Origin of the sequence: Flavobacterium frigoris PS1, assembly GCF_000252125.1 — a bacterium.
Taxonomy (GTDB): domain Bacteria; phylum Bacteroidota; class Bacteroidia; order Flavobacteriales; family Flavobacteriaceae; genus Flavobacterium; species Flavobacterium frigoris_A.
Genome location: NZ_AHKF01000010.1, coordinates 115,343 through 173,013 on the forward strand (window position 1 = coordinate 115,343; position 57,671 = coordinate 173,013).

At 33.7% G+C, this 57,671-nt stretch carries 55 protein-coding genes and 1 tRNA gene (2 of these 56 running past the window's edge); 24 read left to right on the top strand and 32 right to left on the bottom strand.

Features of this window, described 5'->3' with window-relative positions; genetic code table 11:
- Nucleotides 1–951, bottom strand: the 5' portion of a protein-coding gene (locus HJ01_RS02880; protein WP_007136780.1) for an acyl-ACP desaturase. The gene continues 36 nt to the left of window position 1, outside the view; 951 of the gene's 987 nt are visible here — the first part of the coding sequence; the start codon lies at nucleotides 949–951; the stop codon falls past the left edge of the window.
- A gap of 10 nt (nucleotides 952–961) precedes the next feature.
- Nucleotides 962–1,696, bottom strand: a complete 735-nt coding sequence (locus HJ01_RS02885) for a lysophospholipid acyltransferase family protein (protein WP_040473635.1) — start codon at nucleotides 1,694–1,696, stop codon at nucleotides 962–964.
- Between the two features lie 125 nt (nucleotides 1,697–1,821).
- Here HJ01_RS02885 and HJ01_RS02890 point away from each other — a divergent pair, with 125 nt between their 5' ends.
- From HJ01_RS02890 to HJ01_RS02900, 3 genes are all read left to right on the top strand, one after another.
- Nucleotides 1,822–2,235, top strand: a complete 414-nt coding sequence (locus tag HJ01_RS02890) for a ribonuclease P protein component (RefSeq protein WP_007136782.1) — start codon at nucleotides 1,822–1,824, stop codon at nucleotides 2,233–2,235.
- Between the two features lie 94 nt (nucleotides 2,236–2,329).
- A complete protein-coding gene (locus HJ01_RS02895; RefSeq protein ID WP_007136783.1) occupies nucleotides 2,330–3,967 on the top strand; it encodes a S41 family peptidase in 1,638 nt (545 codons plus the stop codon).
- Between the two features lie 3 nt (nucleotides 3,968–3,970).
- A complete protein-coding gene (locus tag HJ01_RS02900; RefSeq protein WP_040473636.1) occupies nucleotides 3,971–4,777 on the top strand; it encodes an OmpA family protein in 807 nt (268 codons plus the stop codon).
- Here HJ01_RS02900 and HJ01_RS02905 read toward each other — a convergent pair whose 3' ends face one another.
- The 5 genes from HJ01_RS02905 to HJ01_RS02925 form a co-directional block, all read right to left on the bottom strand.
- The gene (locus HJ01_RS02905) at nucleotides 4,778–5,224 is read right to left on the bottom strand and encodes a GNAT family N-acetyltransferase (RefSeq protein ID WP_007136785.1); all 447 of its coding nucleotides are present in this window, start codon (nucleotides 5,222–5,224) and stop codon (nucleotides 4,778–4,780) included.
- Between the two features lie 25 nt (nucleotides 5,225–5,249).
- Nucleotides 5,250–6,236, bottom strand: coding sequence for a DUF4837 family protein (locus HJ01_RS02910; protein ID WP_007136786.1), 987 nt, complete (start codon nucleotides 6,234–6,236; stop codon nucleotides 5,250–5,252).
- An 89-nt stretch (nucleotides 6,237–6,325) separates the two neighbouring features.
- Nucleotides 6,326–6,982 carry a DUF1080 domain-containing protein gene (locus tag HJ01_RS02915; protein WP_040473637.1) on the bottom strand — a complete coding sequence of 219 codons (657 nt, stop codon included), beginning with the start codon at nucleotides 6,980–6,982 and terminating at the stop codon, nucleotides 6,326–6,328.
- A gap of 36 nt (nucleotides 6,983–7,018) precedes the next feature.
- On the bottom strand, nucleotides 7,019–9,055 hold the full coding sequence (locus tag HJ01_RS02920) for a LysM peptidoglycan-binding domain-containing protein (RefSeq protein ID WP_007136788.1): 2,037 nt from the start codon (nucleotides 9,053–9,055) through the stop codon (nucleotides 7,019–7,021).
- Between the two features lie 111 nt (nucleotides 9,056–9,166).
- Nucleotides 9,167–10,354: a phosphoglycerate kinase gene (locus tag HJ01_RS02925; protein WP_007136789.1), complete on the bottom strand. Its 1,188-nt coding sequence runs from the start codon at nucleotides 10,352–10,354 to the stop codon at nucleotides 9,167–9,169.
- A gap of 283 nt (nucleotides 10,355–10,637) precedes the next feature.
- Here HJ01_RS02925 and HJ01_RS02930 point away from each other — a divergent pair, with 283 nt between their 5' ends.
- The 7 genes from HJ01_RS02930 to HJ01_RS02960 all read left to right on the top strand — a co-directional run bounded on the left by HJ01_RS02930 (nucleotide 10,638) and on the right by HJ01_RS02960 (nucleotide 16,490).
- Nucleotides 10,638–11,786 carry an ATP-binding protein gene (locus HJ01_RS02930; protein WP_007136790.1) on the top strand — a complete coding sequence of 383 codons (1,149 nt, stop codon included), beginning with the start codon at nucleotides 10,638–10,640 and terminating at the stop codon, nucleotides 11,784–11,786.
- A gap of 4 nt (nucleotides 11,787–11,790) precedes the next feature.
- On the top strand, nucleotides 11,791–12,174 hold the full coding sequence (locus tag HJ01_RS02935; RefSeq protein ID WP_007136791.1) for a DoxX family membrane protein: 384 nt from the start codon (nucleotides 11,791–11,793) through the stop codon (nucleotides 12,172–12,174).
- A 42-nt stretch (nucleotides 12,175–12,216) separates the two neighbouring features.
- Entirely contained in the window at nucleotides 12,217–12,726 is a 510-nt protein-coding gene (locus HJ01_RS02940) for an acyl-CoA thioesterase (protein WP_040473638.1), read from the top strand.
- A 161-nt stretch (nucleotides 12,727–12,887) separates the two neighbouring features.
- Complete coding sequence (gene recA, locus HJ01_RS02945; RefSeq protein WP_091429105.1) at nucleotides 12,888–13,895, top strand: recombinase RecA; 1,008 nt, start codon at nucleotides 12,888–12,890, stop codon at nucleotides 13,893–13,895.
- Nucleotides 13,896–14,095: 200 nt separating this feature from the next.
- Nucleotides 14,096–14,509 (top strand): hypothetical protein, encoded by a 414-nt coding sequence (locus HJ01_RS02950; protein WP_007136795.1) that lies wholly within the window; start codon nucleotides 14,096–14,098, stop codon nucleotides 14,507–14,509.
- Between the two features lie 17 nt (nucleotides 14,510–14,526).
- Nucleotides 14,527–15,069, top strand: coding sequence for an RNA polymerase sigma factor (locus HJ01_RS02955; protein ID WP_007136796.1), 543 nt, complete (start codon nucleotides 14,527–14,529; stop codon nucleotides 15,067–15,069).
- Nucleotides 15,066–16,490 (top strand): hypothetical protein, encoded by a 1,425-nt coding sequence (locus tag HJ01_RS02960; protein ID WP_007136797.1) that lies wholly within the window; start codon nucleotides 15,066–15,068, stop codon nucleotides 16,488–16,490. Before HJ01_RS02955 ends, HJ01_RS02960 begins: the two co-directional genes overlap by 4 nt.
- On the opposite strand, the gene HJ01_RS02965 is transcribed toward HJ01_RS02960, so the two are convergent.
- Nucleotides 16,461–17,231 carry a lysophospholipid acyltransferase family protein gene (locus HJ01_RS02965; protein WP_040473673.1) on the bottom strand — a complete coding sequence of 257 codons (771 nt, stop codon included), beginning with the start codon at nucleotides 17,229–17,231 and terminating at the stop codon, nucleotides 16,461–16,463. The genes HJ01_RS02960 and HJ01_RS02965 overlap by 30 nt on opposite strands.
- Nucleotides 17,232–17,609: 378 nt before the next feature.
- On the opposite strand from HJ01_RS02965, the gene trpS reads away from it, so the two are divergent.
- Nucleotides 17,610–18,584 carry a tryptophan--tRNA ligase gene (trpS, locus tag HJ01_RS02970; protein ID WP_007136799.1) on the top strand — a complete coding sequence of 325 codons (975 nt, stop codon included), beginning with the start codon at nucleotides 17,610–17,612 and terminating at the stop codon, nucleotides 18,582–18,584.
- 106 nt (nucleotides 18,585–18,690) lie between these two features.
- Here trpS and dprA read toward each other — a convergent pair whose 3' ends face one another.
- Nucleotides 18,691–19,791 carry a DNA-processing protein DprA gene (gene dprA / locus HJ01_RS02975; RefSeq protein ID WP_007136800.1) on the bottom strand — a complete coding sequence of 367 codons (1,101 nt, stop codon included), beginning with the start codon at nucleotides 19,789–19,791 and terminating at the stop codon, nucleotides 18,691–18,693.
- 103 nt (nucleotides 19,792–19,894) lie between these two features.
- Between dprA and HJ01_RS02980 the strand changes: the two genes are divergently transcribed.
- Entirely contained in the window at nucleotides 19,895–20,830 is a 936-nt protein-coding gene (locus tag HJ01_RS02980; RefSeq protein ID WP_007136801.1) for an SPOR domain-containing protein, read from the top strand.
- A gap of 470 nt (nucleotides 20,831–21,300) precedes the next feature.
- Here the strand turns inward: HJ01_RS02980 and HJ01_RS02985 are convergent, their stop codons facing one another.
- The 3 genes from HJ01_RS02985 to HJ01_RS02995 all read right to left on the bottom strand — a co-directional run bounded on the left by HJ01_RS02985 (nucleotide 21,301) and on the right by HJ01_RS02995 (nucleotide 22,985).
- Nucleotides 21,301–21,609 carry an EthD family reductase gene (locus tag HJ01_RS02985; protein WP_007136803.1) on the bottom strand — a complete coding sequence of 103 codons (309 nt, stop codon included), beginning with the start codon at nucleotides 21,607–21,609 and terminating at the stop codon, nucleotides 21,301–21,303.
- 198 nt (nucleotides 21,610–21,807) lie between these two features.
- Nucleotides 21,808–22,356: a carboxymuconolactone decarboxylase family protein gene (locus HJ01_RS02990; RefSeq protein WP_007136804.1), complete on the bottom strand. Its 549-nt coding sequence runs from the start codon at nucleotides 22,354–22,356 to the stop codon at nucleotides 21,808–21,810.
- A gap of 65 nt (nucleotides 22,357–22,421) precedes the next feature.
- Nucleotides 22,422–22,985, bottom strand: a complete 564-nt coding sequence (locus HJ01_RS02995; protein ID WP_007136805.1) for a TetR/AcrR family transcriptional regulator — start codon at nucleotides 22,983–22,985, stop codon at nucleotides 22,422–22,424.
- Nucleotides 22,986–23,164: 179 nt separating this feature from the next.
- On the opposite strand from HJ01_RS02995, the gene HJ01_RS03000 reads away from it, so the two are divergent.
- Nucleotides 23,165–23,797 (top strand): SDR family oxidoreductase, encoded by a 633-nt coding sequence (locus HJ01_RS03000; protein ID WP_007136806.1) that lies wholly within the window; start codon nucleotides 23,165–23,167, stop codon nucleotides 23,795–23,797.
- A 227-nt stretch (nucleotides 23,798–24,024) separates the two neighbouring features.
- On the opposite strand, the gene HJ01_RS03005 is transcribed toward HJ01_RS03000, so the two are convergent.
- From HJ01_RS03005 to HJ01_RS03045, 9 genes are all read right to left on the bottom strand, one after another.
- Complete coding sequence (locus HJ01_RS03005; protein ID WP_040473674.1) at nucleotides 24,025–25,239, bottom strand: multidrug effflux MFS transporter; 1,215 nt, start codon at nucleotides 25,237–25,239, stop codon at nucleotides 24,025–24,027.
- 127 nt (nucleotides 25,240–25,366) lie between these two features.
- The gene (locus tag HJ01_RS03010) at nucleotides 25,367–25,771 is read right to left on the bottom strand and encodes an OsmC family protein (protein ID WP_007136809.1); all 405 of its coding nucleotides are present in this window, start codon (nucleotides 25,769–25,771) and stop codon (nucleotides 25,367–25,369) included.
- Between the two features lie 118 nt (nucleotides 25,772–25,889).
- Nucleotides 25,890–26,414, bottom strand: a complete 525-nt coding sequence (locus HJ01_RS03015; protein ID WP_007136810.1) for a hypothetical protein — start codon at nucleotides 26,412–26,414, stop codon at nucleotides 25,890–25,892.
- Between the two features lie 16 nt (nucleotides 26,415–26,430).
- Nucleotides 26,431–28,704, bottom strand: a complete 2,274-nt coding sequence (locus tag HJ01_RS03020) for a helix-turn-helix domain-containing protein (RefSeq protein WP_007136811.1) — start codon at nucleotides 28,702–28,704, stop codon at nucleotides 26,431–26,433.
- Nucleotides 28,705–28,924: 220 nt separating this feature from the next.
- Complete coding sequence (locus HJ01_RS03025; RefSeq protein WP_007136812.1) at nucleotides 28,925–29,512, bottom strand: OmpH family outer membrane protein; 588 nt, start codon at nucleotides 29,510–29,512, stop codon at nucleotides 28,925–28,927.
- Nucleotides 29,513–29,757: 245 nt separating this feature from the next.
- Nucleotides 29,758–30,606 (bottom strand): class I SAM-dependent methyltransferase, encoded by an 849-nt coding sequence (locus HJ01_RS03030; RefSeq protein ID WP_007136813.1) that lies wholly within the window; start codon nucleotides 30,604–30,606, stop codon nucleotides 29,758–29,760.
- Nucleotides 30,607–30,828: 222 nt separating this feature from the next.
- The gene (mnmG, locus tag HJ01_RS03035) at nucleotides 30,829–32,700 is read right to left on the bottom strand and encodes a tRNA uridine-5-carboxymethylaminomethyl(34) synthesis enzyme MnmG (protein ID WP_007136814.1); all 1,872 of its coding nucleotides are present in this window, start codon (nucleotides 32,698–32,700) and stop codon (nucleotides 30,829–30,831) included.
- A gap of 173 nt (nucleotides 32,701–32,873) precedes the next feature.
- Nucleotides 32,874–33,293: an rRNA maturation RNase YbeY gene (gene ybeY / locus HJ01_RS03040; RefSeq protein WP_007136815.1), complete on the bottom strand. Its 420-nt coding sequence runs from the start codon at nucleotides 33,291–33,293 to the stop codon at nucleotides 32,874–32,876.
- Complete coding sequence (locus tag HJ01_RS03045; protein WP_040473639.1) at nucleotides 33,290–36,589, bottom strand: glutamyl-tRNA synthetase; 3,300 nt, start codon at nucleotides 36,587–36,589, stop codon at nucleotides 33,290–33,292. Before HJ01_RS03045 ends, ybeY begins: the two co-directional genes overlap by 4 nt.
- Nucleotides 36,590–36,742: 153 nt before the next feature.
- Between HJ01_RS03045 and gltX the strand changes: the two genes are divergently transcribed.
- On the top strand, nucleotides 36,743–38,248 hold the full coding sequence (gene gltX / locus HJ01_RS03050; RefSeq protein WP_007136817.1) for a glutamate--tRNA ligase: 1,506 nt from the start codon (nucleotides 36,743–36,745) through the stop codon (nucleotides 38,246–38,248).
- A 33-nt stretch (nucleotides 38,249–38,281) separates the two neighbouring features.
- Here gltX and HJ01_RS03055 read toward each other — a convergent pair whose 3' ends face one another.
- A complete protein-coding gene (locus tag HJ01_RS03055; RefSeq protein WP_007136818.1) occupies nucleotides 38,282–38,923 on the bottom strand; it encodes an outer membrane beta-barrel protein in 642 nt (213 codons plus the stop codon).
- A gap of 76 nt (nucleotides 38,924–38,999) precedes the next feature.
- Here HJ01_RS03055 and HJ01_RS03060 point away from each other — a divergent pair, with 76 nt between their 5' ends.
- Complete coding sequence (locus HJ01_RS03060) at nucleotides 39,000–39,977, top strand: SPFH domain-containing protein (RefSeq protein ID WP_007136819.1); 978 nt, start codon at nucleotides 39,000–39,002, stop codon at nucleotides 39,975–39,977.
- A gap of 18 nt (nucleotides 39,978–39,995) precedes the next feature.
- Here the strand turns inward: HJ01_RS03060 and HJ01_RS03065 are convergent, their stop codons facing one another.
- From HJ01_RS03065 to HJ01_RS03080, 4 genes are all read right to left on the bottom strand, one after another.
- Nucleotides 39,996–40,247 carry a DUF6327 family protein gene (locus HJ01_RS03065; protein WP_007136820.1) on the bottom strand — a complete coding sequence of 84 codons (252 nt, stop codon included), beginning with the start codon at nucleotides 40,245–40,247 and terminating at the stop codon, nucleotides 39,996–39,998.
- A gap of 3 nt (nucleotides 40,248–40,250) precedes the next feature.
- Entirely contained in the window at nucleotides 40,251–40,601 is a 351-nt protein-coding gene (locus HJ01_RS03070; protein ID WP_007136821.1) for a phage holin family protein, read from the bottom strand.
- 28 nt (nucleotides 40,602–40,629) lie between these two features.
- On the bottom strand, nucleotides 40,630–40,959 hold the full coding sequence (locus HJ01_RS03075) for a YtxH domain-containing protein (protein ID WP_007136822.1): 330 nt from the start codon (nucleotides 40,957–40,959) through the stop codon (nucleotides 40,630–40,632).
- A gap of 306 nt (nucleotides 40,960–41,265) precedes the next feature.
- Nucleotides 41,266–43,368 (bottom strand): glutamine--tRNA ligase/YqeY domain fusion protein, encoded by a 2,103-nt coding sequence (locus tag HJ01_RS03080; protein WP_007136823.1) that lies wholly within the window; start codon nucleotides 43,366–43,368, stop codon nucleotides 41,266–41,268.
- A 146-nt stretch (nucleotides 43,369–43,514) separates the two neighbouring features.
- Here HJ01_RS03080 and folB point away from each other — a divergent pair, with 146 nt between their 5' ends.
- Both folB and HJ01_RS17610 read left to right on the top strand, forming a co-directional pair.
- Nucleotides 43,515–43,874, top strand: coding sequence for a dihydroneopterin aldolase (folB, locus tag HJ01_RS03085; protein ID WP_007136825.1), 360 nt, complete (start codon nucleotides 43,515–43,517; stop codon nucleotides 43,872–43,874).
- Nucleotides 43,875–43,979: 105 nt separating this feature from the next.
- A tRNA-Cys gene (locus HJ01_RS17610) sits at nucleotides 43,980–44,050 on the top strand.
- Nucleotides 44,051–44,299: 249 nt separating this feature from the next.
- Here HJ01_RS17610 and HJ01_RS03090 read toward each other — a convergent pair.
- From HJ01_RS03090 to rnr, 3 genes are read right to left on the bottom strand one after another with little or no spacing between them, the layout of a single operon-like run.
- Nucleotides 44,300–44,983, bottom strand: coding sequence for a LysE family translocator (locus HJ01_RS03090; protein WP_007136826.1), 684 nt, complete (start codon nucleotides 44,981–44,983; stop codon nucleotides 44,300–44,302).
- Between the two features lie 31 nt (nucleotides 44,984–45,014).
- Complete coding sequence (locus HJ01_RS03095; RefSeq protein WP_007136827.1) at nucleotides 45,015–45,683, bottom strand: head GIN domain-containing protein; 669 nt, start codon at nucleotides 45,681–45,683, stop codon at nucleotides 45,015–45,017.
- A gap of 5 nt (nucleotides 45,684–45,688) precedes the next feature.
- The gene (rnr, locus tag HJ01_RS03100) at nucleotides 45,689–47,878 is read right to left on the bottom strand and encodes a ribonuclease R (RefSeq protein WP_007136828.1); all 2,190 of its coding nucleotides are present in this window, start codon (nucleotides 47,876–47,878) and stop codon (nucleotides 45,689–45,691) included.
- A 120-nt stretch (nucleotides 47,879–47,998) separates the two neighbouring features.
- On the opposite strand from rnr, the gene HJ01_RS03105 reads away from it, so the two are divergent.
- Nucleotides 47,999–48,238, top strand: a complete 240-nt coding sequence (locus HJ01_RS03105; RefSeq protein ID WP_040473640.1) for a hypothetical protein — start codon at nucleotides 47,999–48,001, stop codon at nucleotides 48,236–48,238.
- A 695-nt stretch (nucleotides 48,239–48,933) separates the two neighbouring features.
- Nucleotides 48,934–49,362, top strand: a complete 429-nt coding sequence (gene rpiB, locus HJ01_RS03110; protein ID WP_007136831.1) for a ribose 5-phosphate isomerase B — start codon at nucleotides 48,934–48,936, stop codon at nucleotides 49,360–49,362.
- Nucleotides 49,363–49,447: 85 nt separating this feature from the next.
- Here the strand turns inward: rpiB and HJ01_RS03115 are convergent, their stop codons facing one another.
- Entirely contained in the window at nucleotides 49,448–49,717 is a 270-nt protein-coding gene (locus HJ01_RS03115) for a DUF1294 domain-containing protein (RefSeq protein ID WP_040473641.1), read from the bottom strand.
- 54 nt (nucleotides 49,718–49,771) lie between these two features.
- Here HJ01_RS03115 and HJ01_RS03120 point away from each other — a divergent pair, with 54 nt between their 5' ends.
- Complete coding sequence (locus HJ01_RS03120) at nucleotides 49,772–51,895, top strand: Tex family protein (protein WP_007136833.1); 2,124 nt, start codon at nucleotides 49,772–49,774, stop codon at nucleotides 51,893–51,895.
- 68 nt (nucleotides 51,896–51,963) lie between these two features.
- Here HJ01_RS03120 and HJ01_RS03125 read toward each other — a convergent pair whose 3' ends face one another.
- Nucleotides 51,964–52,569: a porin family protein gene (locus HJ01_RS03125; RefSeq protein ID WP_007136834.1), complete on the bottom strand. Its 606-nt coding sequence runs from the start codon at nucleotides 52,567–52,569 to the stop codon at nucleotides 51,964–51,966.
- Nucleotides 52,570–52,743: 174 nt separating this feature from the next.
- A complete protein-coding gene (gene tatA / locus HJ01_RS03130; protein WP_007136835.1) occupies nucleotides 52,744–52,926 on the bottom strand; it encodes a twin-arginine translocase TatA/TatE family subunit in 183 nt (60 codons plus the stop codon).
- Nucleotides 52,927–53,139: 213 nt separating this feature from the next.
- Between tatA and HJ01_RS03135 the strand changes: the two genes are divergently transcribed.
- From HJ01_RS03135 to HJ01_RS03150, 4 genes are all read left to right on the top strand, one after another.
- Nucleotides 53,140–53,640, top strand: coding sequence for a hypothetical protein (locus tag HJ01_RS03135; protein ID WP_007136836.1), 501 nt, complete (start codon nucleotides 53,140–53,142; stop codon nucleotides 53,638–53,640).
- 70 nt (nucleotides 53,641–53,710) lie between these two features.
- Nucleotides 53,711–55,198, top strand: coding sequence for a GH3 auxin-responsive promoter family protein (locus HJ01_RS03140; RefSeq protein WP_007136837.1), 1,488 nt, complete (start codon nucleotides 53,711–53,713; stop codon nucleotides 55,196–55,198).
- A 35-nt stretch (nucleotides 55,199–55,233) separates the two neighbouring features.
- A complete protein-coding gene (locus tag HJ01_RS03145) occupies nucleotides 55,234–56,913 on the top strand; it encodes a DUF6909 family protein (protein WP_040473642.1) in 1,680 nt (559 codons plus the stop codon).
- Nucleotides 56,914–56,922: 9 nt separating this feature from the next.
- Nucleotides 56,923–57,671, top strand: partial view of a hypothetical protein gene (locus tag HJ01_RS03150; RefSeq protein ID WP_007136839.1) — the 5' portion only. 235 nt of this gene lie beyond the right edge of the window; the window shows 749 of its 984 coding nt (coding positions 1–749); the start codon lies at nucleotides 56,923–56,925; its stop codon lies beyond the right edge, outside the window.

The window sequence follows — 57,671 nt, forward strand, 5'->3', positions numbered from 1 at the left end:
AGATTCTTGAGGAATTGTCATTCTTTCTGAAATTCTAGCCATTCTTGCTGGTAATTTCATCAGATAATCTCTTGCTTTTTCAGCTTCGTCAGTCAAGCCAGTAATTTTATCAATTTCCCACTTGTCCATTAGTTTTTGCATGATATCAATGTAGTCAGCTGCTGTGTATACACCAATTCGTTGCGCAGAATCAGAAAACTGTTCGAATGCGCTACTTATCTTTTGACCCGACTCTCTCAAGAAATGAGCTGGCATAACGATTTTTTGTTTCATCATGTATTGAAAAGCAATCATCATTTCGCTAGGATCAACCTGAAAAATTCTATTTACAAACTCACTATACGCATGATGATGACGCATTTCATCACCTGCAATCATCTTACACATTTTAGACAATTTGTTATCCCCGTATTTCTTAGCCATTTGAGCTACTCTATTGTGAGAAACATAAGTGGCTAGCTCTTGAAAACTAGTATATACAAAGTTTTTATAAGGGTCTCTTCCTGTACCAATGTCAAATCCATCGTTAATAAGATGCTGAGTAGTCATTTCAATTTCACGCATGTTCACACGACCTGATAAATACAAGTACTTGTTCAACAAATCACCGTGACGATTTTCCTCTCCAGTCCATTGTCTGATCCATTTAGACCATCCGTTTCTTCCCACGTTATCAACTCCGTCAACATCCATCAACCAAGATTCATAAGTAGGTAAAGCTTCTTCAGTGATAGTATCACCCACTAAAGTTACCCAAAAATCATATGGTAAATCTTTTGCAATTTCGCGTAATTCCTTAACCTCATCAAAAAAAGTATCACTCTCTGAGTTGGGTAAAAAATCTGTTGGTTGCCAAATTTTTTCAACTGGTATTAAAAACTGATCAACATAGTTATCAACGTCTTTTTCCAAAAACTGCATAACCTCTAATCGAATATTTTTTATTGACATTTTATTTAAATTAAAATTTAATTCCTTTTACTACTTCACTTTCCGTCTTCTCCATTAACTCAGCAAAATCAAATTCGCTAACCGCTAATGGCTTATGAATTACAAAGGTAAGGCGATTTCCCAAACCTAGTGGAAAAAATCCATGTTTAACCACTTTCCATGAATTATTTATGCTTATTGGAACTACATACGCTGAAGGAGCATACTTACATAATATTTTTAATCCACTTTGTGCAAATTCTTTTGGCTTGCCTGTTTTGCTTCTGGTTCCTTCCGGGAAAATAACTGCCGAACGATTATTTTTTTCGATGTATTCTGCCAGTTTTTTAATCTCTGGGATTGCTTGCTTAGGGTCTTTTCTATCGATCAATGCTGAACCACCATGACGCAAATTAAAAGAAACACTTGGGATTCCTTTTCCGAGCTCTTTTTTACTTACAAATTTACAATGAAACTTGCGCAAAAACCAAATCATTGCAATAATATCGTACATACTTTGATGATTAGACACAAATATTATCGGAGCATCTTTTGGTATGTTGTCTATATTCTGAAATTTATAGGTGGTCCCTATAAGATTCGTGCATTTCACTAAAAAAAAATTGAGGTAGTCAACGCTTACTTTATGAGCATTATATCCAAAAACATTAAAACAAATCCACTGAATAGGATGGAAAATGACCAACGTAAGACCAAAACATAAATAATACACTACAGATATGGGATACGAAATCAGTTTTTCCATGCTTAAAAAATTAGACACCAAAAGTAAGAAATATATTTTTACCGCTATTTAAATCCCAAACAATAATAGGTTTGGGGTTTAATTGTACCTTTGCTGACTAAAATCTTTGCCTTTTAGCCGTAAAAATGAACTTCACTTATCCCAAAAAAGAAAAACTGAAAAGTAAAATCACCATCGGATTATTATTTACTGATGGCAAATCAGTATCTAAATATCCTTTGCGATTGGTATACCATTCTGCTGCGTTAAGTGACGGTCAAAAAATAAAAATGGGAGTTTCTGTTTCCAAAAAGAACTTTAAAAAAGCAGTCGACCGCAATTATTTTAAACGTATTCTTCGCGAAACTTACCGTCTGAACAAACATATACTTATCGATAATCTAGATAGCCCTTGTGCCCTTATGTTGTTTTATCAAACTAAGGACCGCTTGTCCTACGATGAAATTAATACCAAAACAATTCAATTGTTTGAGAAATTCATTGCACAAAATGTAAAAAAAGACGAAACAGATGCGACTACCATTCAGGTAACTGAGTAGCTTCTTATTAAAGATACAAAATTTAGATTTATTTTACACTGTTCCCATTATTGCTGATTTATTCTTAATTTAGTAGCTCTTAATATAAAATATTATGACAACCTTTCTCAAAAAGAAATATATCATCCCCATTATTGCTTCCTTGCTTTTGTTTGTAGGCGCTAGTTTCAAAAACGACTTTTTTGAAATCGCCAAACAAATAGAAATTTTTACGACTCTTTTCAAGGAATTGAATACTAACTATGTTGACGAAACAAATCCTGGAGAACTAATGGACAAGGCCATTACCAGCATGTTGAGTAGCCTAGATCCCTATACTGTTTACTTCAATGAACAAGATGTTTTAAACTTTAAAATAAACAATACGGGAGAGTACACCGGAATAGGGGCTTTAATTACCCGAAAGGCAGATAAATTAATAATCCGGGAAGTTTACAAGGATTTTCCTGCAGATAAAGCTGGCTTTAAAGCTGGTGATGAAATTATCCAAATTGGTGATGTTCTATTGGCCGACTTTAAAGACGATGCTTCTCTACTAATGAAAGGGGCCAAAAACACTAAAATAGTACTGAAATATATACGCCAAAGCAAAATAAATACCGCTGAAATTATACTCACTGAGGTTGCCATAAAATCAGTTCCTTTTTTCTCAAAAATAGATGCCACAACGGGCTATATCGTTTTGTCACGTTTCAATGTGAAAGCAGCATTAGAAACCAAGGAAGCATTAGAAGAACTTAAAAGACAAGGTGCCGAAAGAATCATTTTAGATTTAAGAGGGAACCCAGGAGGATTGCTGAATGAAGCCGTAAACATATGCAATCTCTTTGTGCCAAAAAATGAGGTTATCGTAACCACAAAATCTAAAATTGAAAAACACAACAACACCTACAAGACCAGTTTTGATCCGGTTGACACTCAAATACCATTGGTAATACTAATTAACGGTAAAAGCGCTTCGGCATCAGAGATTGTCTCAGGAGCCTTGCAGGATCTAGATCGGGCTGTTATTGTGGGTAGCAGAAGCTTCGGGAAAGGCTTAGTGCAAAAACCGATTGACTTGACTTACAACACACAACTAAAAGTAACCATCTCCAGGTATTACACGCCATCAGGAAGGTGTATCCAAGCCTTAGATTACGCACATAAAGACAAAAACGGCTTGGCCATCAGAACAGAGGAAAAAAACTACAATACATTCAAAACCCGCAAAGGCAGAACTGTTTATGATGGAGGTGGTATTTTGCCAGACGTACAGCTTGATGAGACAAAGATGAGCCCTATTGCCTCGGCTCTCGTGAAAAATGATGGCATATTTAATTACGCTACCGACTACTATTTTAAAAATCCAAATTTGGGTAATCAAATTCCAAGCTTATCAAACACTGATTACCAAAAATTCAAACAGTATTTAAAAACCCAAAATATCTCTTTTGACACGGAAACAGAATTAGCACTAAAAAACACTTTGGCTGTAGCCAAAAAGGAAAAAATAGATGCCACCATTACTTCAGAATACCAACAATTACTAGCGGCATTACAAAAAAGCGAGGAAACACTATTAGATAAAAATCAAGAGGAAATCAAAATTTTAATTATTGATGAAATTATCAAACGATACCAATATCAGGAGGGTTTGTATCAATATTACACTAAAAACAATTCAGAAATTCAGAAATCCGTCACTCTTTTAAATAATCCTACGGAATATAAAACCATATTGAAGTTGTAATCAATGCTACACTATTTTAAATTAATCGCCTTGATCTCATTTAGCTACCTTACAGCCCAAGGGAAAAAAGTGGAGACCGTTTATTTTGACTTTGACAAATACAGCTTGGAACTTGAACAGCAACAAACTATTCTTGATTTCATAATTCAGGCAGATACTTCTAAAATTGAATCTATTCAAATTTATGGCTATTGCGACGACAGAGGAGATTCTGACTATAATTACAAATTATCAGAAGAGAGAGTCAACACCGTTACAAACATCCTGACTTCACATGGCTTCAATAAAAATAAAATAGTAATTGTTGAAGGTAAAGGACGGGTAATATTGACTGATAATAGTTTTGATAATTTAGCCGAAATACGCTCAAAAAACAGGAGGGTAGATTTACTTATCGTTAGAAAAAATAGTTTTGGAAAAGGAATCTTCAATTCCATTCAGGAAAAACATAATGTGGGAGATCGCATTTACTTTGAGAATATCCAGTTCACTTTAGGCAGTAGTAAACTAAGTTTAAATTCTAAAAAAGAGTTAGATAAAATAGTAGAACAGCTTCAACAAAATAAAAATATAGAATTTGAAATTAGAGGGCATGTTTGCTGTACCCCAAGCTATTATAACGATGCTATTGATCGAGAAACAAACGAAAGACAGCTATCCTTTAATCGCGCAAAAATAGTATTCTGGTATTTAATTTCAAAAAAAGTGAATAGTCTTAGAATGAGCTACAAAGGCTGTGGGAACTCATTCCCCTTAGGTAAAGGGGAAGACATTGACCGAAGAGTAGAGTTTTTAATTACTAAAATATAATTATTCTCTTTTCATATCTATATGTGGGATATCATCTTCTAAATACATTTCGCTGACTTGTACAAAACCATGGCTTTCATAGAATTTTTTCAAATATAGCTGGGCTCCTATCGTAATTTTACTCTCGTTAAAATGCAATTGAACTCCTGCAATAGCTTCTCTCATTAAATTGTGTCCCCATTTTCTATCTCGGTAATTTACATCTACAACTACTCTTCCTATTGAAGCGTTATCAAAGCTTATTCCCGCCTTAAAAAGACGCGCATGGGCAACAATGTTCCCTTCAAACTCACCAAAAAGGTGCAATGCGATCTTATCTTTACCGTCCAGATCAAGATAAACGCAGTTTTGCTCTACTACAAAGATCTCACTTCTCAGTTTCAACAAATCATATAGTTCATTAACCGTTAATGCCTCAAAAGGCTTTATTTTCCATTGTATTGCCATGGATTATTATTATTTAATGTGATTTTTAATTTAAAAGATCGTTTGTTATTACAACCGACTTTATAACGGCTTCCAGCTCAAGCATCATATCTCTTTTTTCTTTTGAAGGAGAGTAACAAAATCCCTCTAGAATCAGTATTCTATCATTTTTTTCATCGACAATAGCATAATTAATGAAAGGTCCAGACATGAAATCATTTTTTAATTCCCAAGTTCCTTTCATTTCATAGGCAACCTTGCCAGTTAGTTCAATCTTGAAAAAATACGGAGCATATGCCTCTTCAGTAATCATATCGGTACCCACCTCTTTCCCATGAATATATTGGACCCCAATAGAATCTCGCATTTTTATAATATTCGAAACTAAATTGTCTTTGTTTTTAATCGAATTAAGCGGCACCTGATAAATTAACAAACTCGTATTCCCGCTTACTATTTCTTTTTTTAACCAAATGAATTTATCTTCCTGAACCATGTATTCATAAGTCGAAGGAATATCTACAGAAATGCCGAATTTACTATTGATGATTTTCGGGTCTAGTAAGGACTTTTTGTTCAGCCTCTGAATCTCATCAATTTCTGTCTTACGAATAGTCTTGATTATTTGAGCACTGTTATTTTCTAAAATAGTCAAAATATCAGCAGCTGTTTTTCCTGTAATATGAAATACATTCTGAGGAAAGGCATACTGGTCATTCTTTATGGCAAATTCATTTTTCTCTGCTTTTTTTACCACAATAATGTTTCGGTTATCAGTCATAAATCCTTCCATCAATTTTACTGGATATTGATTTATGGTAAAAAGTGGTTCCTCCTGTGGCAAGCCAATAACGGGAGAAGCAAACTTATTTCGAATGCTATCTCCAATTTCGCCATTCCACAATTGATCATCAATTATAACCGAAATACTATTGACTTTCCCCGTTGTTTTTCGCGGAAGATCATCGTCTTCCTTTTTACAGGAAAAAAGAAAAACAGGAATAAGCAGAAATAAAAAAAGAGTTTTATTCATTAACGTTAGTCTATAATATATTAATTACTAAATAAAAAAAACACTGGCTTCGAGTTAAAAAAGCAAAAGTATTTATTAGAAGTTTAGCTTTACAGTTTATTTATGTTTTTTAATCGAATGTTTTTAAAATCAATTGGCGAACCTTCATAATTTAAAGAAATCTTACCTTCTTTTGATGATGCTTCTACACATTCATTTACTAATTTTCCATTCAAATATTGCGTGCATTTCCCATTATAAGATTGGATTAGCACTGCATTCCACTCTCCATTAGACATTTCATTATCATCAAATTTAGGTGAAGTCACGCTTGCACCAACCACAATAAATGCACCATTTACAGTCGCAGTTACATTATCTAAAAAAACAAAATCACCAGTACTCTTTTCCTTTATTTGAAATTGAATGCCTTTTGGCCAAATGTGATCCGGAGCATTTGAAGGTATATTATACATCACTCCACTATTTTTTCTATTACTGCCCCTGTATACGTTTTCTGCCATATTCCATCTAAAATCAAAGCTTAATTCAAAATTTTCGTAACTCTTTTTTGTCATTAGATACCCTATGTTGTCGCCATACATCCGTATCATCCCCTCAGAAAAATCATATACTTGAGCAGGAGCAATCCTTTGTTCGCTGTCTTTAGTAATAGCATACCAATCATCCATTTGCAAGCTTTGTTTAACTGCACATGAATTACACAAAAGAAGTAAAGTAAATGCAAAAGTTATTTTTTTGAGCATCGTCTATTTTTATATAATTTTAAAAATATACTCTATTTATCCATTGATTTTTAATTTCATTCCGGGCTTAATTTGTTCACCACGAATATCGTTCCATTTTTTCAAATCTGAAATGGATACCCCAGGATATTTTTTTGCAATACTATATAGCGAATCCCCTTTTTTAACATAGTAATCAGCGCCCTTTTCTAGAGAAATAGTTGCTGGGTTTTTCTTAAAAGAATTGACGGATGCCTTATTAGTGTGAATTGCCAATTGATTTTTAGCTACAATTAAAGTCCTTCCCAAAGCAATACTCTGCCCCGATAAATCATTCCATTCTTTCAAATCTTCTAAAGTTGTCCCGAATTTTTTTGAAATGCTACCCAAGTTATCTCCTTTTTTAACGGTGTATTCAATGTTTCTTAATTCAGGAGCTGAAACAACAACTTCTTTAGTATCCAATTCGCTTTCTGCAAGCTTCAAAGTCATACCAGCCTTAATTGTAGTACTTGAAAGTTGGTTCCACTTTTTAATTTCTTCAATCTTGATATTGTATTTTTCAGCAATCGCATTCAAATTATCTCCTTTACGAACCACATAAAAAGTATTTCTATTAGATGAAACTGTATCTATTTCAGTCTTATTTTTTAATTCAGCTATAACCTCTTTTTGATTATTTAAGATACTTTCCTTAGAAACCGTTTCTAACTTAGCCTCTTCCACGATTGTTTTAATTATGCTTTCTGTTGTGATAATTTTCAAGCTCTTTCCATAAGCGATAGTATTGCTTCGTAATTTATTCCACTTTTTTAACTCAGAAACCTTTACATCATACTTATTAGCAATTGCGCCCAAATTATCTCCTCGTCTAATTTTGTAATACTTTGTTCTAGTATGGGTAATTCTTTGGGTATTTGAATTGATCGTTTCCTTTAAAACTGTCGCCCTAGATTTTCTAAATGGGTTTTCCCTTAGGTCTAATTCATGCTGAACATAGGCATACATTTTGTCTTCATTAGAAGCAAAAACTGCAATTTTCTCCTTCGGCAATCTCAAATAATGGTTTTCATCATTATAAAAAGGAACTACATTTAACTTGTAGGATGGATTCAATATTTGCAGTTGCGCAACAGGAACATCTAATAAGTCTGAAATTTGCTTAAATGACATTTGTTTTTTAACCATGATGGTATCAGTCGAGAAATGTTGCACTAAAGCGCGATCTGGTCTTATTCCATGCTCATTATGATATTCATATAAGTACATCGTCGCTAAAAATGCTGGGACATATCCTCTTGTTTCTCTAGGCAGGTGTTTTCTTATGTTCCAATAATTTTGTTTTCCACCAGAACGTCTGATTGCTTTAGACACATTACCAGGACCCGAATTATAAGAAGCCAAAACCAACTCCCAATCTCCAAAAATAGAATACATATTAGACATGTACTTTGCCGCAGCTGCGGTAGCCTTTAAAGGGTCGCTTCGTTCATCGACATAGGAATCAACCTTTAAATTGTATTGTTTTCCTGTTTGATACATGAATTGCCAAAGTCCAGTAGCGCCTACTCTGGAAACTGCTTTAGGATTAAGTGCTGATTCTACGACAGCCAAATATTTTATTTCTAGGGGAACGTTTTCTTTGGCGAAAGCCTCTTCAAAAATGGGGAAATAGTATTCCGAAATAGCCATTAATCTCTCAAAGGATCTTTTTCTGTACTTCAGATAGGATTTAATTACATTTTCGAGACTCTCGTTGTATTCAATTCTAAAGGGGGATTTCGAATCCATTTCTGCCAATCTCGATTTCAACAATTCAGTAGAAAGCTCGTTGTAATCTACTTTTTGATCAATATCTATATTTTCAATATCATACGAGATGTCATTATACAAGTCTAAATTGGTCAATTCATTCATCCATAAACTATCGACGCAAGCGGCCATATTGTCCTTCTCGAAGGTGTTTTTAATAGAATCTAAATAGGATAAGTTATTCTCTAAAATAACAATTCCTTTGCTTTCGGCAACATTTTGCGAAAACAAAGGAATTGATGCTAATAATAAAAGTGATACTGCGGATTTTTTTATATTCATGCTGTTTTTTTGTCAACCTACTTAAATCTAAATGATTAAGTAAATTGTTTTTTTACAAACATAATATGTTATTCTTTAAACTTTAAATAAATACTGTTAAAGATGTAATTTTTAGTCTAGAATTGCTGCTATACCCGGCAATACTTTACCTTCTAGCATTTCAAGCATTGCTCCACCACCAGTAGATACGTAACTCATTTTATCCTCAAGACCAAATTGTTTTACTGCTGCAACTGAATCACCACCACCCACAAGTGAGAAAGCGCCATTTTCAGTAGAAGCTGCTATATAGTTACCGAGAGAGATTGTTCCGTTAGCAAAGCTTTCCATTTCAAACACTCCCAAAGGACCATTCCAAAGAATCGTTTTAGACTCCATTATAACTTTTTCAAAATTCGCTAATGATTTAGGACCTGCATCAAGACCTTGCCATCCGTCAGGAATTTCATTTACATCAACAATTTTAGTATTTGCAGTATTTGAAAAATCATCTGCCGCAACTACATCTACAGGAATGTGAATTTGAACTCCTTTTTCTTTAGCTAATCTCAAGATTTCTAAAGCTAATTCTTGTTTGTCATCTTCACAAATAGAATCACCAATTTTTCCTCCTAAGGCTTTCACGAAAGTAAAAGTCATTCCACCACCTATAATCATATGGTCTACTTTATCAAGAATATTTTCGATTACCGTAATTTTCGAAGATACTTTTGATCCACCAAGAACTGCTGTTACTGGTTTTTCGCTATTTTTCAATACTTTATTTAAACTATCGATTTCTTTAGCCAATAATAATCCGAAACATTTTTCTGTTGGAAAAAATTGAGCAATGATCGTAGTTGAAGCGTGCGCTCTATGTGCAGTTCCAAAAGCGTCATTCACGTATATATCTCCAAGTGAAGCCAATTCTTTTGCAAAAGCAACATCTCCTGCTTCTTCTTCCTTGTGAAAACGAAGATTTTCTAACAATAAAACCTCTCCTGCTTTTAAGTTTGCAGCAGCACTATTAGCTTCCTCACCAATACAATCTGAAGCAAATTGGACTGGAACAGCAAGTACTTCTGAAGTTGTTTTCAAAATATGTTTCAACGAGTATTTCTCTTCAACACCTTTTGGTCTTCCTAAATGTGACATTAAAATCACGCTTCCACCTTGAGCAAGAATTGCGTCTATAGTTGGTTTTGCAGCTTCAATACGAGTAGCATCGGTTACATTGAAATTTTCGTCCAAAGGCACGTTAAAATCAACACGTATTATTGCTTTTTTATTTTTAAAGTCAAAGTCGTTTAGAGTCTTCATTAGGTCTATTTTTAGTTTGTTTTTTGAAAGAATAACAAATATAGAACTTTTAGATTATTAATAAATTCGAATAAATCAAAAAATATTGCTTTTAATCAACGAAATCGTTGTAATTCGACAAATAATTTATTTTATCACTATTTAAAGTGATTTATTTTAAAAAAAGAGCTTCTGATCTGGTTTTAATATCAAAAAGGAAATTTAATGCCAAATTGAAGCTACATTTTAGCAAACTTTGCTATTGAAAACTTTAGACTAACCCATTTTCTTATATCTTTGCTTTATGCAATTTTCTGAAATTTTAGGGCAAGAACACATTAAAAATCATCTGACAAAAAGTGCAGAAATGGGTAGAATTCCCCATGCGCAATTATTTGTTGGTCCAGAAGGAAGTGGTACTTTAGCTATGGCTATTGCCTATTCGCAATATATTTTATGTGGCAATCAAAACGGGGAAAACTCGGGTCCGAATGAAGCATGCAACCTAAAATTCCTAAAAACATCACATCCTGATTTACACTTTGCTTATCCAACAGTAACTACTGATGCAGTAAAAAAAAGCCCAAAAAGCATTGATTTCATTACTGATTGGAGACAATTTGTTTTGAAAAATCCTTATGGTGGACTTTTTGATTGGTATGCCGTTTTGGGCGTTCAAAATAAACAGGGAGAAATTAGAGTTGATGATGCACAGGAAATTTTAAAATCATTATCCTTAAAATCATACGAAGGCGGTTATAAAATTATGATTGTTTGGATGGCCGATAAATTAAATATTGCCGCTTCCAATAAGTTATTGAAATTGCTGGAAGAACCACCCGAAAAAACGGTCTTCATTTTAATTTCTGAAAACGAGGAGGATATTATTCAAACCATCCGTTCGCGCTGTCAGATTTTACATTTCAATGGGCTGAGCGAACCTATTATTGCAGAAGCTTTGGTTTCACGCGAACAAGTAGATCCTAAAATAGCAGCAAAAATAGCACACCAAGCACAGGGTAATTACAATATTGCGTTACACTTGCTTCACGATGACAATGACGAATTTCCATTTGAACAATGGTTTGTAACCTGGGTTCGAGCTGCATTTCAAGCAAAAAAAGATGCTTCTGCCATTCAGGATCTAATACTTTGGAGCGAAAAAATTGCAAGTCTTGGAAGAGAAACACAAAAAAAATTCCTAGAATTTTGCATCGAAATGTTTCGTCAGGCTTTATTAATTAATTATGAAACTCCAAGTTTAGTTTACTTTGAACCAAAAGTAGAGAAATTCAAACTCGAGAAATTTGCGCCATTCGTTAATGGCAATAATATCCATGATATTTTCAAGGAACTATCGGACGCCATGTATCACGTGGAACGCAACGGAAATGCAAAAATCATTTTAACTGATTTGTCAATCAAATTAACACGTTTAATCCATAAAAAATAACCATATGAATAACGTTGCATCCATTTTAATATTAATTTTTTTAGCTATTACTTTTCTTCAATCGGGTTATGACAAGCTGTTTTACTGGAAAGACAATGTAGATTGGTTAAAAGGTCATTTTGATAAAACGCAATTAAAAAACCTTGTCCCTTTAGCTTTATTGCACATTCTGGTTTTGGAATTAATTTCTGGGATTTTATGTATTGTAGGCTGTATCGAATTGTTGATTAATAATGGTAGATTGTTTGGTTTTTATGGAGCCGTTTTTTCATGTATCACCTTACTTATGTTACTTTTTGGACAACGACTAGCTAAAGATTATGATGGAGCCAGAACCATCGTTATTTATTTTATGCCCGCAGTAATGGCCGTTTATTGGTTAAATTAAAAAACAGAATTAAAAAAAACAGTAATTACATTAACGAAAATAATGACACCAAAACATCCTTCCGAATCCTTAACAACATTAACCGATTTAGTTTTACCAAGTGAAACAAATCCTTTGAATAATCTTTTTGGCGGCGAGTTATTAGCCCGTATGGATCGCGCGGCAAGTATAGCTGCACGTAGACACTCCAGAAGAATTGTGGTTACCGCATCCGTGAATAGCGTGGCATTTAATAGAGCCATTCCTTTGGGAAGTGTCGTCACCGTTGAAGCCAAAGTTTCTAGAGCTTTTAAAAGCTCCATGGAAATTTTCATCGATATTTGGGTAGAAGACAGAGAATCAGGTAATAAAACCAAAGCAAATGAGGCCATATATACATTTGTAGCAGTAGATGATACAGGAAGACCCGTAGAAGTACCCCAAATAATCCCAGAAACTGAACTAGAAAAACAACGTTTTGATGCTGCATTAAGACGCAAACAACTCAGTCTAGTTTTGGCGGGAAAAATGAAACCAGAAGATGCTACTGAGTTAAAAGCATTGTTTATGTAAAAACTGTATTTACTTCTTGAAAGAGAAATTTTTAATTAAAAAAAGAAGTATTTTTACAAGCATAAAAATTTAAACATTTAAAAAATGTAGTAATCTCATAGGTTCAGCATTTTTCTTATAGCGATAAAATAATACAAATGAAAGAAAAGGTAAAAGAGAAGATGAGTACAGAGAAAGAAGCCAAACTAAAAGCGTTACAACTTACCCTAGACAAACTGGACAAAACCTACGGAAAAGGGACAGTAATGAAAATGGGGGATAAAGCCATTGTAGAAGTGGAAACCATTTCTTCAGGCTCTTTAGGAATTGATTTAGCTCTAGGGGTAAATGGATATCCAAGAGGAAGAATCATAGAAATATACGGACCAGAATCATCTGGAAAAACTACTTTGACGCTTCATGCTATTGCTGAAGCTCAAAAAGCAGGTGGAATTGCTGCTTTTATCGATGCAGAACATGCTTTTGATAGAAATTATGCTGAAAAATTAGGGGTTGATATCGAAAACCTAATCATTTCTCAACCAGACAATGGAGAACAAGCATTAGAAATTGCTGAGAACTTGATTCGTTCAGGTGCAATTGATATTGTTGTAATTGACTCGGTTGCAGCACTGACACCAAAAAGTGAAATTGAAGGTGAAATGGGAGATTCTAAAATGGGTCTTCATGCACGTTTGATGTCTCAAGCTTTGAGAAAGTTAACGGGAACAATCAGCAAAACTAACTGTACTGTATTCTTCATTAACCAATTGAGAGAGAAAATCGGGGTGATGTTTGGAAATCCAGAGACTACAACTGGTGGAAATGCATTAAAATTTTACGCTTCGGTACGTTTAGATATCCGTCGTTCTACTCAAATTAAAGATGGAGACAGTGTACTTGGTAACAGAACTAAAGTAAAAGTGGTAAAAAACAAAGTAGCACCACCTTTTAAAATTGCTGAATTTGACATTATGTATGGTGAAGGAATTTCAAAAACAGGAGAAATCTTAGATTTAGCTGTTGAGTTTGAAATCATCAAAAAAGCAGGATCTTGGTTTAGTTATGGTGAAACCAAATTAGGACAAGGTCGTGATGCTGTTAAGTCTTTAATCAAAGACAATCCAGAATTAGCAGATGAACTTGAAGTAAAGATCAAAGCTAGAATTAAGGAATTGGCTGATGCTTAATATACTTTTCTAAAATAATCAAATGCCCGAATGTAATATTCGGGCATTTTTTTTGCCCGGTCTATTCACTTGTTACCAATATTTAAAGTGCCAATTTTGAATAATTGTCAATTAATTTTGAATAATAACGCAACCTTTTTTAATCATTTTGATCTTATATAAAATGTAACGAAGTTATTAACCTCAAAAATGATAAAAAAATGAAACAACTAATTTTATTTTTAGTACTAATTACCACTTTAGCAAGTTGTAGTACTGACAATGACAACACAGGTTCTTATACCTACGAAGTACTTTCTGTGCAAAGTTATGAACTCCCAGCAAGTTTTACTCTAGGAGAAACCTATAAAATTAAATTGAAATACCAAAAACCTACAGCTTGTCATATTTTTCAAGGAATTTATTATGATAAAAACTTAAATACAAGAACCATTGCTATCCAAACAGCTGTAAATGATAATGAGGTATGTACCAAAGAAGTCCCTCCGCTATCTGAGCTTACTTTTAATTTTTACGTTACTAATACTGGATCTTACATCTTTAAGTTTTATAAAGGAGAGGATGCTGCTGGAGTAGACCTTTTTGAAGAAGTAGAAGTTCCTGTAGTTAACTAATAACTAGAAAAAAATCTGTGAGATTGGATCAAATAATTAGCGATTGTAAAAAAAATAACCCTAAAGCTCAGGAGCAATTATATCAATTGTTTTCTAAAAAGTTTTTTGGGGTATGCTTGAAGTATTCTAGTAATTATGCTGATGCTCAAGATAATTTACAAGATGGTTTTTTGATAATCTTTAGAAAAATAAACCAATTTAGTGGCAAAGGTTCATTTGAAGGTTGGGCGAAAAGAGTAATGATAAATAATGCACTCCAAAAATTTAAAGGAGTGCGTTATCTAGAGCTTACCACTGAAAATATACCTGAGGATGATGTTGAAATTGATGATGATAATGTTCCGATTGAGTATCTAATGCAAATCATCCAGGAATTACCAGATCAATACCGCCTCGTTTTCAGTCTCTACGTTCTTGACGGTTACTCCCATAAGGAAATTGCAGAAACATTAAAAATAACAACAGGAACTACAAAGTCGAATCTATCAAGAGCAAGGGTTATTTTAAGAGATAAAATTGAAGTTTATACTAGAATTGAAATAAAGTCATTGGCAAAATGAGCGATAAAAAAAACATAGACCTATTGTTTCAAGAGAAATTCAAGGATTTTGAAGCAGAACCTAATCAACAGGTTTGGTTAAACATTGAAGCACAATTAAAAGAAAAAGAACGAAAAGTAATTCCTTTTTGGATGCAATTTTCAGGAATTGCTGCTGCACTTATTTTAGGTTTCTTCGCCTTCAATATGGCTTTCAACACCAATAATAAAATTAAAAAAACCATTGTTTTAGACCCAAAAAACGCAACTGAAAACAAAGACTCCATTTCAATAGAAAAAGAAGAAAAGAATACCCCTTTTCATATAAAAAATAAACAACAACTAGTAATAACTAACCCAAATACCGATAAAAATCATGAAAATGAAAACACAACTTTTACTTCCCCGAAAACCAATACTCAACAAAAGAAAAATCAAAATGATTCTTCGCTTTATAAATCAAAAAATAATTCACCGCTAAAGCCGACAACTTCCAAAACATTCCTCTCAACATCAGAACAAGCGGTTGTCGAGGATGATCGTGTCAAAAATGCAAATTCACTCGCAAATAGTGTTGATAAAATCAAGAGAGAAACCAAATCAGAGAATAACACAGATTCTAAAATTGCAACATCTGACACTAAAAAACAAGATGCTATTATTCCAGAAACTGCAAATGAATTAGCCGAAATTTTAAAGAAGAAAGAAGAAGGAAAATCTCCAACCGAAATTAACAACAAAGACAAATGGCAAATTGTCCCTAATGTTGCTGCTGTCTATTTGAATCCGCATTCAGCTGGATCTTCTATTGATGCGCAATTCGATGACAACACAAAAACAGCCGATAACAGCCTTAGTTTTGGAATTGGTGTAAATTATGCCGTTTCTAAAAAAATTACTTTAAGAACAGGGCTTAATAAGCTTGCTTTGGGGTACAATACCAATGACGTCGTTTATTCAACCAGTTTGGCAACTAATAATCTTCTAAATATTAATTACAGCTCTAGTGCACCAATTGAAGTAAAAAACCAAGACGCGCTTAGTACACTTGTTGGTTTTGAAAAAAGCTTACAAAATACGAGTACTGCTGCTATCAATCAAAAAATGGGATACTATGAAGTGCCATTGGAGCTTTCATACGCTCTTTTAAACAAGAAGTTTGGCGTTACTATTATTGGTGGAATCAGCACTTTATTTTTAAACCAAAATAAAGTATCCTTAGTCTCTAACAACATTAATTTAAAGTTGGGTGAAGCCAATAATTTAAACACAATTCATTTTAGTACAAATGTTGGAATGGGATTTAAATACCAATTTATAAAATCATTTCAAGTAAATATTGAGCCCATGGTCAAGTATCAGTTGAACACTTATTCAAACAATTCCAATAGTGACAAAGCTGTTTTTATTGGGTTATATACTGGGATTATCTATTCCTTTTAGTTGGATATCATACTCCATTAATTGGGAATAAACGACATCTCTAGCTTCTTCACGAATTGCTCTTCTATCTACTCCTGTTTTTCCAAAAGTATCAATCTGTGGATGTATTTTAGCCCTCATAATACCCGGACTACCACTGAAAAAAGTGTAAGAAAACCTTTTTTTATTATCCGCAAAAGTAATAGGGAGAATTGGAATTTGATGTTCAATCGCTAATCGAAAAGCTCCATCTTTAAAAGTATCTAATACAATGGATTCATCATCAGGAACTCCACCTTCTGGAAAAATGCAAACACTTAAGCCACGGTCGATTGTTTTTTGAGCCTGATTAAACACTTCTAGACGGCTTTTTGAACAACCTCGATCCACTAAAATGCAGGTTCTTTTATAGAAAAAACCAAATAAAGGAATTTTAGCCAATTCCTTTTTACCTACAAAAACAAATGGATTCTTAACTACTGCTAACATCAACATAATATCAACCATTGAGGTATGATTAGCAACAATCATATAGCTTTTATCCGATTCTAAGATTTGGTTTCTTTCAATTTTATAGTAAAACCCCATTCCGAAGAGAATGAATTTAGCCCAAATACGTGACATTTTAAAGTAATACGGATAGCCTTTTTCAGAAACGATAGACGCTACTAAAAACGGTAACATAATCAATATGGGGATAGTAAATAAAATATAAAACCACATCCGCCATAAAGTCCAGAAAATTATTTTTATTCCTTTCATGAGTTCAAAAATAGGGATTCCTATGATACTATTATTAAAAAGAATTAAATTTGGGAAAACTATAACCGCAAAGAGCACCATTTTATTTTAAAAAAAAGACACCAATATTGTCGACCGCAAATTATTAAATTAAACTCTCAACCTAATTTTTTGACGTTTGCCAAACTATTAAAAAGTAAAAATTACCGCAAATTCGCAAATTAAATAGCTCAACCAAGTTTTTAAATTGGCGAATTTGCGGTCAATATCTAATTCCTTAAAATAGCTGTTGCCTTTTTTACAGCTGAAACCTATAAAAAATAAACTTAAAAAAAACTTTGCGAACTTTGCGGTAAATAAATAAACTATGCGAACTTTACGCTTCAGAAAAAAATTACAATGGCAAAAATACTTACCGGTGTCCAAAGTACAGGAACACCACATTTAGGAAACCTACTTGGGGCAATCATACCCGCGATTCAATTATCGAATGATCCAAAAAACGAATCTTTTCTTTTTATTGCCGACTTGCATTCGATTACCCAAATAAAAGACGGAAATACATTAAGAACCAACACCTACAGTACTGCTGCAGCTTGGCTGGCTTGTGGATTAGATGTTAACAAAGTGGTTTTTTACAGACAATCTGATGTGCCACAAACAGCAGAATTGTCTTGGTATTTGAGCTGCTTCTTTCCTTTTCAACGCTTAACATTAGCACATTCATTCAAAGACAAAGCAGACAGACTAGACGATGTAAACGCAGGCTTATTCTCCTATCCTATGCTGATGGCTGCTGATATTTTATTATACGATGCAGAGTTGGTTCCAGTAGGAAAAGACCAATTGCAACATCTTGAAATTACTCGTGATGTAGCTTCTCGTTTCAATCACCAAATGGGAGAAACATTCGTTATTCCTGAAGCTAAAATCCAGCAAGACAGTATGCTTATCCCGGGAACTAATGGCGGAAAAATGAGTAAATCAGCTAATAATTTAATTAATATATTTCTAGAAGACAAAGCATTACGCAAGCAAGTAATGTCTATAGAAACGGACAGTACACCACTAGAAGAACCTAAAAATCCAGATACTTGTAATGCTTTTGCTATTTATTCCTTATTAGCCAATACCGAGCAACTTACAGCAATGCGTGCTAATTACGAAGGTGGAAACTATGGTTATGGTCACGCCAAACAAGCTTTGTTTGAACTGATATGCGAAACCTTCAAAACCGAAAGAGAAAAATACAATTACTATATAAACAACCTCGAAGAAGTAGATGCGTTATTGAAAATAGGAGCCGGAAAAGCTTCGACTGTTGCCAATGGCGTGTTATCAAGGGTAAGAGAGAAATTAGGCTTTGAGATATAACATTCAATTTTTTAAAACCATATAAGGCATATAAGTAACTTTTTAAAGTTGCTCTTGTTTAATGTGATACTATTTCTCAAAAACTTACATGACTTAAATGGTAAAATCATATCGCCTCAAACAATTTCCCCGGCAAAGGCCGTACCACACCTTTTAATTCCATATTCAACAGCATTCCCGAGATTTTATAAATGGGAAAATCACAACGCAAAGCAATAATATCCATGAGTTCCTTTCCGGTTTTCAGCAGATAATCATACACTTTTTGTTCATCGTCCTCTAGAGTCACAAACAGTTGTTTTTGTACTGGTTTCGATTCCTTTTGAATGTCCCAATTCAAGATGTAAACCAAATCAGCGGCGCTGGTGAGTACGTTCGCTTTTTGGGTTTTTATAAGATTGTTGCAACCTGCGCTGTATTTATCAGTCGCACGTCCAGGGACCGCAAAAACATCTCGGTTGTAATCGTTGGCCATATTAGCAGTGATCAAGGAACCGCCACGATCTGCCGATTCTATTACGATTGTCGCTTCAGAGATTCCCGCTACGATTCTGTTTCGACGAACAAAATTTTCTTTGTCGGGATTCGACGAACTCCAGAACTCGGTCATAAAACCACCGTTTTCCTCGACTTTGGCGACATACTTTTTGTGGGTTTTTGGATAGATTTGGTTCAGTCCATGCGCCACCACTCCTATCGTTTGCAAATTATGTTCCATAGCCACTTGATGCGCCACGATATCCACGCCATAAGCAAAACCACTGACAATGATCGGATCCAGTGGAGCCAAATCTTCAATAAGTTTTCTGCAAAATTCCGTGCCGTAGGAAGTGATTTGCCGCGTGCCCACAATACTGATAATCTTTCGGTTTTTTAAATCAATATTTCCGGAAGTGAATAATAACAGTGGTCCGTCAATGCAATGTTTCAAACGATCTGGGTACTTTTCGTCTTGAAAATAAACGGCATTAATGTCATTCGATTTAATAAACTCCAACTCGAGCTCGGCTTTTTCGAAAACAGATTTATTTTTCAAGCTTTTTAGTAACATCGAACCCACTCCATCAATGGCAGCTAATTGTGATGACTTGCTTGTAAAAACTGCTTCGGCAGAACCGCAATGCGTCAACAGTTTCTTAGCCATAATGTCTCCAACTCCCTCTATTCTTTGTAAGGCCAATAGGTAAAATAAATCTTGTTCTATCATGCTAATTATTTGTAGTTGAAATGTATAAAAAAATTACGCTGATTGTTAATAAAAATTGTGAATAAAATTTTGATAACTATTTTCATTGTATAACTTTGTATACATGAACATCCAACCCTACATCGCTCAGCTATTATATCGTTATCAATGTGTTACCGTTCCTGGTTTCGGCGCATTTTTGACGGAAATCCAATCGGCTCAATGGGTTGAAAGCGCAAATTCGTTTTTTCCTCCAAAAAAATTGATTTCTTTCAATGCCAATTTGAAAAATAATGATGGCCTATTAGCCAATCACATTGCCCAATCTGAAAAGACATCATATGACTATGCCGTTAGTGCCATTCAATATGAAGTTTTAACTTGGAAAAAAGCATTAGAGGCAAACGGTATCTTTAGCATTAAGAACATTGGCGATATTTGCCTAAATGCGGATGGTAATTTGGTTTTCACTCCAGTTGATCAAACGAATTACTTGTCAAGTTCATTTGGTTTAACCTCATTTGTCTCTCCTGTTGTTAAAAGAGAAATCTTCGAACAAAAAATGGAGGCACTTGAAGAAACGAAAGTCATCACTTTAGACACAGAAGAAAGAACAGGGAACTCCTATTTAAAATATGCTGCAATTTTTATATTGGGACTTAGTTTAACCGGAAGTATTGGTTATTCTGTTTACCAAAACCAAATTGCCTCTGAAACAGTTCTTGTAGAAACTGCTGTTCAAAAACAAGTACAAAACAAAATTCAAGAAGCGACCTTCTTTATAAAAAACCCATTGCCGGCAGTTACACTTTCTATAAAAGAAAACAAAATGTCCTATCATGTGGTGGCAGGTGCTTTTAGAGAAGAGAAAAATGCACAAAAAATATTTGAACGCCTGTCTAAATTAGGCTATAAAGCAAAACGAATTGCCCCTAACAAATACGGATTGTTTCCTGTATTGTATGGCAGCTACTCCACAATAGGAGAAGCTGAAAAAGCGAAAAAAGAAATTCAAGAAAAAGACAATCCAGAAGCTTGGCTTTTGATTCAATCTTTATAAAATGCAACCTATTTACGGTTTAGACTACCCCCAGAAAGCGAAAAGCTATTTGGGGGTATTTTTTTAGAAGCAATTTCCAGCTACGCGCTATATCTCGTTTGGCATACCGATAAATATCGGGATGCCACAAGAGGATGCCGCTACTATCTGGGCTACTGCGATTCATTTTCAAAAGGAACTACTGTGTAAAAACTAGCTAAAGAAATAACACACGAATCCACAGGACTTCGAAATATAGCTATCGCCACTTAGCAATATTAGGAGGAAAACAAAAAAACCAACGCTTGATCGATCTAAAAACATTCCAAGCCTATTTTTAAATGCGTTTTAATGGCTTAATTCTACCCAAAGGTGTGTCATGTCATTTAACCTAAAAATGGTAATTAAAACATCCTATTTAGGCTTACAAAAAAGCGACTTAAGAAAGAATCCTAAATCGCTTTTATTTTTGCTTGAATTAAACTACATGATTAAATAATCTCACTAATTTGAAGTTCTCCATCTACATTAGTGTAATTAGGCACATCAGCAGCAAATTTTGCTGCATGAGCACCAAAAGCTGCTTGAAATGAGGCAACAGAATCAAACTTTAAATCTACTATAGCCACATAAGGCGCTAATTCGCCAGGAACTCTTCCTCCTATTCCTACAGTGAATTCCATTCCTTTTAAGGCATCTCCTAAAGATTCAGCAACCATAGGAAGATGAGAATTTTTATAATAATCGATATCAAACTTAGTATCAGCACCATTAGGATACATTACACTTACTTTTATCATGGTGTATATTTTTTTATTTTAAAACCAAGTTACAAACAATATTTTAAATACCTAATATTTCTGTTAGTCTAATCCCGCAGCCCGACGGAAGTGGAGCTCTTTTTTGTGCAGCGTAGCGGAACAAAAAAAGCGGGAACGGAGGGCGGATAAGCTGCCCAAATAAATAAAATACTTCTTGTAAATTGATTGTATTTCTAATTATTTAGACCAAGCAAATTTTTGGAAAGCCGCATCTACTGGTGTGTTTGCAATATGGTTTGTGTAGTTACTGATTACTTTTTGAGACAAACCAAGGATGATTTCTAATACTTGCTGTTCTCCGTAACCTGCTGCGTAAAATGCTTCTAATTCCTCTTGAGTAACATGACCACGGTTGCGAACAATTGATAATGTCATGGTACGTAAAGTTTCTAATTTTGGGTTAGCCAAAGGAGTTTCATTACGCAAAGCTTCAGTAATATCGTTATCTACTTTCATCATGGCGGCGATACCTGTATGCGCTGGAACGCAATAATGACAAGCGTGCTCGACGTTTATAGTTTGCCAAACGACAGTCAATTCTTCTTCATTGAAAGAAGTGTTTACGAATAATTCGTGTAATTTTTGATACCCATCAAGTATTCCTGGAGCACCAGCTAAAACGCCGTGAAGTCCCGGGATCATTCCGTAGGCTTTTTGAGATCCTTCTAATAATGCTTTACTTGCTTCTGGAGCTGATTCGATGTTGTGTACTTTTAATGTTGTCATGATTCTAATTTTAAATGTTATTATTTGTTTCTAAGCGTTCGCTTAGTTTTTTGTCAAAAAAAAACTTAGATGTTACTGAAAGTTAATTCAATATAGTCTTCGATTTCTTGTTTGTTGTTTACTCTTGATGCGGCGGCTAAACCATGTTTTGCTAACAATAGATAGTTGGCTTGCTTATCAACGGTTGTTTCGTCTTTCGATTTATCCGTCTTTAATTTCTCTATGAAAATCGATTTTAGATTATTCATGAAATCAGTCATTTGATCTTGTATCAATTGATCTTCAGTATCAGCAAATTCATTATAAGTGTTCGTCAATAAGCAACCTTTATTACTTCCCATTTCGGTTGGAATACGTACTGAATCATAGAAAAATGCTTTGATATCATTGACACCGTCAGTCCCGTTTTGTAATTTTTCGAAAATAGAAAAGACTTTGCTTTTATAACATTTTAAGCTTTCTAAGAAAACCCCGTGTTTACTACCAAAACTTGAATAGATAGAGAACTGGTTAATGCCCATTTCTTTCTCCAACATACGAACGGAGGTATTCTCATACCCATTGCGCCAGAACAAAGACATTGCTTTTTCTATTACTTCTTGTTCACTATATTGTTTACTTCTTGCCATTACTTTTATAATTCGATACAAAACTAAGCAACTGCTTTGAAATAGAAAAATTATTTGGAAACTTTTAACTTACCTAAATCACAAATCCCATCTCTTAAAGAATGTTAAAAAGTAATAAACTAAAGTTAAACGCTTGTTTCATTAGCCTTTACTGTAATAACTTTTCGTAAATTTAGACTATGGAAAATATATTAGTAGCAGGTGCTAATGGCACCACAGGAAAAAAAATAGTAGACATTTTAAATAAATCTCAACATTATAACCCTATCGCAATGGTTAGAAAAGAGGATCAACAAGCCTATTTCACGGACCAAAACATTCAAACTGTATTAGGTGATTTAGAAGCTGACGTTAATCCCGTTTTTACTAGTCCTATTGACCGGGTAATATTTGCCGCGGGTTCAGCGGGAAAAAATGTGATAGGAGTCGATCAAGAAGGCGCTAAAAAATTAATTGATGCCTCTAAAAAAGCAAATATCAAGAAATTTGTAATGTTGAGTTCTATGGGAGCTGACAAACCTGAAGAAGCAACTCAGCTGCAAGACTATTTAAAAGCAAAACACAATGCCGATGAATATTTAAAAAATAGTGGTTTAAGCTATAGCATTGTCAGACCAGGAACTTTGACGAATGACTCTCAATTAGAAATGATTGAACTAGAGCAAAAGTTAAACAAACATGGTGAAATCAGTAGAGCCGATGTTGCACAAACATTAGTGCAAAGCTTAGAAGACAAAACGGCTGCAAATGCCACTTTCGAAATTATCAAAGGAGATACTTCAATCCAGAAAGCATTGCATAAAGTTAGTTAAGACAATATTTATTACGCAATTTAGATTGATAAGAGAAAGAGAATACAATTATTGATTCAAAATAAAAACCTGCAAGGACTTTATAGACTAAAGTTCTTGCGGGTTTTTTATGTGATCTTGAGCCGCGACGGAATTATAAAATGTATCTAAATTTAGTTTATTGCCATGAGATAAAACGCAAACATATTCAAGTTCTTCCTCTGCTATTTTCACAATTGCATTCTGTTTTAGGAACTTATATTAGATCGTTTTTCGTCTATTTTTAAATAAATAAGCAAACTAACGGCCAAAGCGGAGCATATTGAAAAACCAACAAAGAGTGGCAACGCTGTTTCTTTAATGAATCGGCCAATAAAAATACTGATAGGAACAGCCATAATTGTAGAAATAAAACCCGTTACTGCAGCAGCTATTCCAGCAATGTGTCCAACGGGTTCCATGGCCATGGCACGTACATTCCCGAAAAGGAAACCAATACTAAAAAATTGCAATCCAAAAAACAGCAACAAAATACGCACGTCAGGATTCGGTGTATTATAAAATAAGGAAACATAGGTCGCCGAAACTACGAAGAAAGAAACTAGAGCTACAGTAATTAATTTTTCCATTCCGTATTTTAAAACCAAAACGCCATTTGAAAAAACAGCCGCGCCAATTGCTATTGCCAATCCGGCGAATATGTATGGAAATTCTTCCTCAAGATTATATTGATTCTGGAATATTTGTTGCGAACTACTCAAATACACCATAAAAGATCCGGTAATAAAGCCTGAGATAACAGTAAAACCTATAGTTTTCTTGAATTTGAGCAATTCTTTAAACTCTCCTATAAATCCTTTTTTGGAAAAAACTTTCTTGTTCTCAATAGATAAAGTCTCTGGCTGTCGTTTCCAAAACCAGAATGAAACCAATATACTAATCACGACCTGAATATAAAAAATCCCATGCCAGTTGAAGTAATCAAGGACAAATTTACCCAAGGCTGGTGCAACCACAGGAACGAGTATAAAAACAACCGTGACAAATGACATAATTCTAGCCATATAATCTCCGCTATACATGTCGCGAATAATGGCGATACTTATGGTTCTAGGAGCCGAAAGACCAATTCCTTGCAATATCCTTCCTAAAACCATCATTTCTAAACTTGTGGCGTTTACACATATAAAACTGGCGCCAATAAACAAGGCAAAACCCATATAAACTACTGGTTTTCTCCCTAAACTATCAGAAAGCGGACCAAAAATTAAAGGCCCAAATCCAAGTCCAAGGAAAATCATTGTAATGAGTAATTGATTATCAACAACATTTGTAGTACCAATTGATATACCAATAATCTCAAGCGCTGGTAATAAAGCATCGATTGCTAAAGCCACCACGGACATTAGGGAAGCCATAAGTGCGACAAACTCAAATTGAGAAGTCTTAATTTTTTTTTGCATCCTGCAAAAATAAGGTTTTGAATTGGTTTCTGCATTGTTTAACATAAATCTAAGAATCATAGATTATGAAACGTTAGCTGCAGCGCTTTATTTAAAAAGCTAATTTAGAATCGTTTGGTTCTTCTTCTTAGCTCTTTATTTTTTTTACTGTACCATTGACTGTACAACAAGCCTTAACCGTGTTAAATATCGTTCCGAACTTCTCAACATTCTTCTGAAGTAAATCAATATTTAAACTATCGTCTTGACTGTAAATGATCAATTCATACTGTATTTCATCCATTCTTGGTGGTTTTTCAAGTCGCACAGCATTTACCGTTAATTCAGCACTTGAATATTCAAAATTCATCATAACAGAAAAACGAGCTACATTTTTCAGAATACAAGCTGAAAAGGAACCTAAAAATAATTCGGCTGGATTAGGCAAACTAGCTTCTGTATGGGGAGAAATCCCAAAACTAATCTCAGATTCTTTGATATGTACCCCTGCATCTTTATTTGAGGAAATACTTGCTTTGACAGAATAGTTCATAAAGTGATTGGTTTTAGTACTTAGTAATGTGATTTATATTCATGAAGACTATGTTCACAAATGATAATTATTGGTTCTTAATACTCTAATGTACTTTAGCTATTCCATAAAAACAAGTCTAAAAACAAGCTTCTTTACCATAAGGATTGGAATCAAAGTCAATTGTAAAGTTAAACTTTTTGTCATCTTTGCCTCTTGTATATTCCACATAATCCCAATTTCCTGAATGTGTTACTTTATATTCTCCGTTAACCTCTGTGGCTATTTTTTCAGAATAGTATTTTATAATTGTGGGATGCGCACCAGCTTTAGTAAATTCTTCTCTAATAAAAATTAAATCTATCGGCGCTTTTTGGCCTTTGTATTTAATTTGGATCGCATCTCCTTTATCTGTATAACTTAACCATATCATTCTTGAAGCTACTTTATCGTCTCTGAAACAGATATAATGATCTATGACGGGACTTATACTATCAACATTTAAGGAGTCTGCTTTTTGATTCTTTACCGTATTTTGCACAACTGGTTTATCAGCAGTACTTTCTAGTTTGTTATCTAAATTAACTGAAGGAGAATTCTCTGTGTTTTCTTTGCAAGAAAAAATGAACAATATAATTATTAAAGTCAGTACAATTTTTTTCATAGTGATTGTTTTAGGCCTAATTCAAACTTGCTTTGAACATTCTCAATTCATCCCAAGAATATTTCTCCCCGAATTGATCTTTCATAGCCGTCAGTGATTCTTCTTTGTAATGCTTGAAGGCTTCCCCTAATTCCTTGATTTTATCTTGTGGCATTATGTCCTGAACACTTACTTTTTTAGATTGAATCAACTTCACTAAATGACTTTCGATGGTTTGGGTGGTTAATTTCCTAATTGTCGCAATGTCCTGGATAGAATTCTTGTCAATCCAAAGCTCATAAGTGATCTCTACAGTCGATTTTTTGGGCGCTTTACTATCCGTTTTTTTCTTTGAAGTGTAGCGCTCCAAGTCTTTTTCGTCTTCAATTAAAGTGACATGCACTTTCTTGAATTGATTTTGGATCGCCTCCGTTTTTCTACTGACGTATTTTTTTATTTCGTCAGAAGTCAATTTTTCTTTCGAAATAGGCTCTCCTGCCACCACGGTTTCAATCAGTAATTTGGCTTTCATCAATCGCAAAACAGCTTTGGTCTGTAATTCTTCCAATACAATTAGCTCGTCATAAAATGCTTTCACTTTCTTAATGCGCTTCACCTCCTCGAGTTTCCACAAGATCTCAAAAACTAAATCATCCATGGGTTTCAGGAAATAACCCAAAGCCGCTTGAATCCTTTCTGATACATGAATCAAATCAACCGTTTCAGAGTTGAAGATTTTATTGAGCTGATGTATAAATTTTTTAGATGGATCCAATAACGAATCGATGGCTATTAACTGTTTCGCTGCCCAAACGGAATGTTTTGATTTCTCTGAACTTTCTGATTTTTCTGAATAACTGAACTTGTGGTTGCGCCATTCTTGTGCCAAATCAGCCCAATCAAAACTGTTAATCAAGTAATTATGAATGAAATTTTTGGTTTCGAAATGCAATGAATTTTTTAACAATTCCTCTGAAGCTTTATTTAGCGAGTAATCCATCACATCCTGGTCATTAGAAATGCCGTTCATACGCAACGGAGAGAGTAAAATAAGTCCTTCTAACGAACGCAAACGCGATAAAGCAACATATGCTTGTCCTGGCATAAAAACCTGCGAAACATCAATTGCAGCTTTGTCAAAAGTAAGACCTTGACTTTTGTGAACTGTAATTGCCCATGCTAATTTGATTGGATAATGCACAAAAGTCCCCAAAACCTCTTCTTCAATTTCCTTAGTTGCCTGATCTACCTTGTAGCGAATGTTTTGCCATTCGTATTTCTCCACTTCTATGGTCTTGTCTTCCTCTGGAAAATGTACAAGAATTTCTTGGCTTGACAACGACTTGATAATTCCCATCTTGCCATTAAAATAGTTCTTATCAATAGACAAGTCGTTTTTCACAAACATAATCTGTGCTCCTATTTTGAGCTTTAGGTTTTCTTCAATCGGAAATATTTTTTCAGGAAAATCACCCACAACATCCGGTTTGTAAGTAATCAACTCTCCTTTTAAATCATGCAAAGCCTGCGAATTCATCGTATCCGCTTTTGCATTATGCGTAGTCAAGGTTATATATCCTTTATTCGCCTTTAAATCAAAATCAGGTTTAACATATTTGTTCAGCACCTGAATATCTTCAGGAGTGATTTGGTTGTTACGTAAATTATTCAAAACTGAAATAAATGTAGTATCCGTCTGACGGAAAATTTTTGATAATTCAATATACAACGGTGGATTTTGTTGCACTACATGCGAATGAAAAAAGAATTTCCCTTTGTAATAGGCACGTAAAGTTCGCCACTCCTCATCCCGAATCACCGGAGGCAATTGCAATAAATCTCCTATGTACAAAACCTGTACCCCACCAAAAGGTGTGGTCTTCTTGCGAACCGTCTGCATCATATAATCCATGGCATCCAACAAATCAGCACGAAGCATACTCACTTCATCAATAACCAGCAGTTCCATGTTTCGAATCACTGATTTTTTCAGCCCGCCCATTTTAAAATGCCTGCGCAAAGTATCCTTTGACTCGAATTTTACGGTTTCAGTAAACTGAGATTCAACATTAAACGAAGGTATAAATCCGCCGAAAGGCAATTGAAACATAGAATGTATCGTCACACCTCCAGCATTTAGCGCAGCAATACCAGTAGGTGCTACTACCACCGTGTTCTTATGTGTGGTCGCAATAATTTCACGTAAAAGCGTAGTCTTTCCCGTACCTGCTTTACCAGTCAAAAATACAGACCGTTGTGTTTGATTAATAAATTGTAAGGTGTATTCTGCGGCTTCGGATATGGCTTGCATTAGGCGGATAGATTAAATAGAAATATTTTTTGAAAGGCTTCAAAACTTCTCTTAAAATGAGTTGAATTAAAGCGTAGTAAAAGTAACTTTTTTATAGTCCGAAAAATAATATCGACTAAAAATATAGAACCAATATTAAGGATATAAGTGCACTATAAAAAGCAATGCCTTTATTCTAAAAGTAGAATAAAGGCATTGCTATGATTAAAAAACCGAGAGATTATTTTTTCTCTTCTGTTTTAGCTTCAGTTTTCTCTTCTACTTTATCTTCTGTTTTAGCAGCAGTTTTGTATTTGTCATTTAAAGCTTTCACGATATCTTTAGTGATATCATACTTTTCTTCAGCATACAAAACAGATGCAGCATCTCCTGTACCATAGATATAAGCGTATCCTTTTTCCTTACCGTAAGCTTTGATGAATTTTTTCACACCACTTACTAAAGTATCCATTTCACTTCCGCTTTCTTGTTGCAATTGTTGCGCCAAAGCTTGTTGAGCATAACTCAATTGTTGCTCTCTTTTTTGCAATTCAGCTCCCTTTTTTTGAGCCCATTCTTGACCGTTTGCTTGTGCTTGACTTTGAAAGTTAGCAGCATCTTGTTTGAAACGATTAATTTCTGCTTCTAACTGTCTTCCTTTTTCTTCAGACTGTGCTTTGTATTTTGCTTCAAGATCTTTTGCTTCTGTATATTCTTTCATTAATACCGAAGTATCTACATAAGCTGTTTTTACTTCTTTAACTTCTCCAGTTTTGTTACATGCAACAACTGAAATAGAAATTGCGATGATTAATAATACTTTTTTCATTTTGGTTTATTTGTAATTTAAAGTGTTTGAGACAAAAATATAAAAAATTAGGTAGTATCCTCATAAAGTTTGAAAATTACCAATTATTTATACTATTAGATTTTACTATCGAAAAATGCTAAAGCATAATTTCGATTTATAAAAAATGGCTTTATCAGCGCTAAAATGGGCTCGTTTCTAGAAAACGGATACATAATCCGTATTTAACTCAAAAAACAATCCTTAAAAGCGCCTTAAAATCGATTTTACTTGTTTTTTAGCACATAAATGTGTGATGAATATTCAAAATTCCGTTTTGCATTCCAGTTTGACTGTAAGCCTACAAAAAATGCTTTTATAAAATTCATTTTCCCTGATTTGTATTTTTCTGAAAGCAAGCTCACATAAAAAGAATCAAATTTCATAGGAAGCACTTTTTCTAATTCCATTCCTTCTTTTTCGAAAAGTGATTTTACTGCTTTTTTAGAGAAATGCCAAAAATGAATTGGTACATCATAGGCAGCCCAAAAAGCACCATAATGTTTTGCATCGAAAGATTTGAAATTTGGAACCGCCACAATTAATGAACCGTTTGGTTTTAATAATCGTTTCAACTCTTTTATCTGATTATCTAAATCAGGCACATGTTCTAAAACATGCCACATAGTAATCACATCAAAAGAATGATTTTCTAATTCTGCTGTATCTTCGACAAATGAAACTTCTTTTTTTATGGCTATCGCTTTTGCTTTTTTGCTTGGCTCTACTCCTATTATCTGCCAACCGTTTTGTTTTGCAACAGATAAAAAATCTCCCGTCCCAGCACCAATATCCAAAATTCTTCCTTTGTTTGGTTGAAGTGAATTGATCAGATTCAATTTATTTTTTAGCGCTATGCTTTTTACAAAGTGGTAGGCTTTTTCGAACAAGGACCTTTTGCTGTCCGTATGCGAAATGTAATCTACACTTTCGTAATACTTACCCAAGTTCTCTAAACTGGGTTGCGGATAGGTTATCAACATATCCATTGTTTGGTCATGGTACAAATCAAATGTTTCTTTAGAAACAGAATGGTCTTTTACGGTGAGGAAATGTTTTTTATTTGAAATGTCCATCAATTAAATTATATGTGTTTTATGGTTTTTAGCATTAAACCCTGAAAATATTAAAAAATGTTTTCAGGGCATCATTATATTTTATTTTAAAACTATTCAGCCATAGCAAGGCTTTTGGAGATAGTTTCACGTGGAACAAATTGATTTGAGATTTAAGATTCTATGTGCTTGATTAAAGACTAAAATCAAAGAACGTTAATCCAACATCTGCAATCACAAAACTTATCTTCCCATGTATATCAACAATACCGAAATATCACTTGGAGATACTCCACTTATTCTTGATGCTTGAGAAATAGTGATTGGTCTAATTTTAGTCAGTTTTTGTTTGGCTTCAATAGACATTGATTTGATTTTATGATAATCAAAATCCTCAGGGATTTTCACGTCTTCTAAACGAGTTAACTTATCAGCATTGTTTCTTTCCTTTTCAATATAACCTGAATACTTAACTTGGATTTCTGCTTGTTCCAAAATTTCCTGGTCCACCTCATTTTGTTCTACATACGTTTTTACCTTTTCGAATTTCATTACATCTTGCAAATCTATTTGAGGTCGAGAAAACACTTTAAATAATTTATCTCCTTGCGTAATAAGTGCCGTTTCTTTTGATTCTAAAATAGGATTAGCCTCTGCAACCGAAACACTAGTTTCTCTAAAGAACGAAACCATTTTTTCAGACTCCTTCAACTTATGCTCCATGCGACGTAGACGCTTTTCAGAAGCCAAACCTATTTCATGACCCATAGGTGTTAATCTGAAATCAGCATTATCCTGACGCAAGAGCGTTCTGTATTCTGCTCGAGAAGTAAACATTCTATAAGGCTCTTCTGTACCTTTAGTAATTAAGTCATCAATTAAAACTCCTATATAAGCTTCATCTCTTTTCAAAATTAACGGCGCTTTCTCATGCACTTTTAAATGCGCATTGATTCCTGCCATCAAACCTTGAGAAGCTGCTTCTTCATATCCTGTCGTTCCATTTATCTGACCAGCGAAATATAATCCTTCAACTAACTTCGTTTCTAATGTATGTTTTAATTGTGTTGGTGGAAAATAATCATACTCGATCGCGTAACCAGCACGAAGGAATTTTACGTTTTCAAATCCCGCAACAGATTTCATTGCTTTATACTGTATATCCGCAGGAAGCGAAGTTGAAAAACCATTCACATAAACCTCACAAGTCTTCCAACCCTCCGGCTCAATAAACAACTGATGTCTTTCTTTATCTGCAAAACGATTTATTTTATCTTCTATGGACGGACAATATCTTGGTCCCATACTTTTGATACGACCGTTAAACATAGGAGAACGATCGAAACCTTCTCTTAAAATATCATGAACATCCAAAGAAGTATATGTCATATGACAAGATCTCTGATGAATCAAAGGTGTAGTTAAATCAGAATAAGAAAACTTATCTGGCTTAGCATCTCCTTTTTCCTCGTTCATTTTAGTAAAATCCAAAGAACGACCATCCACTCTAGGAGGCGTTCCAGTTTTCATTCTACCAGATTCAAATCCTGCATTTACTAAATCTTCGGTAATGCCATAAGCTGCGCTTTCGCCAGCTCTACCCCCGCCGAATTGCTTTTCTCCAATATGAATTAATCCATTCAAGAAAGTACCATTTGTCAAAACTACTGACTTCGCTTTAATTTCAATTCCAAGCGCAGTACGAATTCCTTTTACTTTTCCACCTTCGATAATCAAGCCCTGTACCATCTCTTGGTAAAAATCAAGGTTAGGAGTTCCTTCTAACATCATTCGCCACTCTTCAGCAAAACGCATACGATCACTCTGCACCCTTGGAGACCACATAGCAGGACCTTTAGATTTATTCAACATCTTAAATTGAATAGCAGTCCTATCTGAAACAATTCCAGAGTATCCGCCTAAGGCATCAATCTCACGAACTATCTGCCCTTTCGCAATTCCGCCCATAGCAGGATTGCATGACATTTGCGCGATATTTTGAAGGCTCATTGTAACCAATAAGGTTTTCGAACCAAGATTAGCGGCAGCGGCAGCGGCTTCAGAACCCGCGTGACCAGCACCAACTACAATTACATCGTATTCTTCTTGAAACATTTATCTTTATGAATTTGTTCCCGATTACCGGGAGTTCGATCCAGACAACAAGTATAAAAGCTGTCGTCAAAATCTGAATTTAATTTAAGTTCCTATCGGAACTTCATTGCTGACCTGTATTTATTTCACGATGTTCCACGTGAAACATTCTCTTTTCGAAATGAATCTGTTGCTTACTGTTCCACGTGGAACATCGACAACTTCTCGTCTTCCTTCGAACGCATTAACCGCTCGTCTACTTCTCCTTTATCCTTGTATCCGCAGTAGTGTAAAATACCATGCGCCATTACTCGCTTCAACTCGACTTCAAAAGAAACGTTAAAGTCATTAGCATTGTCTTGGACACGTTCTACAGAGATGAATATGTCTCCATTAATTTCGTTTCCTACAGTATAATCAAAACTGATAATATCAGTCAAATTATCATGGTTCAAATATTCAAGATTGATTTTGTGTAGATATTCGTCATCACAGAAGATATAGCTTATCTCACCTTCTTTCTTGTTTTCTGATACTATAACTGCAGATATCCAAGCGGCAACAGCTTCTTCTTTATCTAAGTTAAAGTCACTTTCGTAATTAAAATTGATCATTTTTTATTAAAATATTCTTGAACCTTTAGGTTGAAATTGGAGCGCAAAGGTAATGATTGTCTGTTTAATATCTCAATGCTATTCAAATAATCTAACAAAGCATCTGGCAGTACTTTGGATTGATTGCTAAACTCCCTTTTATTTGATTCTGATTGCCTTTTACTTTCCTCCCCTTGCTGTTGCAAAGCAGTCTTCAACTTCAATAATTCTTGCTTAATATTTAAGATCTTTTGAAGTGTCTCATTTTTAAAACCTTTATTCAATAATTGCTTTTCTAATTGCTTCATTTGTTCCAAAGCACTTCCCCCACTTCCTTCCATGCCTTGCTTCTTTAATTCCTTTTCAAGCGCTTCTCGAAGTAGTTTTTGTTCCTTATAAATTTCTATTATTGCTTCCGCATCGCCTTCATCACCACCTTGAGAATCTCCTTTTCCGCTTTTACTGCCATCACCGTTATCGTCTTTTACCCCATCTCCTGGCTTTTCACCTTTCTTCATTCCTTCCTTTATCCTGTCTCCAAGACCTTCCTGTTTTTTAATAATATCAGGCAATTGCATTCCTTCACCACTACCTGGTTTAGGCTTTCCTTCTCCCATGCCTGACAAGGAATTTTGCATATTACCTAATAATTCGCTTAGGAAATCGCCTAATTTGTTGGCCCCTGCTATTGCATATTGCTGATGGGAAAGTCCTTTTGGTATTTGCGCATCAGAAAGGCTCTCAAGAGATTTGTCAATATTGTATTGCACATTCCCTATCTCTTTGGTAATATCTTCAGCTATCTTTGGGTTACGCAACGAAAGCGCAAACAAACTATCATCAACATGTTTGAACTGCTGTTTTAAATCCTGCTGAAAACGTATGTTTTTATTGAAAGCAGGTGAACCTCTTCTTAGATCACTAAATTGTGACATAACCTGTTCTTGTGTCAAAGAAAAAGCCAAAAGATTGTCGAGGATTTGCCGCAGCATTTTTACATCTTCCTCCATTTGTTCCTTTTCATTTCCTGCTAAACTCTCCCCCATTTTTTGCGCCATGGATTTCAATTTCTTTGCCGCCGACTTTTGTTTACTTTTCGCATCATTTTTATTATCCTTCTGCAGTTCTTCTGAAGCTTTCTTCAAATCATCAGTAATACTTTTTTCTGCTGCACCATCCTTAGGAAGATCCATAGGAGATTTCAATTCCTTGTTTTCCTTTTCAAGCGACCTTAATTCTTCTTTCAGTTTTTCAAAATCTGCCGTAACATCCTTTTGTTTATCCAATGAATTCTCTTTGTCACTTTCCGTTAATTTATCCTGTTTATCTCCAAGTTTATCCAATTTGTCAGCTAACTGTTCTGCTTTTTTCTCCACATAATACTTCTTGGTTAATTCAACCAATTGAGCCAAATTCTTAATTTGATTTTTACTATTTTGCTTGAATTTATCTAATTTGTTCAATAGCTCTTCGTTCTTGATTTTGTCATTCAATTCTTTTAACTCATCCAACAGCTTTTGGTTTTTCTCTAAATCGGTATTGGCATTTTCCAATCTCTTTTTTAAATCGTCTTTAAACTCATCTTTTGAATCCGACTTAAATTCATCTAAATTTTTCTTCATCTTAGCTGTAAATTCCCTCATCATCTCATCTTGTTTTTTTTGATGTTGAAGAAAATCTTTCACATTTTGTTGCTCCTTAAATTCAAACTGATCTTTTTCCTTACCCGATTTTTGAAGCTTTTCTATATCAGCAATTTGTTTGTCTTGTGTTTTAATAGACTTTTGCAAGCTATTAATATTCTCATTTTGCTGTTGAAATACTTCATCTTGTTTTTCTTCGTCAGTTGCAATTCGATCAGAGAAAACGGATGACTTCGTACTTTTGTTTCTATGAATGGCATCATTATCAAAAACCTCAAAATAATACTCATAAGAAATTCCCTGCTCTACTCGAAGCGTACTAGGAAAAGAAAATACAAATTGTTGAAAAGTCGACGACTTTACCGCTATTGTTCCACGTTTGGCAGATTCAGGTTTATTCATTGGATAATAAACAACCTGCAATTTAGAAATTCCATAATCATCTGACAATTGACCTAAAATATAGTCCTTAGCCACATTCAAACTGTCTGGAGCATTCCTTACTTGTATAGAAGGATACTGATCTTTAACTACTGACAGCTGATAATTCAACTTTTCATAGTTTTCAACCTTATCATTTGAAGTAACAATTTGATAATCTGTATTTTGAAAGACATTTCTAGATAATGAGAATACATTTTCAGCTCTTACAAAAGGAAAAGTAGATTTCTCAGCCATCCACTCGACTTTCTGAGTAGCATCTGTATCCATTTTCCATGTCACTCGTGTCCCTTCTGGAATGACGGCATTCCCTGTTCCGTTTATAGATTCTGCCTTTCTATTTAGATAAGACGGAAAGTCTAAATCCATTTTAAAGTTAGAAATAGAAGGAACTTGAATCACCTTTAGTAAATAATCTCTAGAAGAAACAGAATTCCCTTTAACATAAAATGAAACATCACTACTGGGCTTTACAATTTTAAACTGAAACTCACCTGGCGACGTATTTTCTAAAAAATAACTTTCATCGTCAATGAATATCATTACATTTTCTGGAACTACTTTACCAACTGTTTTAAGCTTTAGCACAAAATCCTTATTTTGCTCGGTTTTCAAATTGTTGTTCAATATGACAAAATCAAAAGGAGCTGGCGCCAAAAAACTAGAATTAAAATGCACTACTCTATTTAAACTTTGAGAAATCATCTCATTATTTCCCGTTAAGTAAAAGACCGAAAAAAACAATATCGGAGCCAAAGCTACTGGCAAATATTTTTTGTTAGACTTAAAATCGACAGCATTACTAAAAGGAATTGGCTGCAATGCATTAGCTTTTTGATCTATCGAAGCTACTAACAATTCTGAATTATCCTTTCTATTATTAGAATTAGAAAGCTGTAGAAAATTAGTTAATGTGTCATTGACATCGCCAAAGTGGTTTCCTATAATAACCGAAGCCTGATCGTAATCGATGCCTTTTTGAAACTTATATAATTTAAATACTGGAAAAAAAATAAAACGAAAAAGCATGAAAACCTCGACTGCAACAAATGTCCAAAATAACAATGTTCGTCCCAGGGGTTTTAGCCAAAGAAAATATTCTATAAAAAGAGTAAAAAGAAAATACAATAATCCCAAACCAATAAAAAATACTATTCCCCGTATCAGTTCGTTGACGTAAAACTTTTTAATAAAAGCTTCTAACTTAAGATAGATGATATTTGCTGCTTCCACGATTTATATTGCTTTATATAACCAATAAATGTAACAATTTATATGAATAAAGAAAAGTTAAAAAAACTGGAATTTAATCAATTGAAAATTAACCTCTTTTCAATCAATCCGTTTTAGCGTTGGATTTGTATCTTTGAACCAAAATTTATAAAAATGTCGAAGCAAGTTCGAGTGCGTTTTGCACCAAGTCCTACAGGACCTTTACATATCGGTGGTGTTCGTACCGCATTATTTAATTATTTGTTTGCCAAAAAAAATGGAGGTACTTTCTATCTTAGAATTGAAGATACCGACCAAAATCGTTATGTTCCAGGAGCGGAAGCATACATAATGGAAGCTTTAGAATGGTTAGGAATTGCACCTGATGAAACCATTGGAAAGAACGAAAAATTTGGCCCTTACCGTCAAAGCGAAAGAAAACATCTATACAAAGGATATGCTGAACAATTAATAAATTCAGATTGGGCTTATTATGCTTTTGATACATCAGAAGCTTTAGATGCTTTTAGAAAATCTGAAGAAGAACAAGGAAAAACGTTCATATACAATCATACTAACAGAGAAAAACTAGATACTTCTTTAGTGATTTCGGCAGAAGAAACAGCTAAACGTATTGCTAATGGAGAACATTATGTGATCCGTTTTAAAACTCCTGTAAACGAAACTTTACATTTGCAAGACATTATCCGTGGTGAAGTAAAATTTGACACGAATCTTTTAGACGATAAAGTTTTGTTTAAAAGCGATGGTATGCCAACGTATCATTTAGCGAATATTGTTGATGACCATTTAATGGAAACCTCACATGTTATTCGTGGAGAAGAATGGTTGCCATCTATGCCGTTGCACGTTTTATTATACAGAGCATTTGGTTGGGATGCACCTGAATTTGCACATCTGCCATTGATTTTGAAACCAATTGGAAACGGAAAGCTATCAAAACGTGACGGAGACAAATTAGGTTTTCCGGTATTTCCACTAGAATGGAAAACGGAAGAAGGAATTTCATCTGGTTATAGAGAGAAAGGATTCTTTCCAGAAGCTGTTGTTAACTTTTTGGCTTTATTAGGATGGAATGATGGAACGGACAAAGAATTATATAGTTTAGAAGAATTAGTAGCAGCTTTTGACTTGAACAGAGTTCATAAAGCCGGAGCAAAATTTGACCCAGAAAAAAACAAATGGTTCAATCACCAACATTTAATCAAGCAAGAAGATGCCTCTTTGGCGCAAGCCTTCACTCCTATATTGGTAGAAAAAGGATTTACTGTTGATGACAATGTTGCGACAAAAGTGGTTTCTTTAATTAAAGAGAGAGCTAATTTTATTTCTGAATTTTGGGACTTGAGTGATTTCTTTTTTGTTGCTCCTACAGAATATGATGAAAAAGCAAGAAAAAATTGGAAAGCTGAAACACCTGCATTAATGCAAGAATTGATTTCGGTTGTTGAAGAAATAACAGATTTCACGTCTATGAATATCGAAACAATTGTAAAAGATTGGATGACGAAAAACGAAATTGGAATGGGTAAAGTAATGCAACCATTTCGTTTGAGTTTAGTTGGCGCCCTCAAAGGTCCTCACCTATTTGATATTGTTGAAGTAATTGGAAAACAAGAAACGATTCAACGAATACAAAAAGCAATAGCAAGTTTATAAAAAATTAAAAGTCCCGATAATCTCGGGACTTTTTTATAAGTAAAGAATAATATTCCCATTTAAAATTCCAGGATTACCTTTAAAATCATAACCCAGATTCTTAGTATTTAAATTTTTAAGCATATTATTAATTCCATACTGATAGGAAATATTTAAACGAAAATGTTTAACTCCCGCAGTTATGCCTGCGCATGGATAAAAATTAAATTTTGAAATGTCTTCAATATCCTTAACAACCAAAGTGGTACCTGAAATAGTATTATTTTCTTTATTATACTCAGATTTGAATTTGCCACCCACCTGAACAACTGGCCCAAACTCAATACTTAATGTGTTTTCAACCACGACATAACTCAATTGTAATGAAATTTGTGCTGACGCTAATTTTAGATTTACATCCTCATTTGCTAAAATATTATTTTTTGTAGCCACAGAAAAATTATTCTCACTAAACTGAATACCATAAACCATATCCCAACTATTATAAAAATTACCTCTTATTGATAATCCAGCATCCCACCCCAATGCAGGTTTAGTTTGAAAATTATTAGTATTCAAAGTAAACTGGTTTATACCAAAGTTAATTCCAATTCTGTTGGAATCCCGATAACCATATTGTGCCGCCGCTGTGAACGAGATCAATAGTAAAACATAGGTTGTGTAAAGCTTTTTCATAAAATGATATTAATCTATTACAAACCTAAAGTTTTTTTGTAATTTAACAGTAATTTTTAAACTAAATTATACAATTATGAACATTGCATTACTTATTATTCTTGTGTTAGGATTCTTCATCTTGCTGTCCTCCTTCTTTACTGTTAGACAACAAACCTCAGTAATAATAGAGCGATTTGGTAAGTTTCACAGTGTGAGACAATCTGGATTACACCTAAAAATCCCTTTAATTGACAGAGTTGCGGGCCGTGTCAATTTAAAAATTCAACAATTGGATGTTATTATTGAAACCAAAACTAAAGACAATGTATTTGTGAAACTTAAAGTTTCTGTTCAGTTTATGGTTATTAAAGACACTGTTTATGACGCCTTCTACAAACTTGAGTACGCACACGATCAAATAACCTCATACGTATTTGATGTTGTTCGCGCAGAAGTTCCAAAGTTAAAACTAGATGATGTTTTTGAAAGAAAAGATGATATTGCTATTGCGGTAAAAAGCGAATTGAATGAGGCAATGACTACTTATGGTTATACGATTATCAATACTTTAGTTACTGATATTGATCCAGACATTCAAGTTAAAAATGCCATGAACAGAATTAATGCAGCCGATAGAGAAAAAACGGTTGCTGAATTTGAAGCAGAAGCATCTAGAATTAGAATTGTTGCTAAAGCCAAGGCAGAAGCGGAAAGCAAACGTCTACAAGGACAGGGTATTGCTGATCAAAGAAGAGAGATTGCAAGAGGACTGGTAGAAAGTGTGGATGTATTGAATAGAGTTGGTATCAACTCGCAAGAGGCCTCTGCCCTTATTGTTGTTACTCAACATTATGATACTTTACAAGCCATTGGTGCCGACACAAATTCTAATTTAATTTTACTACCTAACTCACCACAGGCTGGAAGCGAAATGCTAAATAATATGGTCGCTTCTTTTAGTGCATCGAATCAAGTGGGAGAAATGATGAAAAAAACGAGTAGAAAGCAAGCTAAGAAAGAAGCTAGAGAGATTCAACCTGCTAAGGAAGAAGATCCTGAAGAAGAAATATAATAATAAAAAAAAAGAGGCTTAACGGCCTCTTTTTTTAAATATCCAATTTTTTATAAATGGAATTACTAAACCTATAATCTTTCCGTAAGGTCCTAGTATAATAGGTGTATAAGACCCTATGATACCTCTTACTATGTTTTTTGGTTCTAAATTTTCCTTTACATCTTGTATTTCAAAATGAAGTTTTTGAAGGCTTAATTCCCTTTCAATCTTTAATATTTCTAATTCCCTATCAATCTGAGCGTATGATGAATATTTTTTTGTTCTCATAGTTTAGTCGTTAAAAAATATTTCTGAGAATTTTTCTAAAAGAGGTCCTTCAACAATATTATATTTTATAAAAAATAATAGTATTGTAAAGAAAAGATAAATTCCTCCTACAATTAAAAATCCTAATGGGTAGCTCTCAAAATAATTTCCAATAGCAAAAGCTAAAGCAAATGAACAAAAGAATAAAACCATAGCGATACCCAATAAAATTAATGAAAATTTTAAAAATGCTGTAGTTGACTTCATCGCCATCTTAAAACTACGTAACTTATAATACTCAAGATTATTTTCTATGTATTTAGTGACATGTTCCTGAATATTCTCTGAATTTTCTTTTAAATCCTCAAAAGCCATATTTTAATTTTTTAATATTCTATTTCTTTTATTTTTGAAGCCTGGCATTTTGCTCTTTTAATTCAGCCAATTTTATTTCAAGAAAAGAAATTACATCTTCTGTTTTATGACTCATATCAGAAAGTATCTCTCCATACGTTTCATCTAAATCTAACTTAGCAGTTGATAGTGTCTCTTTCATTTCAGATGTTAGGTTTTCATATTTATACTTCAAATCTTTTTTGGTCTCTTTATAACCGTCCTTAATTTTTTCCCTAGTTTTTTCACCTTTGGCTGGAGCAAATAAAATTCCTATTCCAGCACCTATTGCCACTCCTCCAATTAGAGCTATTAACGTATTTCCAGCATTATTTGACATATTATTTGATTTTAGTTATTAATACTTTAAAAATACGATATTTATTAACACGCACTTGTTAATAAGCCGTTAAAGTGAATTCTAATAAAGCCAAAACTTAAAATAAAGACAATTGCGACTATAAACGCTTAATATCTATACAACATAAGGGAAAAGAAATAAAACGGCTTTAAAAATGCTTTATAAAAGCCGTTTTTAATCGATAAATATTATATTAAAATAAAAAATAATAGTAATATTCAATAATAAAAAAAACGCCTAAAAAAGACGTTTTTTATTGCTAAAATCTATACTCCTAAAAAAAATCTAAATATTTAAATCACTTAATAAACTTAAAACATTTTCATTCTTTTCTTTACTTTTTAATTCTAAAAGTTGCGTTTTGAAATCCTCTAAATTAATAGTGTCGTTTGCTAAAATCTGAATCGCTACAATTCGAACTGCTGCCAATTGACTTTTCAATGACATCGAATACAGTTTTGTCAATACTTCCAATTCAATGTCTTTTGTCTGAACATTATCAGAATTTGCCAAAATTAAATTAGCAAACAATAAAGAATTATTGTCATTTTTTACATTCTTGATTACCGTTTGATTTATCAAACTGAAATTGTCAATACTTTTTATGTTCTCAACTATGCTTTTTAACAACAAATTTGCATTGTCACTATCTTTCTCTTTTACATATTTATTGATTTCCTTTTGGGTATTCATCAACAAATTAGCTTCTTTCTTACCTTTTTCTTCCCACGCATCTTTCAATCCGACGGTTTTGTTGAACACTAATTTGCCTTCTTTACTGTCTTTATCAACATTAAAATAACCCAAACGTTGAAATTGAAATTTATCACCAGAATTAACGGTTACTAAGCTAGGTTCTACAAATCCTTTTACAATTTCAAGAGAGTTTGTATTCATAAAATCAAGGAAGTTCTTACCTTTATGACTGTCTGGAGCCTCATCAGTAAACAAACGGTCATACAAGCGAATCTCTGCCTCAACAGCATGCTTTAATGAAACCCAATGTAGAGTACCAGCAACTTTCCTTTGTGAAGCTTCACTCCCACTACCGCTTCGGCTGTCTTCATCATAAGTAACATGGATTTCTGTAATTTTACCCTCAGCGTCTTTTACAACACTCTCTCCTTTGATAATATATCCATTTTTCAGTCGGACCTCGTTTCCAAGGCTTAACCTAAAAAACTTGGGCGGTGCTACTTCTAAGAAATCTTCCCTTTCTATGTATAATTCAGCTGAGAAAGGAACCTCTCTGAACCCGGCACTTTCATCTTCCTGATTATTTTCAGCTTCCAGCCATTCAATTTTATCAGATGGATAATTTGTAATAACTACCTTAACTGGATCTAAAACAGCCATTACTCTAGGAGCAGTTTTATTTAAATCTTCGCGTAAGCAAAATTCTAAAAGCGAAACATCAATTACGTTTTCACGTTTGGCCACACCAATAATATCACAAAATTTCCGAATAGCATTTGGAGTATATCCACGACGTCTCAAACCTGAAATGGTAGGCATTCTAGGATCATCCCAACCATTAACAATATTTTCTTGAACTAATTGCAATAGTTTTCGCTTGCTCATTACAGTATAATTCAAGTTCAAACGTGCAAATTCATATTGATGTGGTCTAACCTTGCTATCATCATAAATTTGGTCTAAAAACCAATTGTACAACTCGCGATGCATCACAAACTCTAGAGTACATATCGAATGTGAAACTTGCTCTATATAATCACTTTCACCATGAGCATAATCATACATAGGATAAATATTCCATTGATTACCAGTCCTGTGATGATGGCGATGTAAAATACGATACATCAATGGATCACGCATTAACATATTAGTTGATTTCATATCAATTTTAGCACGCAAAACATGGCTTCCTTCAGGAAAATCACCATTTTTCATTCCTTCAAATAAAGTCAAATTCTCGGCAACAGAACGATTTCTATAAGGACCGTCAATACCTGCCTGAGTTGGAGTTCCTTTTTGAGTAGCCATATCTTCAGAAGATTGACTATCTATGTAAGCTTTTCCATTTTTAATCATGGTAATCGCCCAATCATATAACTGCTGAAAATAATCAGAAGAATACAATTCTTCTGACCAATTAAAACCCAACCACTGTAAATCTTCTTTGATTGCATCTACATACTCCTGCTCCTCTTTGGCTGGATTGGTATCGTCAAAACGCAAGTTAACAGGCGCATTATATTTTAATCCCAAACCAAAATTTAAACAAATAGATTTAGCATGGCCAATGTGTAAATAACCATTAGGTTCTGGAGGAAAACGAAAGCGCAACTGATCCTGCGGAAAACCGCTAGCTAAATTTTCCTCAATTATTTGTTCTATGAAATGTAATGATTTTTCTTCTGTAGACATGTTGTTATATTAAAGAAGCAAAGTTATCAAAAATGTCGTGCAAACGATTAATCGGTAAGTTGTTTCTTTTGTATTGGTAACCAAAAAAAGAAATTATTCGTACTTTTATCGAATAAACGAACAACCACATTAACAAATACATTAAAATGGGAACTATAAAATTAAAAAATATACGCACTTATTCTTATCATGGTTGTCTTATCGAAGAAGGAAAAATTGGTTCTGATTATTCAGTTGATCTGGAAATAAAGACAGATTTAAGAAAATCATGTGTTTCAGATAATTTAGAAGATACCGTAGATTATGTGCTTTTAAATGCTATTGTCGTCGAAGAAATGGAAATTCGATCTCATTTATTAGAACATGTTGCCCAAAGAATAATCACTAGAGTATTTAGTGAGATTCCTGAAGTATCAAGAATTCTTTTGGCAGTTTCTAAGTTAAACCCTCCTATTGGTGGTGATGTTGAATCGGTTACCGTTGAATTAGAAGAGTACAGAAGTTAAACGAACACTAGTTGTTTGACGAGAGACAATCTTTTTTTGAAATTTTATAAACTTAAGCTTTTAAACTCTAAACTTTTTAAGTACTTTTGCCATCCATTCAACAATGGCGTCGTGGCCGAGTGGCTAGGCTGGGCTCTGCAAAAGCTCCTACTGCGGTTCGAATCCGCACGATGCCTCAAAAACCTTCAAAGTGATTTGAAGGTTTTTTTTATGTCTAATTTTTTAGAAAAATAAAATAAAGCATAGGTTCGAATACTTACATTGCCTGAGGAGAACTCAGCGAAACCTATTGTAATATTATCTATAATTTTTAAGAAAAATTTAAAACATTTAGAAAGTAAGATTCATTTATAAAAAAATAAAAAAAAATCAACATAAAAAAACCGCCCTAATTGAGCGGTTTAAATTTATCTATAAAAACAGAGTTAGTTTTGTTTTTCTATATTTTGAAATGCCTTTTTAACCATTTCTTTTTCTTTTGGAAACCATCCTTGTGTTATCAGAACGATACCAAAAATCATTAATACAACGCTTATACCTTTCTTAATTTTTAGTATATTTGAAGGTGTCATTTTTGATTTTAATTGCTTGGCTAATAATATTTTAACGCAATCGACAAGCAGATAAGTTACAATTACGGCACTAAAAAAACTGATCATTCTGGAAGTTTCCATCTCCATTTTTGGACCTATTGAAATGATTATTGCTAACCAAAATCCTAAAACTCCTATGTTGATGATATTTAAAAAAAATCCTTTAACAAACAGACTGAGATAGTTATTTCTAATAATTTCGTTGTCTATTTCCTTAGTGTTTATCCTTTTTTCCTTTCTTAAACTTACAAAGGATATTATTCCATAGGATAACATCAATATTCCACCAAAAATAAAAAGAGCCGGTTTATCTTTCAAACTTTGAATTAATCTATAACTCCCTAAATAGGCAATAGCAATGAAAACAATGTCTCCTAAAATAACACCGAAATCAAAAACTATAGCTGCTCTAAAGCCTTTTATTATACTAGTTTCAAGCAAAATAAAAAACACAGGACCGATCATAAAACTCAAGAAAATCCCCCAAGGAATACCGGATATAATATCGTTTATCATTAAAATTAATTTTTAACAAAAATACAATTAATTACTCCTTCTCTACGATTTTTCCTCCAAAGAGAGTTTCTTTATTAATTTGTCTAGGTTTACCATAAATGTAAACAGAGCCACCTGCTTTTACTTTTGCATCTACCAATGTGCTAGCATTGATTTCAGCATTTCCTCCCGCAGAAACGTTTATTGAGGTTTGAGACGTCATTAATTCTCTTGACTTTAAAACTCCACCTGACATAATTGTTACATCTTGATTAACGGCTTCTCCAGATAATTGAATAATTCCACCGCTAACCGCCTTAACATTTACTTTTTGTGTATCTAATACTACATTTATCTCTGCTCCTTCCCTAGCATTCAAATCCATTATAGTTTGCTTAAAAACAGATTCTCCTGAGACATACGATCCTTCACTAGCTGAAATTCCTTCAATGTTTACAAAATACAGTTTGATAGAAACATCATCTCCTGACAATAATTTTGGAAAAGGCATTCTTAATTTCAATTCGCCATTATTGTTTACCACTTCCACTTCACTCTCCCTGTTTCCAGTAATAACTACTTTATTTTCTGAAGCTGGGATTAGCTTAACGCTCAGCTTGTCAAAAACTTTTACTTCATTAAAGTCACCTAAATTTTTGGTTACTTGTGCAAAAGTTGCTTGAGCAGCTAAAGCAAATACTAAAATCAATACTTTTTTCATTTTTTTTATTTTAAAGGTTCGTCGATTCTTCTTATAAAATTAAAATCCAATTGTTTTTTAACTAAATCGGCATTTTTAACTTTAACGAAGATTTCATCCCCTAATTGTAATAACTGATTGGAAGTTGCTCCAACCAATGCATATTGCTTTTCATCATAGGTATAGTAATCGTCTTTTATATCACGAATACGGACCATTCCTTCACATTTGTTTTCTATAATTTCAACATAGATTCCCCACTCGGTTACACCTGAAATCACACCTAAAAACTCCTGATCCTGATGGTTTTGCATGTATTTAACCTGCATGTATTTAATAGAATCTCTTTCAGCATTTGTTGCTAAACCTTCCATAGTTGAACAATGCAAACACTTGGTTTCATACAATTCCTCATCAGCAGATTTTGCTCCATCTAAATAAAACTGTAACAAACGATGTACCATAACGTCAGGATAACGACGAATTGGTGAAGTAAAATGAGAATAATAATCGAAAGCTAATCCGTAATGACCAATATTATCCGTTGAATACTTAGCTTTACTCATAGTACGAATAGCTAAAGTATCAATTAAATTTTGCTCTTTTTTTCCATTCACATCTTCCATTAATTTGTTCAAAGCTTGGGAAATAGAACCTTGTTTGAAATCAATTTTGTGTCCAAATTTAGCAATCACTGCTTGCATCGCAAAAAGTTTATCTTCGTTTGGTTCATCGTGAATCCTATAAATGAAAGTTTTCTTTTGTTTTCCTACGAATTCAGCCACTTTCTTATTGGCTAAAAGCATGAACTCTTCGATCAAATGATTAGCATCCTTAGAAACTTTAAAATAAACACCTTCTGGTTCTCCCTCATCACTTAAGTCGAATTTTACTTCTACTTTATCAAATGAAATCGCACCATCGTTCATTCTTTTTCTTCTAAAAATCTTAGCTAATTCATCTAATTTAAGCGTTGCTGAGACAATTTCTGGCGAAACTTGATACGAACTACCAGTAATCGAAATTTCTTCCGGAATGGTATCGTCTTTCGTTTCTATGATATATTGTGCTTCTTCATAAGCAAAACGTTGATCTGAATAAATTACTGTTCGACCAAACCATTCGCTAATCACCTTGCATTTATCATCTATTTCAAAAACAGCAGAGAAAGTATATTTTTCTTCTTGTGGACGTAATGAACAAGCAAAATTAGATAAAACTTCAGGTAACATAGGTACCACCCTATCAACTAAATAAACGGATGTTGCACGTTGATATGCTTCATCATCCAGGATTGTTCCCTCTTCCAGATAATAAGAAACATCAGCAATGTGAATACCAATTTCGTAATTACCATTCTCTAATTTTTTAAAGGATAAGGCATCATCAAAATCTTTCGCATCTTTAGGGTCAATTGTGAAAGTCAACGTATCACGCATATCACGACGCTTAGCTATTTCAGCTTCTGTAATCGAAGTATCTATTTTTTGTGCATAAGTTTCGACTTCAATTGGGAATTCAGATGGTAAACCGTATTCAGCTAAAATAGCATGAATCTCAGTATCATGTTCTCCTGGTTTCCCCAATACTTTTATAACTTTTCCAAAAGGACTATCCGCTTTAGAAGGCCAATCTTCGATATGCACTAATACCACATCGCCTTGTTCTGCTTCGCCTATTTTATCTTTTGGAATAAAAATATCAGTGTACATTTTTGGGTTTGCAGTAGAAACAAAAGAGAAGTTCTTTTGAATATCTATTACTCCAACAAAATCAGTTTTATTTCTTTCTAAAACTTCAATAACCTCACCTTCAGGCTTTTTACCTTTTCTTTTGTTGTAAACATATACTTTCACGATATCTTTATCTAAAGCATGATTTAAATTATTCGTTGGAATAAATACATCTTCTTCTAGTTCAGCACAAACAAAGTAAGCCGTTTTACGGCCTGTCATGTCAATCTTTCCTTCGTAGTACTCTTTACTAGCTGCTTTTATCAAATATTTTCCTGGTTCGGATTCAATAATTTTGTTTTGGCCTGCAAGTATTTTCAAATCTTTTATTATTTGATTTCTACTTTGGGTATCGTCTAACTCGAGCTTTGCTCCTATTTGTTTATAATTGAATGCTTTATTGGCACTTTGCGATAATATTTTTATAATTTGTTCAGAGAAATCTTTCTCTTTCTTTACCGGCTTTCTTAATCTTTTACTCATAAATCTTTTCTTAAAAGTCGAAAATTACAAAATAGTTACTCAGTTATGAAGAAAAAGACACAGTTTTAAAGAAAATATAACTTTAAAGAATAGTTGTATCTTTATGAAAAGAATCAAATTATGGAAGCATTTATCACTATTGCCGTTTTTGACTACATTCACGAAATTGAAATTCTGAAACATCGATTAGATCAGGAAGGATTGCAATACTTTTTTGAAAATGAAATCATGTCTTCTTTTGCTCCAATGTATTCTACTGCTTTGGGCGGAATCAAACTTAAAATTCATCCTAACGATTTTGCAACAGTCAAAACTATTCTTCAAGAAATGAAGTACGACAACAATTTAAAAATCGTTTAATTTTTTTGAAAGTTGTCAACACATATATAATACAACAAAAAGAAAAATTAAATTTAAATTATTTATTAATGGGTATTATAGCTTGTTAATAGTTGCTATAAAATTCTTTTAAAAAGACTTGAAATGAAGTTTTAGGTTGTTATTGGGAGTTATTAACAACGTTATCTATGCTTAAATATCTAGTTTTAAAGAGTTTTTATATTTTAATTAACAATGGTTAATAAAGTAAAAACTATTCAATTTGTAAATAAGTATTTTTTATTTTTTTGTTGATAAACTACTTTTAAGTATTAATAACTATTCTAAAAATTCAGCTAACTAAATTAGGATTTTAAAAGTGGGTTTTGGATTACTTAATTTTTCAATACAAGCAGGAAATACTTCTAATATTCTATCCGGAGTTATTAACAATTAGTGTTAACATAAGGTTAACTGAATATCAAGCAATTGCGTTACGTTATTAACAATGTAATTTTTTAACATTTTATATTAAGACTATTCATTGATTACCAATATTTTATGTAATTATCAAAATTGTTTATAACTCCATAAATAGATGTAAATCTGCTAGTTATAGCAGTAGTAAGGCCAGCTGTATCCAGCAGCTTAATATTTTCAATAATAAACAAATCTATCATTTATTATATCCAATATTCTTTTGGTAAATTTGTCACACACAACTTAAAAAAAATAGAATGAAAATCTCAATAGGAAATGATCACGCTGGTCCAGATTATAAACATGCAATTGTAGAAATGCTTATAGCTAAGGGTCATGAAATAACTAATTATGGAACTGATACCGTAGATAGTGTGGATTACCCTGATTTTGGACATAAAGTAGCTACAGATGTTTCTGAAGGTAAAGCTGATTTTGGAATTATAATCTGTGGAAGTGGAAATGGAATTGCCATGACTGCAAACAAGCATGCAAAAGTTCGCGCTGCTTTATGTTGGATGAAGGAGATTGCGGCGTTAGCTCGTCAGCATAATGATGCTAACATAATAAGTATTCCTGCACGCTACACTTCAATTGCACAAGCAGTAGAAATGGTAGATACTTTTTTGAATACTGAATTTGAAGGAGGAAGACATCAAAATAGAGTGAATAAGATCTCTTGTTAAGGAAGTAGTTTTTCTAATTTTTTTTGGGATAAGCTCCAATTTATTACAAATGAGTCAGATTTTTTAAATCTGGCTTTTTTATTTATTACTGTTGGGTATAGAAAAGAACATAGAGTAGTAAGGTTTGAAATAACACAATTCCCATAAACTTTAATAAGTAAGATCTTTTGGATGTTTTATGTTTAAAAAGTAACATCGCAAATCCGCCACCTATTGTACCTCCAAAAGCTACGAAGCTTAAAAGGGTTTTCTCTGAAACCCTTCTTTTGTTTTTCATGGCCAGCCGCTTGTCGTAGGCAGTAACTAAAAAAGAAATACAATTTAGGATTATAATAAAGTAGAATAAAATAGACATTTGCACAGGAATTAGAGACAAAGATATTATTTTAGCTATTCGAAAAATATTAAAATGAACAACATACAATTCATCTCAAAAACAGTTGCAACAGCAGCAATTAATATTCAAAAAACGGTGCAACTTTTACAGGAAGATTGTACGATTCCGTTTATTTCCCGTTATCGTAAGGACAGTACAGGAAATCTTGATGAAGTACAAATTGAAAATATAGCAAAACTTCAAAAAGAGTACGAAGCAATTGTAAAAAGAAAGGAAGCTATTTTAAAATCTATTGATGAACAAAATGCACTAACTCCTGAATTAGATAAAAAAATCCAACAAAGTTTTGATTTACAAGAACTGGAAGACTTTTATTTACCTTATAAAAAAAAGAAAAAAACTAAAGCCGATATGGCACGTGAGAAGGGATTAGAACCCTTGGCAAAAATTATCATGTCGCAAAATAACGATGATGTTGACTTTATGTCTACTCAATATTTGAACGAAAATGTAGTAAATGAGGAAGCGGCATTACAAGGAGCACGCGACATTATAGCCGAATGGATTAATGAAAATATATATGTTCGTAAGCAATTACGACGTTTATATGAACGCAAAGCGACAATCACCACTAAAGTTGTAAAAACTAAAAAGGACGATGAAGGAGCCCAAAAATTCAATCAATATTTTGATTGGGCAGAACCATTGACAAAAGCGCCATCACATCGATTATTAGCGATGTTGCGTGCCGAAAATGAAGGTTTTATTAAGTTTAAGGTCGAAGTTGATATTAATGAAGCTTATGATGTTATAGATGCATTAGTTTTAAAAAGCCAAAATAAAACCACGACACATGTACAACTAGCAATTGAAGACAGCTACAAACGACTATTGAATCCTGCGATTTCAAATGAAGCTTTGCAAGAAGCGAAGGCTAAGGCTGATGCCAATTCGATTCAGGTTTTTGCCAATAATCTTGGACAATTGTTGCTTGCACCGCCATTAGGAGAAAAACGAATTTTGGCTATTGATCCCGGTTTTAGATCTGGATGTAAAATCGTTTGTTTGGATGAAAAAGGAGATTTGCTATACAACGAAACTATTTATCCGCACGCTCCGCAGAAGGAGGAAACGATGGCAATGAAAAAAATCCGTTCTATGGTTAATTCCTATAAAATTGATGCTATTTCGATAGGAAATGGAACTGCTTCAAGAGAAACGGAGTTCTTTATCAAGAAAATTGCTTTTGACAAACCGGTTCAGGTATTTATCGTTTCAGAAGCCGGAGCGTCTGTATATTCAGCATCTAAAATTGCACGTGAAGAGTTTCCTGATTATGATGTAACCGTTCGTGGATCAGTTTCTATTGGGAGACGACTTTCAGATCCACTGGCTGAATTGGTGAAAATTGACCCAAAAGCCATTGGCGTAGGCCAATACCAGCATGATGTAGATCAAAGCAAACTAAAGGAAGAATTAGATAATACTGTAGTTCGTTGTGTGAATTCTGTGGGAATAAATATCAATACTGCAAGTAAACATCTATTAAGTTATGTTAGTGGAATAGGGGAGAAGCTCGCCGAAAATATTGTCAATTATAGATCAGAAAATGGTCCTTTTGAAAATAGAAAACAGCTTAAAAAAGTACCTCGATTGGGAGAAAAAGCCTACCAACAAGGGGTTGCCTTTATTCGGATTTCGAATGCAAAAAACCCGCTGGATAATTCGGCAGTCCATCCTGAATCCTATACTATTGTGGAAAAAATGGCTAAAGATTTGAAACTGACCGTAAATGATTTGATTGCCAATAAAGAGAAAACTGCCTTAATAAAACCAGAGAACTATGTTACGGCAGAAATTGGTTTATTAGGATTGAAAGACATTATAAAAGAACTAGAAAAACCGGGATTAGATCCCAGAAAATCAGCCAAAGTATTTGAATTTGACCCGAATGTTAAAACGATAAAGGATGTAAAATCGGGAATGATTTTACCCGGAATTGTGAATAACATCACCAATTTTGGTTGCTTTGTGGACATAGGTGTCAAAGAAAGTGGACTGGTTCATATCTCTCAACTTAAATCAGGCTTCGTAAGTGATGTAAACGAAGTGGTGAAGTTACACCAGCACGTTCAGGTAAAAGTGAGCGAAGTGGACGAGGATAGAAAACGTATTCAGTTGACGATGATAATTTAAATATTAGGCAATAAAAAAAGCCAGTTTCAATGTTAAGATGAAACTGGCTTTTTAAAATTATTGAATTTTTATAGCTGAATAACTCCACCCAAGTTGAAGCTATAGCCTCCGTTTACTATACGTTCTTGAGAAGCTTTATTGATATTAGTTAATCCATTAAAAAACTGAGCGTCAATTAAAATACCAAATTTATCATTAATTCCAATTTTATACCCGATTCCATAGGTAAAACCTAATTGGAAAGACTCTATGGCGCTTTCGGGGATATCTGTTGTATTTGCATTTTCGTTAAATTTTGCACTAGTCAAAAAGGAAGGACTTAATCCAAAATTCAAGTTCCATTTTCGAGTGCTACCGAAATGCCAGTTGGCGTTAAGGGGAATACTCAAATAATTCAATTCGTCTTCGTAAAAATTTCCTGCAAATTGATTCTTCGAACCCATTTTATCAGCAATCAATCCTGAACGCAAACTCCATCTGTTGTTAAAGTAGTAATCAACAGTTGCTCCTAGTTCGACTCCAGCATTATAATCGCTGTTATCGTTTCCATTAAACTCACCGAAGCTAGAAGCTCCAATTTTTGGAGTAATTTCAATTGTACCCTTTTCTTTAATTTGAGCATTTGCAAATCCAAAAGTAGCCAAAGCTACCAATGACAAAAAGACTTTTTTCATATAAATTATTTGTTATGTTTTTGTGAGTAAATATAACAAGTAATAACTTTCAAAGAGCATAAATATTATTGAGCCTCTTATAATTTATTGAATAGGGAAATGGAAATAGTGGATATTCAACTGCTTATGATAAATTAAGTGCATAAAAAAAGTCCCGAAATTTCGGGACTTTTTTTATTTTTTTTCGTTTTCGCTATCTTCTTTTTTATCAGTTGAAGGCTCTTCTTTAGCGGCATTTTTAAATTCTTTAATTCCGCTTCCTAATCCTTTCATTAATTCTGGAATTTTTTTACCTCCAAAAAGTAATAAAACAACTGCTAATATAACTAGGATTTCTGTAACACCAAATCTTCCCATGATTGAATAATTTATGCCGAAGCAAATTTGTAATGAATCTTGCGACAAAGGTAAATAGAATAACTTAATATGGATTCAATTTAAGTCAATTATTTAATTTCAATAACGTTAAAAATATATTAAAGTTAATTTACCATTAGGATTACGACCTTAGTTTGCAGTAAAAGTTCTTTATTGACATTAATTATTATATTTGTAACATAAAGAAAATGTATGTCAAAAAAGAGGTTGAAAAGAATAAAACTCCACAATAAATTATTCGTAAAAAACCGTTTGGTGATTTTGAATGAGGATACTTTTGAAGAAATTTTCTCATTGAAATTGAACTTGATGAATGTTTTTATAGTGGCTTCTATTGGGGCTATTTTATTGATTTCAATCACTACCTTTATTATCGCCTTCACACCTTTACGGGAGTTTATTCCCGGTTATTCCTCATCTAAATTAAAAAGGGATGCAACGGAATTAGCATTAAAATCAGATTCCTTAACCGTAGCATTAAGGAAAAATGAAGCTTACATTCTATCCATTCAAAAAGTACTTAATGGGCAGCTGGAATACGCAAAATTCAATAAAGATTCTATATTGTCATCCAGCGATGAACCGCTTCCTAAAGTAAAATTATCTGCCTCAGAAGAAGAATTAGAGCTGAGGGATCAAGTGGCAAAAGAGGAAAAAAAATCCTTGCCGACGAGCCCAAAAAAGAAGAAGTAAACTTTAAACCACAAAAAAATTTGTTTCTTTAAGTTTTTGCGGGAAATATCTAAAAAATCACTACTATATAATGTCAGTAAAATCAATTGCAGCAAAATTATTTGCACAAAAAATATATAAAAAAACGCAGGCTTGGGCGACGAATCCTGTAGCGAGTCAACAGGCTGTTTTTAGAAACCTAATAAAAGAGGCGAAACAAACTGAATTTGGTTTGGATCATAAATTTGCTGAAATAAAAACCTTCGAGGATTTTGCTAAAAATGTGCCCATTCGGGATTATGAAGATTTAAAAAACTATGTTGAAAAGGTGGTTAACGGTCAAGAGAATATTCTCTGGAAAGGGAAACCACTTTACTTTGCCAAAACTTCGGGAACTACTTCAGGAGCAAAGTACATTCCGCTTACAAAGGAGTCCATGCCTTATCATATTGAGGCTGCTCGAAATGCTATTTTGCATTATATAAACGAAACGGGAAACGCTGATTTTGTTGATGGGAAAATGATTTTCCTACAAGGAAGCCCTATTTTGGAAGAAAAGCACGGAATACAATTTGGACGATTGTCAGGAATTGTAGCTCATTTTATTCCAAAATATTTGCAAAAAAACCGAATGCCTTCATGGGAAACCAATTGTATTGAAGATTGGGAAACTAAAATTGACGCAATTGTTGATGAAACCATCAACGAGAACATGACTGTAATTTCAGGAATACCTTCTTGGGTACAAATGTATTTTGAAAGATTGCATCAAAAAGGAGGAAAGAACATAGGTGACATTTTTAAAAACTTTAATTTGTTCATTTATGGGGGCGTAAATTACGAACCTTACAGAGCCAAATTCGAAAATTTGATAGGTAGAAAAGTTGATTCTATTGAATTGTTTCCAGCGTCAGAAGGATTTTTTGCTTACCAGGATTCTCAAAAAGAAAAGGGAATGTTACTGTTATTGAATGCGGGGATTTTTTATGAATTTGTCAAAAGTGACGAATTTTATTCTGATAAACCAAGACGTTATACGATTGGAGAAGTTGAATTGGGCGTTAATTATGTTCTGATAATCTCGACTAACGCGGGACTTTGGGGATATAATATTGGGGATACAGTACAGTTTACTTCATTAAAACCGTATCGAATTATCGTTTCGGGTCGAATCAAACATTTTATCTCTGCTTTTGGAGAACACGTTATTGCTAAGGAGGTAGAAAGTGCTCTACAAGAAGCGGTGGAAGGAACGTCTGCTAGAGTGAATGAGTTTACAGTTGCGCCACAAATCTCACCTGATAGCGGATTACCTTATCATGAATGGTTTATTGAATTTGAAAATGAACCAGATGACATCTTTGCTTTTGCGGAAGCAATCGATAATGCCATGCGAAAACAAAACATGTACTATGACGATTTAATTGTTGGAAACATCTTGCAAAAAGTAGTTATCACAAAAGTGACTAAAAATGGTTTTCAGGACTATATGAAATCGATAGGGAAACTGGGGGGACAAAATAAGATACCAAGACTTTCTGATAATAGAAACATTGCGGATTTACTAAGCAAGGCATAAAAGAATTACATTTGAATATCAATACTAATAAAAAAATGAAAGAAACTAAAAATATATCACGTTCAAGAGCACAGGAATCATCTGCTGCTATAGAGAAAATGTACATTACAATGCGCCATTTATTCAATAGGGGTTTTTATAAACCAATGGGAATTTCTGGAGACACGTTGCGCGAAGCTTTATTAGCTTTACGCCCAGAAATATATGGAAATATTGCAGAAGAAAAAGTAGAGTTAAACGGTTTATTGTATGTTATTGAGCGTCTTCCTCTGGGAATTGAGGAATGTAGATTTATTAACCTTACTTCAGCTGAAGGCTACTCTAAATCTCATTTCCAGGCAATTATTCCTCCAAAAAGGAAGCGAAATTGTTATCGTATTGATGAGGAACAAATGAATGTGGAAATTACTCGTGGACGTTCAGATATTTATGATATTTTAACGCATTTGACTTTTATTTTTATCGAAAGTCATAAAATCAGAAATCGAGTTTTACTGGATGATGCCGGAGAAGTTTCACGCGATTGGATGAAATTGCAGCAGGCAGTCTCCCAAAATAAGAAGTTATCACTTGTAGAAAAAGAGAAAGCGATCTCACATACTGCTAATATTCTAGGGAGAACCTTTGAGGAAGTATTGGACATATATGATGCCTTTGGATCGATAACTGCACCAGATCGCTTTTTGCATGTTATTTACTGGTTAGGGAAATTGGCCATTGAAGAAATTATAGATAATAATAAAAGAACTATCACTTTTAGCCCAATTTTAAGGGAACGACTAGGACATCATATTCATGGCGAAATATGGGCTACTAACATTAAGGAGGTTTTAAAGGAAAAGCATCTTTTAGATCGTCCAATCCATGTTATAAGTGCTAATATGCATAGTGTGATGAATTCTATTTTTGCCACAACCGTATTAAAATCGAAGTTTAAAGAGAAGTCTGATTTCTTTATTTATGAAGAATTAAGCAAATCTGGCGCTAATGAAGTTCGAAACAAAGTAGAGGAAGTGGCCTTAAAACACGGCATGATTTCAATACCGGATACTTCTGGAACTAATATTGACGTGCAAATTTTTGATACTGCCAAAATTAATTGGGAGCACTCTTCATTTCCAACAGCGAAATTAGGAGATAAAAAACCAGTTTTAATCGTAATGGATTATGCTTTTGGAGAACAAGCCTATGAAACGATTGATGAGTTATTAAAACCGTTCAAAAAAGATACGCTACTTAATGTGGAATCCGTTTCTATAATGGGGAAAGCTGGTATTCTTGAAGGAGGAAAGGGAGACATTATGATTCCAAATGCACATATCAATGAGGGAACTGCTGATAATTATTTTTTCGAAAATGAACTAACAGCTGATATGTTTGAAGGAAATGATATTGCGGTTTTTGCTGGGCCAATGGTTACTGTATTGGGAACTTCGCTGCAAAATAGGGATTTGTTAAAATTTTTCCATGAATCTACTTGGGGAGTAATAGGTCTTGAAATGGAAGGTTCTTATTATCAAAAAGCCATTCAATCTGCTTCAAAAATTAGAAAAAGTGTACCACAAGATATAAAAGTAAGATATGCCTATTATGCTTCAGACAATCCATTGGAAACAGGAAGTACCTTGGCTTCAGGTGGACTTGGAACAACAGGAGTAAAGCCCACTTATTTGATTACCATTAAAATATTGGAACAAATTTTCAACGTAAAATAGAATTATAATATGAGTACAAACGTACCCCAACATAATCCTAACGATCAAGAAATTGATTTAACACAAATATCCAAAAAGATAAGATGCTTTTTTCAAGGAATTAATACATTGATTTTCAATTGTATTAGGTTTTTTGTGAAAAATGCTGTTGTGGTTGCCATTTTGTTGATTGTTGGATTTGGGTTGGGATTGTTTTTAGATAAAACACAAAAAACCTACGATCATCGAATTATAGCGACACCAAATTTTGGAAGCACCGATTATTTATATTCTAAAATTGATTTGATTCAATCTAAAATTCGCGAGGGAGACACTGTTTTTCTTAAAGAGGTTGTTGGGATAAAGAAGCCTAAAGAAATAATGAAAATTGAGGTCAAACCAATAAGTGATGTTTATAAATTCATTGAGAATAAACCCGAAAATTTTGAACTTATCAAGTTGATGGCGGAAGCTGGTGATATAAATAAAATCCTCGAAGATAACTTGACAAGTAAGAATTACAGCTTACATACGATTACTTTCAAAACCAACAGAACAACAAATGATTCAGAAACAGTGCAGCCTATCTTAAACTATCTGAACCAAACGGAATACTATGAAAAGGTACAAAAAGAGACGGTGCGTAATATTCAAATAAAAATGAATCAAAATGACACTATTATTTCACAAATAGACGGCGTTTTGAATGGTTTTTCTAATATGGTAAATGGCACTCAAAAAAGTGATAAACTGGTTTATTATAATGAAAATACCCAGCT

Excerpts from the sequence above, each read along its gene's own strand:
- recA (WP_091429105.1), top strand. The coding sequence starts at position 12,888 with ATGAGTACAGAGAAAGAAGCCAAACTAAAAGCGTTACAACTTACCCTA.
- HJ01_RS02980 (WP_007136801.1), top strand. The coding sequence starts at position 19,895 with ATGAACATCCAACCCTACATCGCTCAGCTATTATATCGTTATCAATGT.
- HJ01_RS03105 (WP_040473640.1), top strand. The coding sequence starts at position 47,999 with ATGGAAGCATTTATCACTATTGCCGTTTTTGACTACATTCACGAAATT.
- HJ01_RS02920 (WP_007136788.1), bottom strand. The coding sequence starts at position 9,055 with ATGAATATAAAAAAATCCGCAGTATCACTTTTATTATTAGCATCAATT.
- HJ01_RS02915 (WP_040473637.1), bottom strand. The coding sequence starts at position 6,982 with ATGCTCAAAAAAATAACTTTTGCATTTACTTTACTTCTTTTGTGTAAT.
- HJ01_RS03005 (WP_040473674.1), bottom strand. The coding sequence starts at position 25,239 with ATGCAAAAAAAAATTAAGACTTCTCAATTTGAGTTTGTCGCACTTATG.
- HJ01_RS03145 (WP_040473642.1), top strand. The coding sequence starts at position 55,234 with ATGAAAGAAACTAAAAATATATCACGTTCAAGAGCACAGGAATCATCT.
- trpS (WP_007136799.1), top strand. The coding sequence starts at position 17,610 with ATGGCAAAAATACTTACCGGTGTCCAAAGTACAGGAACACCACATTTA.
- HJ01_RS03125 (WP_007136834.1), bottom strand. The coding sequence starts at position 52,569 with ATGAAAAAAGTCTTTTTGTCATTGGTAGCTTTGGCTACTTTTGGATTT.
- HJ01_RS02900 (WP_040473636.1), top strand. The coding sequence starts at position 3,971 with ATGCTACACTATTTTAAATTAATCGCCTTGATCTCATTTAGCTACCTT.
- HJ01_RS03080 (WP_007136823.1), bottom strand. The coding sequence starts at position 43,368 with ATGTCTACAGAAGAAAAATCATTACATTTCATAGAACAAATAATTGAG.
- gltX (WP_007136817.1), top strand. The coding sequence starts at position 36,743 with ATGTCGAAGCAAGTTCGAGTGCGTTTTGCACCAAGTCCTACAGGACCT.
- HJ01_RS03135 (WP_007136836.1), top strand. The coding sequence starts at position 53,140 with ATGTCAAAAAAGAGGTTGAAAAGAATAAAACTCCACAATAAATTATTC.
- folB (WP_007136825.1), top strand. The coding sequence starts at position 43,515 with ATGGGAACTATAAAATTAAAAAATATACGCACTTATTCTTATCATGGT.
- HJ01_RS03070 (WP_007136821.1), bottom strand. The coding sequence starts at position 40,601 with ATGGCTTTTGAGGATTTAAAAGAAAATTCAGAGAATATTCAGGAACAT.
- HJ01_RS03120 (WP_007136833.1), top strand. The coding sequence starts at position 49,772 with ATGAACAACATACAATTCATCTCAAAAACAGTTGCAACAGCAGCAATT.
- HJ01_RS03025 (WP_007136812.1), bottom strand. The coding sequence starts at position 29,512 with ATGAAAAAAGTATTATTAATCATCGCAATTTCTATTTCAGTTGTTGCA.
- rpiB (WP_007136831.1), top strand. The coding sequence starts at position 48,934 with ATGAAAATCTCAATAGGAAATGATCACGCTGGTCCAGATTATAAACAT.
- HJ01_RS03115 (WP_040473641.1), bottom strand. The coding sequence starts at position 49,717 with ATGTCTATTTTATTCTACTTTATTATAATCCTAAATTGTATTTCTTTT.
- HJ01_RS02985 (WP_007136803.1), bottom strand. The coding sequence starts at position 21,609 with ATGATAAAAGTAAGTGTAATGTATCCTAATGGTGCTGATACTAAGTTT.
- HJ01_RS02950 (WP_007136795.1), top strand. The coding sequence starts at position 14,096 with ATGAAACAACTAATTTTATTTTTAGTACTAATTACCACTTTAGCAAGT.
- HJ01_RS02990 (WP_007136804.1), bottom strand. The coding sequence starts at position 22,356 with ATGACAACATTAAAAGTACACAACATCGAATCAGCTCCAGAAGCAAGT.
- tatA (WP_007136835.1), bottom strand. The coding sequence starts at position 52,926 with ATGGGAAGATTTGGTGTTACAGAAATCCTAGTTATATTAGCAGTTGTT.
- HJ01_RS02910 (WP_007136786.1), bottom strand. The coding sequence starts at position 6,236 with ATGAATAAAACTCTTTTTTTATTTCTGCTTATTCCTGTTTTTCTTTTT.
- HJ01_RS03055 (WP_007136818.1), bottom strand. The coding sequence starts at position 38,923 with ATGAAAAAGCTTTACACAACCTATGTTTTACTATTGATCTCGTTCACA.
- HJ01_RS02885 (WP_040473635.1), bottom strand. The coding sequence starts at position 1,696 with ATGGAAAAACTGATTTCGTATCCCATATCTGTAGTGTATTATTTATGT.
- HJ01_RS03065 (WP_007136820.1), bottom strand. The coding sequence starts at position 40,247 with ATGAGAACAAAAAAATATTCATCATACGCTCAGATTGATAGGGAATTA.
- HJ01_RS02925 (WP_007136789.1), bottom strand. The coding sequence starts at position 10,354 with ATGAAGACTCTAAACGACTTTGACTTTAAAAATAAAAAAGCAATAATA.
- HJ01_RS02995 (WP_007136805.1), bottom strand. The coding sequence starts at position 22,985 with ATGGCAAGAAGTAAACAATATAGTGAACAAGAAGTAATAGAAAAAGCA.
- mnmG (WP_007136814.1), bottom strand. The coding sequence starts at position 32,700 with ATGTTTCAAGAAGAATACGATGTAATTGTAGTTGGTGCTGGTCACGCG.
- HJ01_RS03075 (WP_007136822.1), bottom strand. The coding sequence starts at position 40,959 with ATGTCAAATAATGCTGGAAATACGTTAATAGCTCTAATTGGAGGAGTG.
- HJ01_RS03020 (WP_007136811.1), bottom strand. The coding sequence starts at position 28,704 with ATGCAAGCCATATCCGAAGCCGCAGAATACACCTTACAATTTATTAAT.
- HJ01_RS03140 (WP_007136837.1), top strand. The coding sequence starts at position 53,711 with ATGTCAGTAAAATCAATTGCAGCAAAATTATTTGCACAAAAAATATAT.
- HJ01_RS03090 (WP_007136826.1), bottom strand. The coding sequence starts at position 44,983 with ATGATAAACGATATTATATCCGGTATTCCTTGGGGGATTTTCTTGAGT.
- HJ01_RS03060 (WP_007136819.1), top strand. The coding sequence starts at position 39,000 with ATGAACATTGCATTACTTATTATTCTTGTGTTAGGATTCTTCATCTTG.
- HJ01_RS02960 (WP_007136797.1), top strand. The coding sequence starts at position 15,066 with ATGAGCGATAAAAAAAACATAGACCTATTGTTTCAAGAGAAATTCAAG.
- dprA (WP_007136800.1), bottom strand. The coding sequence starts at position 19,791 with ATGATAGAACAAGATTTATTTTACCTATTGGCCTTACAAAGAATAGAG.
- rnr (WP_007136828.1), bottom strand. The coding sequence starts at position 47,878 with ATGAGTAAAAGATTAAGAAAGCCGGTAAAGAAAGAGAAAGATTTCTCT.
- HJ01_RS02935 (WP_007136791.1), top strand. The coding sequence starts at position 11,791 with ATGAATAACGTTGCATCCATTTTAATATTAATTTTTTTAGCTATTACT.
- HJ01_RS03010 (WP_007136809.1), bottom strand. The coding sequence starts at position 25,771 with ATGAACTATTCTGTCAAAGCAAGTATTTCCTCAAATAAAGATGCAGGG.
- HJ01_RS03030 (WP_007136813.1), bottom strand. The coding sequence starts at position 30,606 with ATGGACATTTCAAATAAAAAACATTTCCTCACCGTAAAAGACCATTCT.
- HJ01_RS02965 (WP_040473673.1), bottom strand. The coding sequence starts at position 17,231 with ATGAAAGGAATAAAAATAATTTTCTGGACTTTATGGCGGATGTGGTTT.
- HJ01_RS02905 (WP_007136785.1), bottom strand. The coding sequence starts at position 5,224 with ATGGCAATACAATGGAAAATAAAGCCTTTTGAGGCATTAACGGTTAAT.
- HJ01_RS02930 (WP_007136790.1), top strand. The coding sequence starts at position 10,638 with ATGCAATTTTCTGAAATTTTAGGGCAAGAACACATTAAAAATCATCTG.
- HJ01_RS03095 (WP_007136827.1), bottom strand. The coding sequence starts at position 45,683 with ATGAAAAAAGTATTGATTTTAGTATTTGCTTTAGCTGCTCAAGCAACT.
- HJ01_RS02895 (WP_007136783.1), top strand. The coding sequence starts at position 2,330 with ATGACAACCTTTCTCAAAAAGAAATATATCATCCCCATTATTGCTTCC.
- ybeY (WP_007136815.1), bottom strand. The coding sequence starts at position 33,293 with ATGATCAATTTTAATTACGAAAGTGACTTTAACTTAGATAAAGAAGAA.
- HJ01_RS02890 (WP_007136782.1), top strand. The coding sequence starts at position 1,822 with ATGAACTTCACTTATCCCAAAAAAGAAAAACTGAAAAGTAAAATCACC.
- HJ01_RS03000 (WP_007136806.1), top strand. The coding sequence starts at position 23,165 with ATGGAAAATATATTAGTAGCAGGTGCTAATGGCACCACAGGAAAAAAA.
- HJ01_RS02940 (WP_040473638.1), top strand. The coding sequence starts at position 12,217 with ATGACACCAAAACATCCTTCCGAATCCTTAACAACATTAACCGATTTA.
- HJ01_RS03015 (WP_007136810.1), bottom strand. The coding sequence starts at position 26,414 with ATGAAAAAAATTGTACTGACTTTAATAATTATATTGTTCATTTTTTCT.